General features: G+C 61.3%; 54 protein-coding genes, 1 tRNA gene and 1 pseudogene (2 of these 56 only partly in view). 35 read left to right on the top strand and 21 right to left on the bottom strand.

Annotation, left to right across the window (positions count from 1 at the left end; translation table 11 throughout):
* The 5 genes from ACNQP3_RS17560 to ACNQP3_RS17540 all read right to left on the bottom strand — a co-directional run.
* Positions 1-108 carry the 5' portion of a 5-carboxymethyl-2-hydroxymuconate Delta-isomerase gene (locus ACNQP3_RS17560; protein WP_264316288.1) on the bottom strand. The gene continues 297 nt to the left of window position 1, outside the view, so the window shows 108 of its 405 coding nt (coding positions 1-108); its start codon is at positions 106-108; its stop codon lies off the left edge, out of view.
* A 63-nt stretch (positions 109-171) separates the two neighbouring features.
* Positions 172-1,095, bottom strand: coding sequence for a 3,4-dihydroxyphenylacetate 2,3-dioxygenase (hpaD, locus tag ACNQP3_RS17555; RefSeq protein WP_060492720.1), 924 nt, complete (start codon positions 1,093-1,095; stop codon positions 172-174).
* A gap of 77 nt (positions 1,096-1,172) precedes the next feature.
* Positions 1,173-2,633 (bottom strand): 5-carboxymethyl-2-hydroxymuconate semialdehyde dehydrogenase, encoded by a 1,461-nt coding sequence (gene hpaE, locus ACNQP3_RS17550; RefSeq protein WP_041166752.1) that lies wholly within the window; start codon positions 2,631-2,633, stop codon positions 1,173-1,175.
* Positions 2,634-2,638: 5 nt separating this feature from the next.
* Positions 2,639-3,403 (bottom strand): fumarylacetoacetate hydrolase family protein, encoded by a 765-nt coding sequence (locus ACNQP3_RS17545; RefSeq protein ID WP_012273109.1) that lies wholly within the window; start codon positions 3,401-3,403, stop codon positions 2,639-2,641.
* Positions 3,404-3,413: 10 nt separating this feature from the next.
* Positions 3,414-4,073, bottom strand: a complete 660-nt coding sequence (locus ACNQP3_RS17540) for a fumarylacetoacetate hydrolase family protein (RefSeq protein WP_012273108.1) — start codon at positions 4,071-4,073, stop codon at positions 3,414-3,416.
* Positions 4,074-4,244: 171 nt separating this feature from the next.
* Between ACNQP3_RS17540 and hpaA the strand changes: the two genes are divergently transcribed.
* On the top strand, positions 4,245-5,150 hold the full coding sequence (gene hpaA, locus ACNQP3_RS17535; RefSeq protein WP_069942650.1) for a 4-hydroxyphenylacetate catabolism regulatory protein HpaA: 906 nt from the start codon (positions 4,245-4,247) through the stop codon (positions 5,148-5,150).
* 155 nt (positions 5,151-5,305) lie between these two features.
* Positions 5,306-5,728 carry a homoprotocatechuate degradation operon regulator HpaR gene (hpaR, locus tag ACNQP3_RS17530; RefSeq protein ID WP_179027933.1) on the top strand — a complete coding sequence of 141 codons (423 nt, stop codon included), beginning with the start codon at positions 5,306-5,308 and terminating at the stop codon, positions 5,726-5,728.
* 180 nt (positions 5,729-5,908) lie between these two features.
* On the opposite strand, the gene ACNQP3_RS17525 is transcribed toward hpaR, so the two are convergent.
* Positions 5,909-6,997: an asparaginase gene (locus tag ACNQP3_RS17525; RefSeq protein WP_060492717.1), complete on the bottom strand. Its 1,089-nt coding sequence runs from the start codon at positions 6,995-6,997 to the stop codon at positions 5,909-5,911.
* 308 nt (positions 6,998-7,305) lie between these two features.
* Here ACNQP3_RS17525 and ACNQP3_RS17520 point away from each other — a divergent pair, with 308 nt between their 5' ends.
* Genes ACNQP3_RS17520 through ACNQP3_RS17490 form a run of 7 tightly spaced genes read left to right on the top strand, consistent with a single transcriptional unit; the run spans position 7,306 to position 14,235 of the window.
* A complete protein-coding gene (locus tag ACNQP3_RS17520) occupies positions 7,306-8,265 on the top strand; it encodes a sugar ABC transporter substrate-binding protein (RefSeq protein ID WP_012273104.1) in 960 nt (319 codons plus the stop codon).
* Positions 8,266-8,284: 19 nt separating this feature from the next.
* Positions 8,285-9,838 carry a sugar ABC transporter ATP-binding protein gene (locus tag ACNQP3_RS17515; protein WP_264316287.1) on the top strand — a complete coding sequence of 518 codons (1,554 nt, stop codon included), beginning with the start codon at positions 8,285-8,287 and terminating at the stop codon, positions 9,836-9,838.
* Positions 9,835-10,830, top strand: a complete 996-nt coding sequence (locus tag ACNQP3_RS17510; protein ID WP_012273102.1) for an ABC transporter permease — start codon at positions 9,835-9,837, stop codon at positions 10,828-10,830. The genes ACNQP3_RS17515 and ACNQP3_RS17510 overlap by 4 nt, the downstream gene beginning before the upstream one ends.
* A 4-nt stretch (positions 10,831-10,834) precedes the next feature.
* Positions 10,835-11,857 (top strand): LacI family DNA-binding transcriptional regulator, encoded by a 1,023-nt coding sequence (locus ACNQP3_RS17505; RefSeq protein ID WP_012273101.1) that lies wholly within the window; start codon positions 10,835-10,837, stop codon positions 11,855-11,857.
* 15 nt (positions 11,858-11,872) lie between these two features.
* Positions 11,873-12,781 carry a ribokinase gene (gene rbsK / locus ACNQP3_RS17500; RefSeq protein ID WP_012273100.1) on the top strand — a complete coding sequence of 303 codons (909 nt, stop codon included), beginning with the start codon at positions 11,873-11,875 and terminating at the stop codon, positions 12,779-12,781.
* The gene (gene rbsD / locus ACNQP3_RS17495) at positions 12,778-13,176 is read left to right on the top strand and encodes a D-ribose pyranase (RefSeq protein ID WP_012273099.1); all 399 of its coding nucleotides are present in this window, start codon (positions 12,778-12,780) and stop codon (positions 13,174-13,176) included. The genes rbsK and rbsD overlap by 4 nt, the downstream gene beginning before the upstream one ends.
* A 57-nt stretch (positions 13,177-13,233) precedes the next feature.
* The gene (locus tag ACNQP3_RS17490) at positions 13,234-14,235 is read left to right on the top strand and encodes a nucleoside hydrolase (protein ID WP_060515098.1); all 1,002 of its coding nucleotides are present in this window, start codon (positions 13,234-13,236) and stop codon (positions 14,233-14,235) included.
* Here the strand turns inward: ACNQP3_RS17490 and ACNQP3_RS17485 are convergent.
* Positions 14,207-14,419 (bottom strand): hypothetical protein, encoded by a 213-nt coding sequence (locus tag ACNQP3_RS17485; protein ID WP_264316286.1) that lies wholly within the window; start codon positions 14,417-14,419, stop codon positions 14,207-14,209. The genes ACNQP3_RS17490 and ACNQP3_RS17485 overlap by 29 nt on opposite strands.
* A gap of 273 nt (positions 14,420-14,692) precedes the next feature.
* Here ACNQP3_RS17485 and ACNQP3_RS17480 point away from each other — a divergent pair, with 273 nt between their 5' ends.
* Complete coding sequence (locus ACNQP3_RS17480; protein WP_060493920.1) at positions 14,693-15,013, top strand: I78 family peptidase inhibitor; 321 nt, start codon at positions 14,693-14,695, stop codon at positions 15,011-15,013.
* A 124-nt stretch (positions 15,014-15,137) separates the two neighbouring features.
* Here ACNQP3_RS17480 and ACNQP3_RS17475 read toward each other — a convergent pair whose 3' ends face one another.
* Together ACNQP3_RS17475 and ACNQP3_RS17470 are read right to left on the bottom strand one after the other, a co-directional pair.
* Positions 15,138-15,350: a cold-shock protein gene (locus ACNQP3_RS17475; protein ID WP_012273095.1), complete on the bottom strand. Its 213-nt coding sequence runs from the start codon at positions 15,348-15,350 to the stop codon at positions 15,138-15,140.
* A gap of 163 nt (positions 15,351-15,513) precedes the next feature.
* On the bottom strand, positions 15,514-15,819 hold the full coding sequence (locus ACNQP3_RS17470; protein ID WP_012273094.1) for a hypothetical protein: 306 nt from the start codon (positions 15,817-15,819) through the stop codon (positions 15,514-15,516).
* A gap of 337 nt (positions 15,820-16,156) precedes the next feature.
* On the opposite strand from ACNQP3_RS17470, the gene thrS reads away from it, so the two are divergent.
* The 9 genes from thrS (at position 16,157) to ACNQP3_RS17425 (ending at position 23,632) form a co-directional block, all read left to right on the top strand.
* Complete coding sequence (gene thrS, locus ACNQP3_RS17465) at positions 16,157-18,079, top strand: threonine--tRNA ligase (RefSeq protein WP_012273093.1); 1,923 nt, start codon at positions 16,157-16,159, stop codon at positions 18,077-18,079.
* Entirely contained in the window at positions 18,079-18,630 is a 552-nt protein-coding gene (infC, locus tag ACNQP3_RS17460) for a translation initiation factor IF-3 (RefSeq protein ID WP_012052879.1), read from the top strand. Before thrS ends, infC begins: the two co-directional genes overlap by 1 nt.
* A 60-nt stretch (positions 18,631-18,690) precedes the next feature.
* A complete protein-coding gene (rpmI, locus tag ACNQP3_RS17455; RefSeq protein WP_003250667.1) occupies positions 18,691-18,885 on the top strand; it encodes a 50S ribosomal protein L35 in 195 nt (64 codons plus the stop codon).
* A 27-nt stretch (positions 18,886-18,912) separates the two neighbouring features.
* Entirely contained in the window at positions 18,913-19,269 is a 357-nt protein-coding gene (gene rplT, locus ACNQP3_RS17450) for a 50S ribosomal protein L20 (protein WP_003250671.1), read from the top strand.
* A 109-nt stretch (positions 19,270-19,378) separates the two neighbouring features.
* Positions 19,379-20,395, top strand: a complete 1,017-nt coding sequence (gene pheS / locus ACNQP3_RS17445; RefSeq protein WP_003250674.1) for a phenylalanine--tRNA ligase subunit alpha — start codon at positions 19,379-19,381, stop codon at positions 20,393-20,395.
* Positions 20,396-20,428: 33 nt separating this feature from the next.
* Positions 20,429-22,810: a phenylalanine--tRNA ligase subunit beta gene (pheT, locus tag ACNQP3_RS17440; RefSeq protein WP_264316285.1), complete on the top strand. Its 2,382-nt coding sequence runs from the start codon at positions 20,429-20,431 to the stop codon at positions 22,808-22,810.
* 4 nt (positions 22,811-22,814) lie between these two features.
* Positions 22,815-23,117, top strand: coding sequence for an integration host factor subunit alpha (gene ihfA / locus ACNQP3_RS17435; RefSeq protein WP_003250679.1), 303 nt, complete (start codon positions 22,815-22,817; stop codon positions 23,115-23,117).
* The gene (locus ACNQP3_RS17430; protein ID WP_003250681.1) at positions 23,098-23,454 is read left to right on the top strand and encodes a MerR family transcriptional regulator; all 357 of its coding nucleotides are present in this window, start codon (positions 23,098-23,100) and stop codon (positions 23,452-23,454) included. The genes ihfA and ACNQP3_RS17430 overlap by 20 nt, the downstream gene beginning before the upstream one ends.
* A gap of 101 nt (positions 23,455-23,555) precedes the next feature.
* Positions 23,556-23,632: transfer RNA gene (locus ACNQP3_RS17425), tRNA-Pro, on the top strand.
* Positions 23,633-23,711: 79 nt separating this feature from the next.
* On the opposite strand, the pseudogene ACNQP3_RS17420 reads toward ACNQP3_RS17425, so the two are convergent.
* Together ACNQP3_RS17420 and ACNQP3_RS17415 are read right to left on the bottom strand one after the other, a co-directional pair.
* Positions 23,712-23,939: pseudogene (locus ACNQP3_RS17420) on the bottom strand (integrase); the annotation flags it as partial.
* A gap of 256 nt (positions 23,940-24,195) precedes the next feature.
* Entirely contained in the window at positions 24,196-24,735 is a 540-nt protein-coding gene (locus ACNQP3_RS17415) for a hypothetical protein (protein ID WP_264316284.1), read from the bottom strand.
* 178 nt (positions 24,736-24,913) lie between these two features.
* Between ACNQP3_RS17415 and ACNQP3_RS17410 the strand changes: the two genes are divergently transcribed.
* The gene (locus ACNQP3_RS17410) at positions 24,914-25,522 is read left to right on the top strand and encodes a hypothetical protein (protein WP_264316283.1); all 609 of its coding nucleotides are present in this window, start codon (positions 24,914-24,916) and stop codon (positions 25,520-25,522) included.
* A 113-nt stretch (positions 25,523-25,635) separates the two neighbouring features.
* Here the strand turns inward: ACNQP3_RS17410 and ACNQP3_RS17405 are convergent, their stop codons facing one another.
* Positions 25,636-26,466: a hypothetical protein gene (locus ACNQP3_RS17405; protein ID WP_179027929.1), complete on the bottom strand. Its 831-nt coding sequence runs from the start codon at positions 26,464-26,466 to the stop codon at positions 25,636-25,638.
* A 480-nt stretch (positions 26,467-26,946) separates the two neighbouring features.
* Between ACNQP3_RS17405 and ACNQP3_RS17400 the strand changes: the two genes are divergently transcribed.
* Both ACNQP3_RS17400 and ACNQP3_RS17395 read left to right on the top strand, forming a co-directional pair.
* On the top strand, positions 26,947-27,351 hold the full coding sequence (locus tag ACNQP3_RS17400; RefSeq protein WP_264316282.1) for a DUF3224 domain-containing protein: 405 nt from the start codon (positions 26,947-26,949) through the stop codon (positions 27,349-27,351).
* Positions 27,352-27,489: 138 nt separating this feature from the next.
* Positions 27,490-27,948, top strand: coding sequence for a GNAT family N-acetyltransferase (locus tag ACNQP3_RS17395; protein ID WP_082421421.1), 459 nt, complete (start codon positions 27,490-27,492; stop codon positions 27,946-27,948).
* Between the two features lie 25 nt (positions 27,949-27,973).
* Here the strand turns inward: ACNQP3_RS17395 and ACNQP3_RS17390 are convergent, their stop codons facing one another.
* Positions 27,974-28,900: a LysR family transcriptional regulator gene (locus tag ACNQP3_RS17390; protein WP_012272995.1), complete on the bottom strand. Its 927-nt coding sequence runs from the start codon at positions 28,898-28,900 to the stop codon at positions 27,974-27,976.
* Positions 28,901-29,035: 135 nt separating this feature from the next.
* On the opposite strand from ACNQP3_RS17390, the gene ACNQP3_RS17385 reads away from it, so the two are divergent.
* From ACNQP3_RS17385 to tam, 3 genes are all read left to right on the top strand, one after another.
* Positions 29,036-29,860, top strand: coding sequence for a phytanoyl-CoA dioxygenase family protein (locus ACNQP3_RS17385; RefSeq protein WP_012272994.1), 825 nt, complete (start codon positions 29,036-29,038; stop codon positions 29,858-29,860).
* 80 nt (positions 29,861-29,940) lie between these two features.
* Complete coding sequence (locus tag ACNQP3_RS17380; RefSeq protein ID WP_012272993.1) at positions 29,941-31,332, top strand: amino acid permease; 1,392 nt, start codon at positions 29,941-29,943, stop codon at positions 31,330-31,332.
* 136 nt (positions 31,333-31,468) lie between these two features.
* Positions 31,469-32,245 (top strand): trans-aconitate 2-methyltransferase, encoded by a 777-nt coding sequence (gene tam / locus ACNQP3_RS17375; RefSeq protein WP_012272992.1) that lies wholly within the window; start codon positions 31,469-31,471, stop codon positions 32,243-32,245.
* Here tam and ACNQP3_RS17370 read toward each other — a convergent pair.
* Both ACNQP3_RS17370 and ACNQP3_RS17365 read right to left on the bottom strand, forming a co-directional pair.
* Positions 32,235-32,606, bottom strand: coding sequence for a DUF2784 domain-containing protein (locus ACNQP3_RS17370; RefSeq protein ID WP_264316281.1), 372 nt, complete (start codon positions 32,604-32,606; stop codon positions 32,235-32,237). The two genes, tam and ACNQP3_RS17370, sit on opposite strands and share 11 nt — an antisense overlap.
* Before the next feature lie 23 nt (positions 32,607-32,629).
* Entirely contained in the window at positions 32,630-33,526 is an 897-nt protein-coding gene (locus ACNQP3_RS17365; RefSeq protein WP_264316280.1) for a LysR substrate-binding domain-containing protein, read from the bottom strand.
* Between the two features lie 243 nt (positions 33,527-33,769).
* Here ACNQP3_RS17365 and ACNQP3_RS17360 point away from each other — a divergent pair, with 243 nt between their 5' ends.
* The 5 genes from ACNQP3_RS17360 (at position 33,770) to ACNQP3_RS17340 (ending at position 39,881) form a co-directional block, all read left to right on the top strand.
* Positions 33,770-35,086 (top strand): MFS transporter, encoded by a 1,317-nt coding sequence (locus ACNQP3_RS17360; RefSeq protein WP_060493914.1) that lies wholly within the window; start codon positions 33,770-33,772, stop codon positions 35,084-35,086.
* Between the two features lie 14 nt (positions 35,087-35,100).
* On the top strand, positions 35,101-36,492 hold the full coding sequence (locus ACNQP3_RS17355) for an FAD-dependent oxidoreductase (protein ID WP_264316279.1): 1,392 nt from the start codon (positions 35,101-35,103) through the stop codon (positions 36,490-36,492).
* Between the two features lie 97 nt (positions 36,493-36,589).
* Positions 36,590-37,303: a YebC/PmpR family DNA-binding transcriptional regulator gene (locus tag ACNQP3_RS17350; RefSeq protein WP_012272987.1), complete on the top strand. Its 714-nt coding sequence runs from the start codon at positions 36,590-36,592 to the stop codon at positions 37,301-37,303.
* 138 nt (positions 37,304-37,441) lie between these two features.
* Positions 37,442-38,386, top strand: a complete 945-nt coding sequence (locus tag ACNQP3_RS17345; RefSeq protein WP_264316278.1) for a LysR family transcriptional regulator — start codon at positions 37,442-37,444, stop codon at positions 38,384-38,386.
* A gap of 82 nt (positions 38,387-38,468) precedes the next feature.
* Positions 38,469-39,881, top strand: a complete 1,413-nt coding sequence (locus ACNQP3_RS17340) for a DOPA decarboxylase (RefSeq protein ID WP_060514863.1) — start codon at positions 38,469-38,471, stop codon at positions 39,879-39,881.
* 35 nt (positions 39,882-39,916) lie between these two features.
* On the opposite strand, the gene ACNQP3_RS17335 is transcribed toward ACNQP3_RS17340, so the two are convergent.
* On the bottom strand, positions 39,917-41,290 hold the full coding sequence (locus tag ACNQP3_RS17335; RefSeq protein ID WP_012272984.1) for an MFS transporter: 1,374 nt from the start codon (positions 41,288-41,290) through the stop codon (positions 39,917-39,919).
* A 288-nt stretch (positions 41,291-41,578) separates the two neighbouring features.
* Here ACNQP3_RS17335 and quiC point away from each other — a divergent pair, with 288 nt between their 5' ends.
* Positions 41,579-43,486, top strand: coding sequence for a 3-dehydroshikimate dehydratase QuiC (gene quiC, locus ACNQP3_RS17330; RefSeq protein ID WP_012272983.1), 1,908 nt, complete (start codon positions 41,579-41,581; stop codon positions 43,484-43,486).
* Between the two features lie 136 nt (positions 43,487-43,622).
* Here quiC and ACNQP3_RS17325 read toward each other — a convergent pair whose 3' ends face one another.
* Positions 43,623-44,291: a class I SAM-dependent methyltransferase gene (locus ACNQP3_RS17325; protein ID WP_012272982.1), complete on the bottom strand. Its 669-nt coding sequence runs from the start codon at positions 44,289-44,291 to the stop codon at positions 43,623-43,625.
* Positions 44,292-44,381: 90 nt separating this feature from the next.
* Here ACNQP3_RS17325 and ACNQP3_RS17320 point away from each other — a divergent pair, with 90 nt between their 5' ends.
* From ACNQP3_RS17320 to ACNQP3_RS17310, 3 genes are all read left to right on the top strand, one after another.
* Complete coding sequence (locus ACNQP3_RS17320; RefSeq protein ID WP_012272981.1) at positions 44,382-44,894, top strand: sigma-70 family RNA polymerase sigma factor; 513 nt, start codon at positions 44,382-44,384, stop codon at positions 44,892-44,894.
* Positions 44,895-45,878 (top strand): FecR domain-containing protein, encoded by a 984-nt coding sequence (locus ACNQP3_RS17315; RefSeq protein WP_264316277.1) that lies wholly within the window; start codon positions 44,895-44,897, stop codon positions 45,876-45,878. It abuts the gene before it with no gap.
* A 108-nt stretch (positions 45,879-45,986) separates the two neighbouring features.
* Positions 45,987-48,413, top strand: a complete 2,427-nt coding sequence (locus tag ACNQP3_RS17310) for a TonB-dependent receptor (RefSeq protein ID WP_264316276.1) — start codon at positions 45,987-45,989, stop codon at positions 48,411-48,413.
* A 33-nt stretch (positions 48,414-48,446) separates the two neighbouring features.
* On the opposite strand, the gene ACNQP3_RS17305 is transcribed toward ACNQP3_RS17310, so the two are convergent.
* From ACNQP3_RS17305 to ACNQP3_RS17290, 4 genes are all read right to left on the bottom strand, one after another.
* On the bottom strand, positions 48,447-49,310 hold the full coding sequence (locus tag ACNQP3_RS17305; RefSeq protein ID WP_012272978.1) for a sensor domain-containing diguanylate cyclase: 864 nt from the start codon (positions 49,308-49,310) through the stop codon (positions 48,447-48,449).
* A gap of 72 nt (positions 49,311-49,382) precedes the next feature.
* Positions 49,383-50,711, bottom strand: a complete 1,329-nt coding sequence (locus ACNQP3_RS17300; RefSeq protein WP_012272977.1) for a TolC family outer membrane protein — start codon at positions 50,709-50,711, stop codon at positions 49,383-49,385.
* 1 nt (position 50,712) lies between these two features.
* Positions 50,713-52,053: an HlyD family type I secretion periplasmic adaptor subunit gene (locus ACNQP3_RS17295; RefSeq protein ID WP_060514859.1), complete on the bottom strand. Its 1,341-nt coding sequence runs from the start codon at positions 52,051-52,053 to the stop codon at positions 50,713-50,715.
* A gap of 6 nt (positions 52,054-52,059) precedes the next feature.
* Positions 52,060-53,796: a type I secretion system permease/ATPase gene (locus ACNQP3_RS17290; protein ID WP_264316275.1), complete on the bottom strand. Its 1,737-nt coding sequence runs from the start codon at positions 53,794-53,796 to the stop codon at positions 52,060-52,062.
* Between the two features lie 545 nt (positions 53,797-54,341).
* Here ACNQP3_RS17290 and ACNQP3_RS17285 point away from each other — a divergent pair.
* Positions 54,342-55,111 carry the beginning of a peroxidase family protein gene (locus tag ACNQP3_RS17285; protein ID WP_264316274.1) on the top strand. Its footprint extends 10,057 nt past the window's final position, so only the first 770 of its 10,827 coding nucleotides appear in the window; it begins with the start codon at positions 54,342-54,344; the stop codon falls past the right edge of the window.

The raw sequence follows: 55,111 nt of genomic DNA, 5'->3' as shown, positions 1-55,111 counted from the left end.
TTCACCATCGCGCTGTTCGAGCATGGTGTCGGCCAAGGCGCGGCATAGGCCGGGGATGTCGGCATCGGTTTCCAGGTCGGGGGTGTAGAGCAGAACCAGGTGTGGCATGAAGGGTATCCTCGGCGAGCCGCGCCCGCCATCCGCCGGGACGGCCAGGCGCAAGCAGGTGAATTACAGGCGGCTGGTGGACACCACGGCTGCCGGGTTGGCGGCCTGGGCTGCCGGGATGGCGCTGCCATCCTGCGGGGTAACCGGGAAGATCGCGTTGATCTGGCCGGTGCCGGAAGAGCCGAAGTAGGGCGTGACCACCTCGGCCTTGCCGTCGTAGTCGGACCAGCCCAGCGCACCGAGCAGCATCGCCGTGTCGTGCATGAACCCTTCACCGTGGCCTTTGGCGGCGTATTCAGGGAGCATGCCGCAGAAGGCTTCCCACTCGCCGTCTTGCCACATTTGCACCACGCGATGATCAAGGGTTTCCAGGAACGGGCTCCACACCTTGGTGGCGAAGTCCGGCGCCTGGCCGTTCTGCGCGAAGCGGTGCGACAGCGAACCGCTGGCCAGGAATGCCACGGTGCCGTCGTAGTGGTCTTCTACTGCCTTGCGCATGGCCCAGCCCAGGCGGGCGCTGTCGGCCAGGTAGTGCGAGGTGCACAGTGCCGAGACCGAAACCACCTTGAAGTGCTGGTCCTGGTTCATGTAGCGCATCGGCACCAGGGTGCCGTACTCCGGGGCGAGGGTGGTGGCGTGGTGGGCCATGGTCTCGACATTGAAACGGTTGCATTCCTCTGCCAGCAGCTTGCCCAGCTCGGGGTTACCGGGGAAGGCGTAAGGCATGTTGCTGATGAAGTGCGGCAGTTCGTTGCTGGTGTACACACCCTCGAAATGCGGCCCGCACAACACGTGGTAGTTGGCGTTGACCAGCCAGTGGGTATCGAACACGACGATGGTGTCCACGCCCAGCTCGCGGCAGCGGCGGCTGATTTCGTGATGCCCGTCGATGGCTGCCTGGCGAAAGCCCTGGCGCGGGCCTGGGAGTTCGGACATGTACATGGACGGTACATGGGTAATCTTGGCAGTGAGAGCGAGTTTGCCCATGGAAAGCTCCGGTTACAGAATGTTGTTGTTTTCGGCGGCTGACGCGGTACTTGTGGGAGCGGCCATCTACGGTTTGCTCACACGCCCCAGCGCGGAATGTGGTGGCTACCCATGGAAATACACACGTTCTTGATCTCTGCAAAGACCTCGAAGCTGTACTGCCCGCCTTCACGCCCGGTACCGGAACCTTTCACGCCACCGAATGGCTGGCGCAGGTCGCGTACGTTCTGGCTGTTGATGAACACCATGCCGGCCTCGATGCCACGGGCCAGGCGGTGGGCCTTGCCGATGTCCTGGGTCCAGATGTACGACGCCAGGCCGTACTCGGTGTCGTTGGCCAGTTGCAGCGCTTCTGCTTCGTCCTTGAACGGGATCAGGCACACCACCGGGCCGAAGATTTCTTCCTGGGCAATGCGCATCTTGTTGTTCACATCGGCGAACACGGTGGGCTGGATGAACTGCCCTTTGGCCAAATGCGCCGGCAGGTTGGCCGGGCGTTCCAGGCCACCGGCGACCAGGCGTGCGCCTTCTTCCATGCCGATGCGGATGTAGCCGGTGACCTTGTCGTAGTGCTGCTGGGTGATCATCGAACCGACCTGGGTTTTCGGGTCGGTCGGGTCACCGACGATCAGGCGCTTGGCGCGCGCCGCGAACTCGGCGACGAACTGCGGGTACACGCTTTCCTGGATGAAAATGCGGCTGCCGGCGGTGCAGCGTTCGCCGTTCAGCGAGAAGATGGTGAACAACGCGGCGTCCAGCGCACGCTCAAGGTCGGCATCTTCGAAGATCAGCACCGGCGATTTTCCGCCCAGTTCCATCGAGTACTTTTTCAGGCCAGCGGTCTGCATGATCTTCTTGCCGGTGGCGGTGCCGCCGGTGAAGGAAATAGCGCGTACATCCGGGTGACGTACCAGGGCGTCGCCAGCGGTGGCGCCATAGCCCTGGATCACGTTGAGCACGCCGTTGGGGATGCCGGCTTCGACAGCCAGGCGGCCCAGTTCGTTGGCGGTCAGTGGCGACAGTTCGCTCATCTTCAGCACGGCGGTGTTGCCCAGCGCCAGGCACGGCGCGGTCTTCCAGGTGGCGGTCATGAACGGCACGTTCCAGGGGCTGACCAGGCCGCATACACCCACCGGCTGGTACAGGGTGTAGTTGAGCATCTGGTCGTCGACCGGGTAGGTGTGGCCATCCATGCGTGTGCACACTTCGGCGAAAAAATCGAAGTTGTGCGAGGCACGCGGGATCAGCACGTTCTTGGTCTGGTGGATCGGCAGGCCGGTGTCGAGGGTTTCCAGCTCGGCCAGTTTCGGCACGTTCTGGTCGATCAGCTCACCGAGCTTGCGCATCAGCCGGGCACGTTCCTTGGCCGGGGTGTTGGCCCACTTGGGGAAGGCTTCCTTGGCCGCGGCCACGGCTTGCGCCACTTCTTCGGCGCCACCGCTGGCGACTTCACAAATGGCATCGCCGGTGGCCGGGTTGTAGTTGACGAAGGTGTCTTTGCTCTCGACCTCACGGCCGTTGATCCAGTGCTTGATCATGCTGCTCATGCCTTGTTGTTCTTGAAGAAGTCAGCTTCGCTGACGATGCGGTTGACCAGGCGGCCGACGCCTTCCACTTCCACTACCACTTCATCGCCCGGCACCACGTCGGCCAGGCCTTCTGGCGTGCCGGTGGCGATCATGTCGCCTGGCTGCAGGGTCATGAAGCTGGAGAAGTATTCGATTAGGTGCGGGATGTCGAAGATCATGTCCGCCGTGGTGCCTTCCTGCTTCAGCTCACCGTTGATCCAGGTGCGCAGCTTCAGGTTGCTGACGTCTGGCACATCGGCCGCATCGACGATCCACGGGCCGACCGGGGTGGTGGCGTCGCGGTTTTTCACCCGCAGGTTGGGGCGGTAGTAGTTTTCCAGGTAGTCGCGGATGGCGTAGTCGTTGCACACGGTGTAGCCGGCAACGTAGGCCAGTGCGTCCTCACGCTTGACGTTTTTCGCCGCTTTGCCAATGACCGCGACCAACTCGCACTCGTAGTGCATGTACTCGACGTTGTCCGGGCGCCAGGTGACCTGGCCGTGGCCGGTGTAGGTGCCGGGCGACTTGATGAAGGCCAGAGGTTCGGTGGGCGGCGCGAAGGCCAGTTCCTTGGCGTGATCGGCGTAGTTCAGGCCCAGGGCGAACATGCTGCCGGTGGCGGGCGGCAGCCAGGTGACCTGGTCTTGATGGACCAGGCGGCCATCGGCAAGGCGCAGGTGGTCGCCTTCGACCGTGACATCATGGGCCTGGCCGTCGAACTGGATACGGGCGTGTTTCACAGGTAATTCCTCACTCGGCGACGATGTGGTTGGTCAGCTTGCCCAGGCCGTCGATCTCGATATCGACGCGGTCGCCTGGCTGTACATCGACGCGGCCCTCGGGGGTGCCGGTGATCAGGATGTCGCCAGCGTGCAGGGTCATGAACTCGCTGATTTCGGCAATCAGCTGGGCCACCGTGCGCACGCAGTTGGCGGTGTTGTTGTGCTGGCGCAGTTCGCCATTCACATACAGGCGCAGGCCTAGGGCATCGGGGTTGGCTACCTGGCTGGCCGGCACCAGCGCTGGGCCGATCGGGCAGAAGCCATCACGGCACTTGGCCTTGACGGCCGGGCGGTAGTAGCTGTCTTCGGGCAGGCTGGTTTCGTTGACGATGGTGTAGCCCGCCACATGCTCCAGGGCGTCCTCCACACTGACGCGGCTGGCGTCCTTGCCAATCACCACACCCAGCGCCGGGCCAGGTTGCAGGCGCTGTACGTTGGCCGGGAACAGCACTTGGCCTTCATGCTGGTTGCGCGTGTTCGGGGTTTTGACGAACAGCACTGGCTTGACTGGCAGTTGCTTGTACGGTGCTTCGACGAACGCCGCTTGGTGCTGCTGCAGCAAACCCCGGTAGTTCAGCGCGACGCCGAACAGGGTGCCGTTGGCAACGTCATGCAGGGCATGGCTCATGCTCTTCTCCTGGCAGTGCAGGGCGATGGCCGTCCTGCGAATTTTGTTAATGTGTTAATGTTATAGTTAATATGTTAACGATGGTCAAGAGGTGGCCAGTGGCGCGTGCCGACAAGGCGGTGCACCATGGGCCATCGTCAACAGGGTCAAGCGATTTGCGAGCAAGCAGCCATGAGCGACCGGCATCCGATACCGAACATCAACATCGGCCAGGTCTATGACCAGCGCTACAGCGACAGCGAGGTGCATTACGACCGGCTGGGCAACCTGGCGGGCTTTTTCGGGCGCAACATGCCAGTGCACCGACATGACCGGTTCTTCCAGGTGCATTACGTGAAATCGGGCACGGTGCGGGTGTATCTGGACGACCAGCAGTACATCGAGGCCGGGCCGATGTTCTTCCTCACGCCGCCCACGGTGGCACACGCGTTCGTTACCGAAGCCGACAGCGACGGGCATGTGCTGACTGTGCGCCAGCAACTGGTCTGGCAATTGATCGAAGCCGATGCCAGCCTGCTGCCGGCGGGCATGCAGGTGCAGCCGGCCTGCGTGGCGCTGGGCAACCTGCCGGCCGAATACAGGGCCGAGGCCCACCGCCTGCAAGGCTGGCTGGAAGCGCTGAGCGACGAGTTCGCCACGCAGCAACCGGGGCGCGAGGCGGCGCTGCAGTCGCTGACCCGCTTGATCATGGTCAGCCTGCTGCGGCTGTGCCCCAACTCGCTGGAGTCGACCCCGGCGCGGCATGAGGACTTGAAGATCTTCCACCGTTTCAATGCACTGATCGAAGCGCATTACCTCGAGCACTGGCCGCTGGCCCGCTACGCGCAGCAGGTTGGCGTGACCGAGGCGCGGCTGAACGATGTGTGCCGGCGTATCGCCGACTTGCCATCCAAGCGCCTGGTACTGGAGCGGCTGATGCAGGAGGCCAAGCGCTTGCTGTTGTTTTCCGGTAGCACGGCCAACGAAATCTGTTACCAGCTGGGCTTCAAGGACCCGGCCTATTTCAGCCGCTTCTTCAACCGCTACGCCAAACTCACGCCTGGGGAGTATCGCCAGCGGCAGGCACACTTGCAGTGACAGGGCCATGGCGGCGCACCCGGTATGTGTTGTTATTTGTACCGGATAGTCGCAGCCCGCGCGCTGGGCTTGAATGGGTTTTCCGTGGAACAGATTGCACTTTCCATCGTGCATGCCCTTAAATTTGTGAACTGAGAAAAACCACAGGCTCGACCATGACCAAGACCCAACCTTCGCTCACCCTAAGCCTTTTGCAGGCCCGAGAAGCCGCAATGGCATTTTTCAGGCCGCTGTTGAACGCGCATGACCTGACCGAGCAGCAATGGCGGGTCATCCGCATCCTCAAGCAGCATGGCGAGCTGGAGAATTACCAGCTGGCAGAACTGGCCTGCATCCTCAAGCCGAGCATGACCGGGGTGCTGGGGCGGCTGGAGCGCGATGGGCTGGTGCGGCGGCAGAAGGCAGCGCAGGACCAGCGGCGGGTGTTCGTCAGCCTGACCGAAGGCGGGGAGGCGTGCTTTGCCTCGATGAAGGAAGGGATGGAGGCCAACTACCAGAAGATTCAGGCGCAGTTTGGTGAAGAGAAGCTGCAGCAACTGATGGGCTTGTTGAATGACCTGAAGCGCATTGCGCCCTGAGATCCTGTAGTGGATAGCACCGGTTGTACAGGATGACAGTCGTCGCTGTGGGAGCGGGCATGCCCGCGAAGAGCGCCGCCGCCGGGGCTGGTCATGCGTGGCTCAGAGGCGGTGCCAGGCACCGCAGAGGGAAGGGCGGCAAGAGCCTCAGGGCCGGCGCACCGGCCCTGAGAGGAGCACTCAATACTCCCAGAAGATTCGCTGCAGTTCCTTGCTGTCCTGGGTCTTGGTCATCGCTACCATCGCCAGAATTCGCGCCTTTTGCGGGTTCAGGTCGTGGGCCACCACCCAGTCGTTCTTGTCGTCCGGCTGTTCGGCGTTGCGCAGCACGAAGCCACCCTGGTTGACGTGAGACGAACGGATGATCTGCACGCCGTTCTTGCGCAGCTCTTGCAGCGCCGGCACCACCCGCGACGATACCGAACCGTTGCCGGTGCCGGCATGAATCAGCGCCTTGGCACCGTTTTGCGCCAGTGCCTTGTAGGCAGTGTCGGTGACGTTGCCATAGCCATAGGCAATGTCCACCTGGGGCAGGCTGCTGATCTGCTTGATATCGAACTCGGAATTGACCGTATGGCGCTTGGCCGGCAGGCGGAACCAGTAGGACTTGCCTTCCACTACCATGCCCATGGGGCCCCAGGCGCTCTTGAACGCTTCGGTTTTGATGTTGACCGACTTGCTCACGTCACGCCCGGACTGGATCTCGTCGTTCATGGTCACCAGCACGCCCTTGCCACGCGACTGCTTGTCGCTGGCCACGGCCACGGCGTTATACAGGTTGAGCATGCCGTCAGCGGACATGGCGGTACCTGGACGCATCGAACCGACCACCACGATTGGCTTGTCGGTCTTTTCCACCAGATTGAGGAAATAGGCGGTTTCTTCCAGGGTGTCGGTGCCGTGGGTGATGACGATTCCGTCGACGTCCTTGCTTTCGGCCAGCTCGGCGACGCGTTTGCCCAGCTTTAGCAGGTCGTCGTTGCTGATGCTTTCAGACGCGATCTGCATCACTTGCTCACCGCGCACGTTGGCGATGTCTGCAAGCTCCGGCACGCCGGCGATGAGCTTGTCGACGCCCAGCTTGGCAGCCTGGTAGGTAGCGCTGTTGGCGGCGCTGGCACCGGCGCCGGCAATGGTGCCGCCGGTGGCGAGGATGACCACGTTGGCCAGCTTCTGCTGGGTTTCGGCTTCTTTGGCCGAGGCGGTGGCTGGCAGGATCAGCAGCAGCGCGAGTGCGCTGGGGGCGAAGGTTTTCAGTGCGGCATTCATCGTTATTGTTCTCTCTTCCTAGTGAGATGATTTTTTTGTCGCACCTGGACAAGGCATGTTTCATACCAGCTTGTGTAAATGAGCGTAGGTGCGGACTTGCGCGTTGCCAGGGGGCGTATTGCATTCGGAATCCCGAAAAACATAGGAAAAGGTGTTCGGTTTTTCGGAGAAATCTGGATAATCAGCCGAAGCAGTGCTCTGGCCTCCGACAGCCAAACGGATTTGACAAACCCCGGTCCTGTTTCCATAGTTAGGTACCGCAAACGTTTGCTATCCGATAAAAAACACAAGATTCGGAGTCATCGTCCATGAAACTGCCGTTCCCCGGTCGTCTGCTGGCCCTCGCTGTCGTTTCCTCGCTTTCTCTCGCCCTGCCATTGTCGGCCGCCCACGCCGAAGACAAACCCAAGGTCGCCCTGGTCATGAAGTCGCTGGCCAATGAATTCTTCCGCACCATGGAAGACGGCGCCAAGGACTACCAGAAAGCCCACGCCAGTGAATTCGACCTGGTCGCCAATGGCATCAAGAACGAAACCGACACCGGCGAACAGATCCGCATCGTCGAGCAAATGGTCAATTCCGGCGCCAAGGCGCTGGTGATTGCCCCGGCCGATTCCAAGGCACTGGTGTCGGCGGTGAAGAAGGCCATGGACCAGGGCGTTGTAGTGATCAACATCGACAACCGTCTGGACCCTGATCTGCTCAAGAGCAAAGGCATCAGCGTACCCTTCGTTGGCCCCGACAACCGCAAGGGCGCGCGCCTGGTCGGCGACTACCTGGCCAGCCAGAAGCTCAAGGCCGGCGACCAGGTGGGCATCATCGAAGGCGTGCCGACCACCACCAACGCCCAGCAACGCACCGCCGGCTTCAAGGACGCCATGGAGGCCGCACAGATGAAGATCGTCTCGGTGCAAAGTGGCAACTGGGAAATCGACAAAGGCAACGCTGTCGCGGCGTCCATGCTCAACGAATACCCTGAACTGAAAGCCCTGCTGGCTGGCAACGACAGCATGGCCCTGGGTGCGGTATCGGCCGTGCGTGCTGCCGGTAAGACCGGCCAGGTGCAAGTGGTGGGCTACGACAACATCAACGCCATCAAACCGATGCTTGGTGATGGTCGCGTACTCGCCACCCTCGACCAGGCCGCCAGCCAGCAGGCGGTGTACGGCATCCAGGCGGCGTTGAAAATGGTCAAGGGCGAGAAGCCTGATGTGGATGACGACAACGTCATCCAGACCCCGGTCAAACTCATCACCAAGAAGCCCTGACGCTGCCAGGAGAACGGCCATGCCTGCATTGGCCAACGAAGTGGTACTCGCCGCCCGTGGGTTGGGCAAGACTTACGCCCAGCCCGTGCTAGGCGACGTCAGCCTCAGCCTGCGCGCCGGCGAAGTGCTGGCCCTGACCGGCGAAAACGGTGCGGGCAAGAGTACCCTGTCCAAGCTCATCAGTGGCCTGGAGGTGCCCACCACCGGGCTCATGACCTATCGCGGCCAGGCCTACGCGCCCGCCAGCCGCAGCGAGGCCGAGCGCCTCGGTGTACGCATGGTCATGCAGGAGTTGAACCTGCTGCCGACACTGACCGTGGCGGAAAACCTGTTCCTCGACAACCTGCCCAGCCGCTTTGGCTGGATCAGCCACAAGCGCCTGCGCCAATTGGCCATGGCCGCCATGGCCCAGGTCGGGCTCGATGCCATCGACCCGGATACCCCGGTGGGCGAGTTGGGTATCGGGCATCAGCAGATGGTCGAAATCGCCCGCAACCTGATCGGTGACTGCCATGTGCTGATCTTCGACGAGCCCACTGCCATGCTCACTGCGCGCGAGGTGGAGTTGCTGTTCACCCAGATTGAGCGCTTGCGCCAGCGTGGCGTGGCCATCGTCTATATCTCGCACCGCCTGGAAGAGTTGCAGCGCGTGGCTCAGCGCATCGTTGTGCTGCGCGATGGCAAACTGGTGTGCGATGAGCCGATACAGCGCTACACCAGTGCCGAACTGGTCAACCTGATGGTCGGCCGCGAACTGGGCGAGCATATCGACCTGGGCCGCCGGCAGATCGGTGCCCCCTTGCTCAAGGTCGACAAGCTAAGCCGTGCTGACAAGGTGCGCGAGGTGTCGTTCGAGGTCAGGGCAGGGGAAATCTTTGGTATATCCGGCCTGATCGGCGCCGGCCGCACCGAGCTGCTGAGGCTGATCTACGGTGCCGACCGTGCCGACAGTGGCAGCATCGCGCTCGGCCAGCCACTTCAAGCGGTAACCATCGACTCGCCCAAGGCCGCCGTGCGGGCGGGTATCGCGCTGATTACCGAAGACCGCAAAGGCGAGGGCCTGCTGCTGACGCAGTCGATCAGCGCCAACATCGCCCTGGGTAACCTGGGCGCGGTATCGCGGGCCGGCGTGCTCGATGGCCAGGCAGAGCAAGCCCTGGCCGAACGCCAGATCCAGGCCATGCGCATTCGCAGTGCCGGCGCGCAGCAGGTAGTGGGCGAGCTGTCTGGCGGCAACCAGCAGAAGGTGGTGATCGGCCGCTGGCTGGAGCGCGATTGCCAGGTGCTGCTGTTCGACGAACCTACCCGTGGCATCGATGTGGGCGCCAAGTTCGACATCTATGGCCTGCTGGCCGAACTGGCGCGCCAGGGCAAGGCCCTGGTGGTGGTGTCCAGCGACCTGCGCGAGCTGATGCTGATTTGCGACCGCATCGCTGTGCTGTCCGCCGGCCGCCTGATCGACACCTTCGAGCGTGAGCATTGGACTCAGGATCAGCTGTTGGCCGCCGCCTTTGCCGGATATCAGAAACGTGACGCACTGCTGCACGATGCAGCACCCAGGAAGAATGCATGAAAACCACCCCGCTAGACAGCCAAGGCGCCGCTCCCGTGCGCCGCAGTGGCACGTACTTTGGCTTGGCCACTTACTTGGGCTTGGCTGGCGCCTTGCTGGCGATGATCGTGTTGTTCTCATTCCTCAGCAGCCACTTTTGGTCTTACAGCACCTTCAGCACCTTGGCCAACCAGATCCCGGACCTGATGGTACTGGCGGTGGGCATGACCTTCGTGCTGATTATCGGCGGTATCGACCTGTCGGTGGGCTCGGTGCTGGCGCTGGCTGCCTCCGCGGTGAGCGTGGCGATTCTCGGCTGGGGCTGGGGCGTGCTGCCCTCGGCGATGCTGGGCATGGCCGTGGCCGCGCTGGCCGGTAGCATTACCGGGTGCGTCACCGTGGCCTGGCGTATCCCGTCATTCATTGTCTCGCTCGGCGTGCTGGAAATGGCCCGTGGTCTGGCCTACCAGTTCACCGACTCGCGCACCGCCTATATTGGCGATGCCTATGCCTGGTTCTCCAACCCGGTCGCCTTTGGTATTTCGCCAGCGTTCATCATTGCCTTGCTGGTAATCGTGTTGGCCCAGCTGGTGCTGACCCGTACAGTATTCGGCCGCTACCTGATTGGCATTGGCACCAACGAAGAAGCCGTACGCCTCGCCGGTATCGACCCGCGGCCCTACAAAGTGTTGGTGTTCGCCTTGATGGGCCTGCTCGCCGGCCTGGCCGCGCTGTTCCAGATCTCGCGGCTGGAAGCCGCCGACCCCAATGCTGGCTCCGGCCTGGAACTGCAGGTGATTGCCGCTGTAGTGATCGGCGGCACCAGCCTGATGGGCGGGCGTGGCTCGGTTATCAGCACCTTCTTTGGCGTACTGATCATTTCCGTACTGGCCGCCGGGCTGGCGCAGATCGGCGCCAGCGAACCAACCAAACGCATCATCACCGGGGCGGTGATCGTCATCGCCGTGGTGCTCGACACTTACCGCAGCCGGCGTGCAGCCCGGCGGAACTGACAACATGGCAACCATCAAAGATGTCGCGGCGCTGGCGGGTATTTCTTACACCACCGTGTCCCATGTACTGAACAAGACCCGACCCGTCAGCGAACAGGTGCGGTTGAAAGTGGAAGCCGCCATTATCGAACTGGATTATGTGCCCAGTGCGGTGGCCCGCTCACTCAAGGCGCGTAGCACGGCCACCATCGGCCTGCTGGTGCCCAACAGCGTCAACCCGTACTTCGCCGAGCTGGCGCGGGGTATCGAAGACGCCTGCGAACGCAACGGCTATTGTGTGATCCTGTGCAACTCCGACGACAACCCGCAGAAGCAGCGCAGTTACCTGCGCGTGCTGCTGGAAAAACGCATCGACGGCCTGGTGGTAGCCTCGGTGGGCCAGGACAGCGACCTGCTGCAAAGCCTGGCCTGTGTACGCACGCCCATGGTCATCGTCGACCGTGAGCTGGAGGGCGTCGATGCCGACCTGGTGCGTATCGACCACGAGCATGGCGCGTACCTGGCCACCCAGCACCTGCTGGAGCTTGGCCATCGCGACATCGCCTACATCGGCGGCCCTGCCGAAACCGGGGTTACTCAGCTGCGCCTGTGCGGCTTTCGCCGCGCCATGATCGAAGCCGGTGCGCCCCTGCTGGGCAACCGTGTGCTGCACTGCGACTTCACCAGCCCAGGTGGCCATGCGGCGGCAACGCAGGTGCTGGAGGGCAAGCGGCCCACGGCAATTTTTGCCGGCAATGACATGATTGGTTTCGGCGTGCTGCGCGCTGCAGCCGAACGCAATATCAGCGTACCCGGCGAACTGTCGGTGATCGGCTTCGACGACATCGAGCTCAGCCGCTACGTCTACCCGCCGTTGACCACGGTGGGCCAGTCGATTCGCGAGCTGGGCGAAAGTGCCGCTTCACTGTTGCTGACGCGTATCGGTACACCCCGGCAAGGCGCGGCAGAGCAACGCATCATTGCCCCGCGCATCGTCTTGCGTGAGTCCACCGGGCCACGCCCGGACCTGTTCAATGATTACCGCTAACGCTAAGGAAATGTCATGAATGCCAAGGTTGTGGTGGTCGGCAGCCTCAATATGGACCTGGTGGCCCGCGCGCAGCGCCTGCCCAGGGCCGGCGAAACACTACCCGGCGAAAGCTTTTTCACCGTGCCGGGCGGCAAGGGCGCTAATCAGGCCGTGGCAGTGGCACGGTTGGGCGGTAGCGTGGCGATGATCGGCAATGTGGGGGACGACGATTATGGTCGGCAACTGCACCGGGCATTGTACGTCGAGGGTATCGACTGCCAGGGCGTAAGCACGTGCCCAGGGGTTTCCAGTGGTGTCGCACTGATCACCGTGGATGCCGCCAGCCAGAACTGTATCGTTATCATTCCCGGCGCCAACGGCCTGCTTACGCCACGGTCGGTGCAGCGTTTCGATGCGCTGTTGCAGGCGGCTGAAGTGATCATTTGCCAACTGGAAGTGCCGGCCGAAACCGTGGCCTGGACCCTGGCCAGAGGGCATGAGCTGGGTAAGCAGGTAATCCTGAACCCAGCACCTGCTACCGGTCCCTTGCCGGCGGACTGGTTTGCGCATATCGATTACCTCACCCCTAACGAAAGCGAGGCCGAAGCGTTGACCGGCATGGCGGTGACCGACCAGGAAAGCGCCCGGCGCGCTGGCGAGCGGCTGCTGCAACTGGGGGCGGGGAAAGTGATCATCACCCTGGGTGCGCAAGGGGCCTTGCGGATTACTGCTCAAGGCCACCAGCACTATCCGGCGTCGGTGGTGCAACCGTTGGATACCACCGCTGCCGGCGATACCTTTGTCGGTGGCTTTGCGGCCGGGCTGGTGCGGGGGCTGGAGGAGGGCGAGGCTATTGTGTTTGGCCAGCGTGCCGCCGCATTGTCGGTCACCCGTGCCGGTGCCCAGCCGTCGATTCCTTACCTGGCGGAGCTGACACCATGAAGAAAACCCCATTGCTGAACGTTGCCCTGTCGCGGGTTATTGCCGGCATGGGGCATGGTGACATTCTAGTGATCGGTGATGCCGGGCTACCGGTGCCGCCGGGCGTGGAGATGATCGACCTGGCCGTTACCCCAGGGTTGCCGGATTTCGCCAGCGTGTTGCGGGCAGTGCTGAGCGAATTGCAGGTAGAGCGGCACGTGCTGGCTGAAGAAATGCAGAAAGTCGTGCCACCAGCGCTGGTCGAAATCGAGCGACTGAAGGGCAAGCTGGGCAAGCGCGAATGGCTGAGCCATGAGAATTTCAAAGTGCTTTCGCGCAGTGCCCGTGCAGTGGTGCGCACAGGTGAATGCCAGCCCTACAGCAACATCGCCCTCATATCCGGCGTCACCTTCTAAGGGCGGGGGGGCAAAGCGGCCCCGGAAACCGCCACCCAGGCAACAGGAGTGCCACCCATGCTCAAACCCCTGCTACAAGGAATCGCCTTCATGGCCACTGCTTCCACCCTTCAGGCCGCCCCTATCGACCTGATCATCGACACTGACCCTGGCGCCGATGATGTGGTCGCGCTGTTTCTGGCCATGGCCTCACCCGACGAACTCAACATCCGCGCCATCACTACAGTGGCTGGCAACGTGCGTCTGGAAAAAACCTCGCGCAACGCGCGCCTGGCTCGCGAATGGGCGGGGCGCGAAGATATCCCCGTCTACGCCGGTGCCGGTCGCCCGTTGGTGCGCACACCTATCTATGCTGCCGACGTACACGGCGAAGAAGGCCTCACTGGCGTACCGGTGCACGAGCCGAAAAAGCCCCAGGCCCAGGGCAATGCCGTGCAGTACCTGATCGACACCCTCGGCGCGGCCACACCCCACAGCATCACCGTGGCCATGCTCGGCCCGCAGACCAACCTGGCCCTGGCGTTGATTCAGCGCCCAGACATCGTCAAGGGCATCAAAGAGGTGGTCGTCATGGGCGGTGCCCATTTCAACGGCGGCAACATCACCCCGGCGGCGGAGTTCAACCTTTACGCCGACCCACACGCCGCCGAAGTGGTGTTGGCCAGCGGCGTGCAACTGACCTACTTGCCGCTGGATGTCACCCACAAGCTGCTGACCAGCGACGCCCGCCTGAAGCAACTGGCCGCCGTGAATAACCAGGCCAGCAAACGCGTGGTAGATATCCTCAATGCCTACATCACCCACGACATGGACCTGTACGGCATGCCCGGCGGCCCGGTGCACGACGCCAGCGTCATCGCCTACCTGTTAAAGCCCGAGCTTTTCAGTGGCCGGCGCATTCACATGAGCGTCGACAGCCGCGAAGGCCCAACGTTTGGCCAGACGATTGCCGACTGGTACGGCGTGCTCAAGCAGCCGGCGAATGTGCTGTGGGTGGAGCAGGGCGATGCCCAGGGGCTGTTCGACCTGCTCAGCGCCCGGTTGGCACGATTGGAATAGCCGCGTGCGGCGCGTAACGCTCAAGCACTTGCTCGATGAAGCCGCGCGCGGCTTCAGCGCCGCGATCGCGCACCAGCAGGTCGATGCCAATCAACAGCAGCTCCTCCGGTGTGCCGGGGCTGTACGCGCTCTGGCCCTCGGCCCATTTGACCTTGATATCGGCATCGATGCTGTGGGTGCTCATGAAAAGCTCTCGCTTGGGGCCCGGAACGAAGGGGAACACCTGACCCTGGTGTTCGATGGAGGCGGGATGCGCTCCACTTCTTGCAGCAAATCATGGCTTTGCGCCAGTGATCGTGCGAGCTAAGCATATGGCAAACGCAGTGGGTTGTGCAAAATCCGGTCACGATTGCTTTTCGCCTCGCTGCTGCAGTTCAGGCAGACTTGGCCGGTTTTGCAACAAATGATGAGTGGAGCTGTCGGATCAGGCAGTTCCCAGACCGATTTAGGAGGCTTCATGTTCCGTACCCGTGCTTACCTGGCAACCCTGGCGGTGGCTGCTGTCCTGGCTGGTTGCAGCACTGGTGACAACGCTGGTGGTGGTGCTGCGCCGGCCACGCCAGCAGGCAACGACGGCCGTTGCGAAGCCAGCGGCGCTGACTTTGCCATTGGCAAGCCAGCCAGCGCCGAATTGTTGGAGCAGGCGCGCAAGGCCAGCGGCTCGCAAATGGCGCGTATTCTCAAACCGCACGACGTGGTTACCCTGGAGTACCGCTCCGAGCGCTTGAACCTGAATGTGGACGAGCAGGGCAACGTGACCCGCGTCAACTGCGGTTGATGCAAGGCTGAGGGGCCATCAGGCCCCCGAAACATGGCGTGCCCGCATAGGCCATTTCACTCAGCCCATGCAAACGCCCATAAAAAAACCCGCCATAAGGGCGGGTTTTTTTACAGCTTCCGAATTACTCCGGACGAACCTGTGCAGCCTGCATGCCCTTCTGACCGCGCTCGGCGACGAAGGAAACAGTTTGGCCTTCTTTCAGGCTCTTGAAGCCGTCGGATTCGATGGCCTTGAAGTGAACGAACAGGTCGTCGCCGCCGCCTTGTGGGGTGATGAAGCCGAAGCCTTTCTCATCATTGAACCATTTGACGGTGCCGGTTTGGCGATTGGACATGGGATGAATCTCCAGAAACTTGAAATTTTTCGAAGTGCCATAGACGCCTGAGCTGTCTGGCACAGATGACATCATAGTCTAATTCTGCGGATGTAGCGCCTTTTACCTTCATCGGATGTTGATTCAAGGCAAAGAATCGCTCGCCAACCTTGGCTTTAAGGTTTCAGCTTTTCGGTTTACAAGCCTGCTGAACGACCGTCTGGGCCTTCTGCATCAGCTTGGCGTCCACGCCATCCTGGCTGTCCAGGTCGGCAATCTCGGCATCGGTAAAATTCTTTTTGATGGCTTGCGCGCCACAGTCGCAGTGCTTTTTCGCAGTGGCAGCGTCAACACCCTGGCCGCTGGCCACCTGCGTGCACTGGGTCATGTAGCCGGCCTCCTTCCCAGGTGGGAAGTTGCCGGCGTTCGCAGCCACGGGCAGCAGCAGGGCGCCAGCGGCCGCCAGGGCCAGAAGAGACGGAACTCGCATAACCAGTTACTCCTTGGGTTAAGGTCTCATCAAGAGTAGGTTGCTTCCCAAGGTCTGATAGGCATTTTTTCCTGATAGTTCACCGTTGCGGTGCAATTTCCAAATATTTCTGCCTGGGGTGCAACCCGCGTGCTAGCATGCTCGGCTTGTGGTCGCGTTGTTGCCGGCTACAGCTATCTTTTTTCTTTCCAGTCACTCTGGTTCGTCCCTGACAAGCTGAAAGGCTTCTGCCACTGTGAGGCAGGCTTTCCTTAAAGAAAGGCAGGTCGGATCTTGTACTGGCTCATCCCAACCCACGTGACCTTTGGTAGGGGTCACCACTAGGAGAGGAGGCGCCATGCCCGTTATTACTCTTCCCGATGGCAGTCAACGTTCGTTTGATCACGCCGTATCCGTAGCCGACGTAGCCGCTTCCATCGGCGCGGGCCTTGCCAAGGCCACCGTGGCCGGCAAGGTCGACGGCAAACTGGTCGATGCTTGCGACCTGATCAGCAACGACGCCACCCTGCAGATCATTACCCCTAAAGATGAAGAGGGACTGGAGATCATCCGTCACTCGTGCGCCCACTTGGTTGGCCACGCCGTGAAGCAGCTGTACCCGACCGCCAAGATGGTGATCGGCCCGGTGATCGACGAAGGCTTCTATTACGACATCGCCTACGAGCGCCCCTTCACCCCTGAAGACATGGCCGCTATCGAAAAGCGCATGATGGAGCTGATCGAGAAAGACTACGACGTGGTCAAGAAGATGACCCCGCGTGCCGAAGTGATCGATGTGTTCAAGGCCCGTGGCGAAGACTACAAGCTGCGCCTGGTCGAAGACATGCCGGATGAGCAGGCCATGGGCCTGTACTACCACGAAGAATACGTCGACATGTGCCGTGGCCCGCACGTGCCGAACACTCGCTTCCTCAAGGCATTCAAGCTGACCAAGCTGTCCGGCGCGTACTGGCGCGGCGATGCCAAGAACGAGCAGCTGCAGCGCGTGTATGGCACCGCCTGGGCTGACAAGAAGCAGTTGGCCGCTTACATCCAGCGCATCGAAGAAGCCGAAAAGCGCGACCACCGCAAGATCGGCAAGCAGCTCGACCTGTTCCACCTGCAGGAAGAGGCCCCAGGCATGGTGTTCTGGCACGCCAACGGCTGGACCGTCTACCAGGTACTCGAGCAGTACATGCGTGGCGTGCAGCGTGAAAACGGCTACCAGGAAATCAAGACCCCGCAAGTTGTCGACCGTATCCTCTGGGAGCGCTCCGGCCACTGGTCCAACTACGCCGAGAACATGTTCACCACGTCGTCGGAAAGCCGTGACTACGCGGTAAAACCGATGAACTGCCCGTGCCACGTGCAGGTGTTCAACCAGGGCCTGAAAAGCTACCGTGACCTGCCGCTGCGCCTGGCCGAGTTCGGTGCCTGCCACCGTAACGAGCCGTCTGGCGCCCTGCACGGCATCATGCGCGTGCGTGGCTTCGTACAGGACGACGCGCACATCTTCTGCACCGAAGAGCAGGTGAAGAAAGAAGCTGCCGACTTCATCAAGCTGACCCTGGACGTGTACAAGGACTTCGGCTTCAGCGACATCGCCATGAAGCTGTCCACCCGTCCGGCCAAGCGTGTAGGTTCTGAAGAGTTGTGGGACCGTGCCGAAACGGCGCTGGCCGACGCCCTGAACGAATCGGGCCTTGAGTGGGAATACCAGCCAGGCGAGGGCGCCTTCTACGGCCCGAAAATCGAGTTCACCCTGCGCGACTGCCTCGGCCGTAACTGGCAGTGCGGTACCCTGCAGTACGACCCGAACCTGCCAGAACGCCTGGATGCCAGCTATATCGCCGAAGATAACAGCCGTGTTCGCCCGGTCATGCTGCACCGCGCCATTCTCGGTTCGTTCGAACGCTTCATCGGCATGCTGATCGAACACTACGCTGGCGTATTCCCGGCGTGGCTGGCCCCGACCCAGGCGGTGATCATGAATATCACCGACAAGCAGGCCGATTTCGCCCTCGAGGTAGAGAAATCTCTGAACGGTAGCGGTTTCCGTGCCAAGTCGGACTTGAGAAATGAGAAGATCGGCTTTAAAATCCGCGAGCATACTTTGCTCAAGGTCCCGTACCTTTTGGTTATAGGGGACCGCGAAGTCGAAACGCAAACCGTCGCTGTGCGTACTCGCGAAGGCGCAGACCTGGGCTCCATGCCCGTCGCCCAATTCGCTGAGTTGCTGACACAAGCGGTTTCCCGGCGTGGTCGCCAAGAATCGGAGTAATGACTATTAAGCGTGAAATGAGAAACGATAAGCGTGCTGTACCGAAGGCCCCGATCAACGAGAATATCTCGGCCCGCGAGGTTCGGTTAATTGGCGCAGACGGCGAGCAGGTTGGCATCGTCTCGATTGATGAAGCGCTGCGTATCGCTGATGAAGCGAAGCTGGATCTGGTAGAAATTTCTGCAGACGCGGTACCACCGGTCTGCAAGGTCATGGACTACGGCAAGCACCTCTTCGAGAAGAAGAAGCAGGCTAACGAAGCCAAGAAAAACCAGAAGCAGATCCAGATCAAAGAAATCAAGTTTCGTCCAGGGACGGAGGATGGGGATTACCAGGTAAAACTACGCAACCTGGTACGTTTCCTTACCGATGGGGACAAGGCCAAGATCTCTCTGAGATTCCGTGGTCGTGAGATGGCCCACCAGGAGCTGGGCATGGAGCTGTTGAAGCGGGTCGAAGCCGACCTCGCCGAATACGGCACCGTTGAGCAGCATCCTAAGATGGAAGGACGCCAGCTTATGATGGTCATCGCCCCCAAGAAAAAGAAGTAATCTCCCGGGCACGGCAGGCCTGATGATTATGTGTAATTTTATCGAATGCGGAGTTCCAACATGCCAAAAATGAAAACCAAAAGCGGTGCTGCGAAGCGCTTCCTGAAGACAGCTTCGGGCTTCAAGCACAAGCACGCTTTCAAGAGCCACATCCTGACCAAAATGTCGACCAAGCGTAAGCGTCAACTGCGCGGTGCCAGCTTGCTGCACCCGTCCGACGTAGCAAAAGTCGAGCGCATGCTGCGCGTTCGTTAATTCTGGTTAAGATAGAGGAAGTTACTCATGGCTCGTGTTAAGCGCGGCGTTATCGCTCGTAAGCGTCACAAAAAAATTCTGAAACTGGCTAAAGGTTACTACGGTGCACGTTCGCGCGTATTCCGTGTAGCCAAGCAAGCGGTCATCAAGGCAGGCCAATACGCCTACCGCGACCGTCGCCAGAAGAAGCGTCAGTTCCGCGCACTGTGGATCGCTCGTATCAACGCCGGTGCCCGCACCAACGGTCTGTCCTACAGCCGTCTGATTGCTGGCCTGAAAAAGGCTTCGATCGAAATCGACCGTAAGGTTCTGGCTGATCTGGCAGTGAACGAAAAAGCGGCGTTTGCTGCGATTGTCGAGAAAGCTAAAGCCGTTCTGGCTTAAGTACCCGCGACAATCACCCGGCGGCGCTAGCGCTGTCGGGCATTGAACGTCATCGATAGGGGAAGAGCCTTCAAAGCTCTTCCCCTATTTTCGTATCTGGAGTCTGTACATGGAAAACCTGGATGCGCTGGTCTCCCAAGCCCTAGAGGCCGTGGAACGCGCTGAAGACATCAACGCCCTGGAACAGATCCGGGTTAATTATCTCGGCAAGAAGGGCGAGCTGACCCAGGTGATGAAGACCCTGGGCAACCTGCCAGCCGAAGAGCGGCCGAAAGTTGGCGCGCTGATCAACGACGCCAAAGAGCGCGTTACCGTTGTGCTCAATGCCCGCAAGGCCGCCTTTGAAGAAGCCGAGCTCAGCGCTCGCCTGGCTGCCGAGTGCATTGACGTCACCCTGCCAGGTCGCGGCCAGGCCACCGGTGGCCTGCACCCGATCACCCGTACACTCGAGCGCATCGAGCAGTTCTTCACCCACATCGGCTACGGCATCGCCGAAGGCCCAGAGGTCGAAGACGACTACCATAACTTCGAAGCGCTCAATATCCCTGGCCACCACCCGGCCCGGGCGATGCACGACACCTTCTACTTCAATGCCAACATGCTGCTGCGTACCCACACCTCGCCGGTGCAGGTGCGGACCATGGAGTCCACTCAGCCGCCAATCCGCATTGTTTGCCCTGGCCGCGTATACCGCTGCGACTCGGATATCACCCACTCGCCGATGTTCCACCAGGTCGAAGGCCTGCTGATCGATCGCGACATCAACTTTGCCGACCTCAAGGGCACCATCGAAGAATTCCTGCGCGTGTTCTTCGAAAAAGAACTGGCGGTACGTTTCCGCCCATCGTTCTTCCCCTTCACCGAGCCTTCCGCTGAAGTCGACATCCAGTGCGTGATGTGTTCCGGCAATGGTTGCCGCGTGTGCAAGCAAACTGGCTGGCTCGAAGTGATGGGCTGCGGCATGGTGCACCCGAACGTGCTGCGCATGTCCGGCATCGACCCTGAAGAGTTCCAGGGCTTCGCCTTCGGCATGGGCGCCGAGCGCCTGGCCATGCTGCGCTATGGCGTCAACGATTTGCGTCTGTTCTTCGACAACGACCTGCGCTTCCTCGCGCAATTCCGCTAGGTCAATGCCCGACGCAACTTTCAGGAGAACAGCATGAAATTCAGTGAACAGTGGCTGCGCGGTTGGGTAAACCCGCAAGTCTCCCGTGACGAACTGGTCGCCCGCCTGTCCATGGCCGGCCTCGAAGTCGACAGCGTTACCCCCGCTGCCGGCCAGTTCAGCGGCATCGTCGTGGGCGAAATCCTCGCCACCGAACAACACCCGGACGCCGACAAGCTGCGCGTGTGTCAGGTGACCAACGGCCAGGAAACTTTCCAGGTCGTATGCGGCGCGCCTAACGCCCGCCCAGGTATCAAGATCCCGTTCGCCATGATCGGCGCCGAGCTGTCTGGCGACTTCAAGATCAAAAAGGCCAAGCTGCGCGGCGTCGAGTCTTTCGGCATGCTGTGCTCGGCTGCCGAGCTGGAAATCAGCGAAGAGAACGATGGCCTGCTGGAATTGGCGGCTGACGCCCCGGTTGGCGAAGACATTCGCAAGTACCTGAGCCTGGACGATGCCAGCATCGAAATCGGCCTGACCCCCAACCGTGGCGACTGCCTGTCCATCGCGGGCTTGGCCCGCGACGTCAGCGCCCTGTACGACACCCCGGTCACTCGTCCGGTCGTGCCAGCCGTAGCGGCGGCCCACGACGAAGTGCGCCCGGTCGAAGTCAGTGCCCCGGCTGCCTGCCCACGCTACCTGGGCCGCGTTATCCGTAACGTCGACCTCAGCAAGCCAACCCCACTGTGGATGGTCGAGCGCCTGCGCCGCAGCGACGTGCGCAGCATCGACGCCGCCGTCGACATCACCAACTACGTGATGCTTGAACTTGGCCAGCCGATGCACGCCTTCGACCTGGCGGAAATCAACGGCGGCATCCGCGTGCGCATGGCTGAAGAGGGCGAAAAGCTCGTCCTGCTCGACGGCCAGGAAGTGGCCCTGCGTGCCGATACCCTGGTGATCGCCGACCACACCCGCGCCCTGGCCATCGCCGGCGTCATGGGTGGCGAGCACAGCGGTGTGAATACCGAAAAAACCCGCGACCTGTTCCTGGAAAGCGCGTTCTTCGAGCCGATTTCCGTCGCCGGTAAAGCCCGCTCCTACGGCCTGCACACCGATGCCTCGCACCGCTATGAACGCGGCGTCGACTCGCAGCTGGCCCGCGAAGCCATGGAGCGCGCCACTCAGCTGCTGCTGGACATCGTTGGTGGCGAAGCCGGCCCGATCGTCGAAGCCGTCAGCGAACAGCACCTGCCGCAAGTGGCCCCTGTCACCCTGCGCGCCGAACGCATCACCCAGATGCTCGGCATGGAAATGGACCCAGCCCAGGTCGAGCAACTGCTCAACGCCCTGGAACTGACCACCACTCGCAACGGGGAAGGGCAGTGGACCGTCAACGTCCCGAGCCATCGCTTCGACATCAGCCTGGAAGTCGACCTGATCGAAGAACTGGCCCGCCTGTACGGCTACAACAACCTGCCGGTTCGCTACCCGCAAGCCCGCCTGGCCCCCCAGGGCAAGCCAGAGACTCGCGGTGACCTGCCGACCCTGCGTCGTCTGCTGGTTGCCCGCGGCTACCAGGAAGCCATCACCTACAGCTTCATCGACCCGAAACTGTTCGAACTGTTCAGCCCGGGCGTAGAGCCGCTGCTGTTGGCCAACCCCATCTCCAGCGACATGGCCGCCATGCGCGCGTCCCTGTGGCCGGGCCTGGTCAAGGCGCTGCAACACAACCTGAACCGCCAGCAAGACCGCGTGCGCCTGTTCGAAAGCGGCCTGCGCTTTGTCGGCCAGCTCGGTGACCTGCAGCAGCAGCCGATGATTGCCGGCGTAATCACTGGCAGCCGCCTGCCAGAAGGCTGGGCCAACGGCCGCGACGGCGTCGACTTCTTCGACGTCAAAGCCGACGTGGAAGCCCTGCTGGGCTACTCCGGTGCCCTGAGCGACTTCACCTTCAGCGCCGGCAAGCACCCAGCCCTGCACCCAGGCCAGACCGCCGCCATCGAGCGTGACGGCACACTGGTCGGCTACCTCGGCGCCATCCACCCAGAGCTGGCCAAGGCCCTGGACCTGGACCGCCCGGTATTCCTGTTCGAGCTGGTGCTGGGCGACGTGGTCGAAGGCCGCCTGCCGAAGTTCAGCGAGCTGTCCAAGTTCCCGGAAACCCGTCGCGACCTGGCCTTGATCGCAGGGCGTGATGTAGCTTCTAGCGCGGTGCTTGAATTAATTCGTGACAATGCAGGCGAATGGCTCACAGACCTCAGGCTGTTTGATGTCTACCAAGGTAAAGGCATTGATCCTGATAGAAAAAGCCTTGCCGTCGGCTTGACCTGGCAGCATCCATCGCGCACTCTTAACGACGATGAGGTGAACACTACCCTGCAAAACATCCTCACCTCGCTCGAACAAAGGTTGAACACCACGTTAAGGAAATAACGGCATGGGTGCTCTGACGAAAGCTGAGATGGCCGAAAGGCTGTACGAGGAGCTGGGGCTTAACAAGCGTGAGGCCAAGGAATTGGTCGAGCTGTTTTTCGAAGAAATTCGGCACGCACTTGAAGAGAACGAGCAGGTGAAGCTGTCCGGTTTCGGCAACTTCGACCTTCGCGACAAACGCCAGCGGCCGGGCCGCAACCCCAAGACAGGGGAAGAGATCCCGATCACTGCACGGCGCGTCGTCACCTTTCGTCCAGGGCAGAAGTTGAAGGCCCGGGTTGAGGCCTATGCTGGAACCAAGCCATAACGACGAACTGCCCCCCATACCAGGCAAGCGCTACTTCACCATTGGTGAAGTGAGTGAGCTTTGTGCGGTTAAGCCGCACGTGCTGCGGTATTGGGAGCAGGAGTTCGACCAGCTTAACCCTGTGAAGCGGCGGGGCAACCGGCGGTATTACCAGCGCCAGGATGTGCTGATGATCCGCCAGATTCGTGCGCTGCTTTATGATCAGGGGTTCACCATTGGCGGGGCCCGGTTGAGGCTCTCCAGTGATGAGGCTAAGGATGAATCCAGCCAATACAAGCAACTGATTCGGCAGATGATTGTTGAGTTGGAGGATGTGTTGGTAGTGTTGAAGAAATGAGCTTGTTTGCTGGTAAGTGAAAATTCTTTGAGAAAAAGCTTTCATTTATCAGGAGGTTAGGGTAGATTCTTCATCGTTCTCAGCAGTATCGAGAATAGAGTCGGGGCGTAGCGCAGCCCGGTAGCGCACTTGCATGGGGTGCAAGGGGTCGAGTGTTCGAATCACTCCGTCCCGACCAATAATCCCAATGGGAAAGGCCAATGTTCCGAGCATTGGCCTTTTTCATTTGCGTGACTTTTGCGTGACTTCTCCGTTTTTCATGCCTTCCTCCTGGTCAGCATCGTGAGTACCGGCCCGCGCGAGTCGGTGGCCAATACCTTGTTTGCTGCATCAATCTTCTGACCAATCTCCGCTCCGGAGTAATGACGGGTCACGCTTCCGCTCTTGTGGCCAAGTAGCGACTTCCGATCTTCCAAACTCACAGCTGCTGCTTTCAGTCTACGTCCGAATGTATGCTTCAGGTCGTGAACCTTGATGGAAGCGAACCGGGTATTTCTTTCCGGCTTCGACCATGAGCCTCAAGGTCGTGATGCCTTTGCTCATTGCGATGAAGGTGTCGCTGGTAGCGCTCTGAACCTCTAGCGGATACTTTTCTTCAGTATGACTTCGTCCTTGCCGCTAAAGCGGCTGACTTTGAAGGAGGAGGAGATGTTTAAATGAAAGGAAGGTTCTGCCAGCACATAGTTTGCGCCGAGCTCGAAATGATGAGGCTACAGGCGTAGCCTCGAATAAAGTGGGACGTTAGCGGAATACGCCGGACTCTTCTGCGCTTTCGAGCCTGTCTTCTCGAGGGTTCTTTTCAAAGCGCGCTACTTTTTTGTATATAAGGCGATCCTTTTCGTCGCTCTCCTTTGCGTCGTTGAAAACTTCAAGAGTATTGTCGTCAATGATTTTCACGTGCATTGACCCGGCGCTTTCATCGTCCCAGAGCTCCACGTACCCGACGCGCCCGCTTTGTCGCGCGTAAAGCTCATATGGAGCAGCTCGAACTTGCTCTTTGTCATAAATAAATCGCTGCATTCCGAAGTACAAGCCGTTGACGGCTCGATCACTGGTGACATTCGGTATGGGGTTCGGGATTGAAGTAATAATGAAACCAGCCCCATTGTCAGCGGCCCACTTGTAACCCTCCATCACTTTCTCAAGGTCTTTAATTTGAGCGCCATATTCCCTGCTAGATCTATCCTGCGGTAGCTCCTGATACTGAAAATCCAGCCGGGCGAAAGCAGTGCTCGAGACGCCAAGGAGGCAGCTGAGCGCGATGGCAACTTTCAACGTCATTCCATTTTCCCCTGTTATTTGCGGCTGCATCAATGCGATGGCTAATTACCATATTTGCTTGCTGAGGGGCCTTTTTCAATGCTTGACCACCCCGCCCATGTAGGCAGGGCTTAGCATACTTGGTCGCCATATCGTGGCAGTGGATAGAGGGGAGAGGGGTTACAGCGTAGGAGTACGGATGTGCTCCTTTCTGGGGTTTGCGCTGTGGCGCGAGGGGCTTGAGTTCCCTGACAACATTGGCAATTTGCCGATGGCGGAAATTACCCGCGAACAGTTCGAGCAGCGTTTCTACCATCGAGCGCTTGCCGGGCGTACACACGATGGCCTGCGCAATTACACCCATCAACTCGACGGCTACCGTGATGGAGGTTCGCAGGCAGACGACGGAAAAGAGGCTTACGAGGCCATGATTGCCCCGGTGTTCGCCCTGACCTTGTCGTTGCTAGGGGCGCTGGTGCATATCGCCAAGAGCGCGTTGCTGGGTGTGCAGTTGAAGAGTGGTTGGCGCTTCAGGAGCCCTTTGTTCAAGGCATGTGCCACTGTAGCCGTGGTGCTGTTGGTACTGGCGCTGGGCAGGACTTTCATCAGTACCAGCCTGACGTCTCACCCCACTTACCAGGCCTGGACTGGCACTGCTGGCGAGCAGGGCAGCGGCACGCTGATGCTGGACACTATGATCAGGATGCAGACGCTTGCCTATCCGGTATTCAAAGTGCCCCTATCGATGATGGGTTACGTAGCCGCTGCGGCCAAGGATTGGAAGCGGCAGGCACCTGCTGTTCAGTAGTTTCTGCCACGCCTGCCCATCAGATGCCCAGGTAAAAAAAGAACTGCCACCGGCCTGGTTGGCCGAACTCGCGATTACTGCGCACCGACGCGGTGACTATTTTCATGTCGTGATCATTGTTGCTTGTTTGCGTTTGGATCGAAGTTGAATATCGTGCGCACAGCGACGTTATACATGCGCTCCATTTGGCGCTGGTTTTCCTCTGGATCACTCTCCGTGAACGGGTTGTTCTCATAGAACTTGAGAAACTCTGCGTACAAGCGCAAGGCAGCTTTGGCATTGGCCCGATACGCAGGGGAATTATAAGCGGGCTTTTGTGTTGGCTTGAGCATCTCTTCGGGTATCACAGGTCGATTTAGATCGACGAACAAGCGTTTGATAGGGTCTGTTCCCTTCTTTTCCGCCACCTTGACCTCTGGCTTAGCTGCTTGTACGGGAGCTACTCGCACGGCAGCGCAGGTTTCCGGGTGATGATTTGAAACCATCCGGTAGGTCTGGGCCTTCAGCGCTACCTTGTACTTTGCACGACACCCGACACAGGTGCGCTCAAAAACAATATTGGAAAAATACTCCGCAGCCACTCGGGCAAACCTCTGGTCTGACACCCCCTCCCCGTAAGGCACCGGGTACCTGAGCACAGAATCCAGGAAAGATACGTCGCCCTGCACGCAAGCATCCGCCACCCGATTACCCAGTTCTTCGGCCAATTCTGCGTACAACGCCACACGATAGGCCTCGACCGAGGCCTTGCTTGTGGGGTTGTAGTCGTTATGAGGGCCTTCATCAAGAGAAAGTCGGTCGAAAAATGCCCGGCACTCCAACACCGAGGCATAGGCTGCATCGTAGTACCGCCCGCGCCGCCTTTGAGTACCAGGTACGAGCTCGCGGGTGCGAATCGCCACAATTCGGTCTGCGAGGTAACTGGTGAATTCGTTGTAGTTCATAGCACATCCTTGAGAGTGAGCTCAGGTTGACAAGAGCCTGATGCAGCGCCGCAAATTGGTTTATAACACTTTTGCCGTTTCAGCTTTGGGCTTCAGCGTTTTGTTCAGGGGCGAATTCATCTAACCCCGCCGCCACCCCGAAATGCCAATCAAATGTTTCCGTAGCACCTGCGCAATAGGGTGGATTTGCCTTGCTGCGCCTTCCCACTCGAAATACTACTTTAGGGATAGGCTCCGATTACACACAGAAATCCGAATACCCCAATTTGGAATGCCTCGAGAACTTCACCGAGCAGCGCATCCCGCTCGCCCAGCTGGGCGAGTGTCGTTTCGGTCACGCATCGTTGGACCTGTCCACGGTAATTGATGGTTGCTTGGATAATGAGATCCAGCCGTACACAGGGCTGAATGATGGCAATTGGAGCTTGGATGGAGTATTACAAGGCACCGGCACGGAGCCGGGTCAAAAAGGAATTTGCAATGCAACAGACCGCCGTAGGGTCATTCGACATCACGCTGAATCCGCAACCCTTGAGCCGTGCTACTGAGAAATCTGGCCTCGGTCGATTGTCTTTGGACAAGCAGTTCAAGGGTGACCTGGACGCCACCAGTCAAGGTGAGATGTTGTCCTTTCGCAGCAGCGTTCCAGGTTCTGCCGGTTACGTTGCCATGGAAACTGTGCAGGGAACCTTGCACGGTCGCAGCGGTAGTTTCGTACTTCAACACAGTTCGACCATGAACCGTGGGGCGCCCGTTCAGTCCATCACCGTCGTACCTGACTCCGGCACTGACGCGCTTTCTGGGCTAACAGGTAGCATGGTGACCACGATCACCGACAGGCATCACTCATACAAGTTTGAGTACATGCTACCCGATCAAAGCTGATTTGCATTTGCAGTCGTTCTGCGATGACGCAGTTTTGGCTTCACGGCTTGCCGTGACCGGTAAAGGAGCAGAGACGTGGGAATTAGCAATGTGTTCGTTCGCCCTATAGCTGCACGTGATTGGCCGTTATATCGGGATATGCGCTTGAGGGCTCTGCAAGACTCACCCGCTGCCTTCGCAAGTACCTACGCTTCTGAAGTGACCAGAAGTGATGACGATTGGGCGGCCCGTATCTCGGCTGTCGCAGCTTCGAAATACGCACAGGCGTTTTTGGCTTTTCAGCACGCTGAGCCTTGTGGTTTGGTGTGGTGTAAATCTTCAGAAGCGGCGTCAGGAGTCGTCGAGATTTTTCAGATGTGGGTGGAACCTGCCGTGCGAGGGGTCGGAGTCGGCCGGTCTCTGCTAGCAGAAGCTATTGCTTGGGCTGAAAGTCGCGGGGCGCAAACTGTCAGGTTAGGTGTGACGATCGCAGACTCCCCGGCGATGAGCTTGTACAGAAAAAGCGGATTTTGTGACAGCGGCTTACCAGAGCCTTTGCGAGAAGGTTCTATGTTGATGTCCCAGGCGATGGACCTGAATCTAGGATCACGCATTTAAGTCGGCCCCAATAGCTTAACTAACTTTAGGGTGAGCTCGGTCCCGCAGGGGCCCCGACTGCTATTTCCCGAGCGACCCAACTTTTGAACGCCTCCGCTACCGGCGAGGGGTGCATCATGCCTGATTGAGCCAGCACCACTTTTTGCGGTGATACGGCTTCCAGCAATGGCCGGCACAACAGCGGTGTGCCGTCATAACAGTGATCCCCAGCAGGCCGGGTGCATGAAAGCGCAACCCCATAGCCATGGGCGACCAGGCCACGTTGCATCTCGAAGGTCTGGGTATATTGCTGTGTACGCGGTTGCAGGTTATGCGCCCAAAACAGTGAAAGGAAATACTCGCGGGTTTGCGCGATATCCTCAAGAATCAAACACTCTTGCGCCAGTTCATGCAGCGGTATCGCGGCCAGGTGGGCGAGCCGATGGTCAGTGGCGATGAGCGCGTAGGGTTTCAATTCGGCCAACACCTGACGCGGCAGCGAGGGATCGAGGCCTATGTCATAGGTAAGCGCAAGCTCGGCTTTACCGGCGCTCAGATGGCGGTGCACGCCTGCCAGGTCGGTCTCGAACAGTGTTACCTCGACTTCGGGATACTGCTTGCGAAAGCTCGACAGCAGCCTGGGCGCGTAATAAGGGCCCAAGTCTTGAAAGCAGATAAGCGACAAGTTGCCGCGAAGTGAGCCTTGCACCGTATCCGCTTTTTGATTCATGGCGATGGCCATGCCAATGATGTCGCGTGCCTGGGCGAGCAAGCGCGTGCCCGCTGAGGTCAGCTCCAGCCCACGGCTGACCTGGCGCCGGAACAGCCGCTCATTCAGCGCCTCTTCAAGCTGAGCAATGGCAACCGACACCGAGGGCTGTGAAACGTGCCGGGCTCTCGCTGCAGCGCTGATGCTGCCATGTTCGGCCACGGCCACGAAGTACTCGAGCTGCCTGAAAGAGAACCCTATCATTTTTTCCTATACTCAAAATTAGGAAATATATTCTTTTCCTATTGGTGCCAAAAAGCAATACTCGCTGTGCACCTTGCTTATTTCTCTTGAAAACTTGCGTGCGCCTGCCCCAATAAAAAGACTAAAGGGTGCTTTATGAATCAATACGCAGAATTCCAACTGAGCGATGAAACCATCGAGGCTTTTCAGCGTGACGGTGCTGTTTGCGTGCGTAACTTGTTTACGCCGGAAGAAGTTGCACTGCTCGAATCCGGCATTGAACAGAACTTGAAAACCCCAAGCGAGCGCGCCAAGGTGGCGAGTCGTCCTGATGACCCCGGTTGGTTCTTTGAAGACTTCTGTAATTGGGGCGATATCACCGCCTATCGTCAGTTCATCTTCGAGAGCCGGGTAGGGGGTGTTGCAGCCCAACTCATGAACAGCGAGACAGCCCGGCTTTATCACGATCACCTGCTGGTCAAGGAGCCTAATACGCGCCAGCGGACGCCCTGGCATCAGGACCAGCCCTATTACAACATCGATGGGCGCCAGAACTGCAGCATGTGGATGCCAATCGACCCTGTTGCGAGGGAGTCCACCCTCGAATTCGTGGGGGGCTCGCACCTGGGGCCGTGGCTGATGCCGCGCAGCTTTCTCGACAGCCAGGCGCAATGGTTCCCGGAAGGCAGCCTGGCTGACTTGCCGGACATCGAGGCCGATCGCAGTGCCTGGAACATTCTCGGCTGGGAACTCTCCCCAGGCGATGCCGTGTTCTTCCACATGCTGACCTTGCATGCCTCTGGAGGTGTCGGGGGCAATCGTCGGCGTCGTGCCTTCTCGGTGCGTTTCCTGGGTGACGACATTACTCATGCACCGCGCCAGTGGAAAACGTCGCCACAGTTTCCCGGGCTGGAAACGCAACTGGCCAGCGGCGCCAAGATGAACCATGAACTGTTCCCGGTGCTGTGGCCACGGGCTTGATGATTGAAATACTGCGTGCCTGATAAAACCGCGCAACCTGTGCGTTGTGCGGACCTGATAATAAAATCAAGAAGGTATCTATGAACGCTCAATCTTCACACCAGCTGAAGCGGGGTCTGTCTACCCGACATATTCGTTTCATGGCGTTAGGCTCCGCTATTGGCACCGGGCTTTTCTACGGTTCGGCATCGGCAATAAAACTGGCAGGCCCTTCTGTTTTACTTGCCTACCTCATAGGCGGTGCAGCCATTTACATGATGATGCGCGCCCTCGGCGAAATGGCGGTTCATAACCCGGTATCTGGCTCGTTCGGACACTATGCCAGCCAGTATCTAGGTCGTTACTTTGGTTTTCTGACGGGTTGGAGCTACGCGTTCTCGATGTTGGTGGTGTGCCTGGCGGATGTGACCGCGTTTGGTGTCTACATGGGGCTGTGGTTCCCTGAAACACCCGCCTGGATCTGGGTGCTCGGGATCGTCTTCTTTATCGGGGCGCTGAACCTGTGTAGCGTGAAAGTGTTCGGCGAAATGGAGTTTTGGCTGTCGTTGCTGAAGGTGACCGCTATCGTTGCCATGATTGTGGCAGGCGGGGCTGTACTGCTGCTGGGCATCCAGTTGAATGACGATGCGGGCACGGTTGCCGGTATCTCGAACCTGTGGAGCCACGGCGGGTTCTTCCCCAATGGCATCGGTGGGATGATTGCTTCCTTCACTGTCGTCATGTTCGCCTTTGGCGGGGTCGAAATGATCGGCATCACGGCAGGCGAAGCAAGGGACCCAAAGCGCGTGCTGCCAAAGGCGATCAATTCAGTGCCGTTGCGCATCCTCTTGTTCTATATCCTCACCCTGTTGGTACTTATGTCCATTTACCCTTGGACCGGTATTGGCAGCCACGGCAGCCCGTTCGTACAGATCTTCAGTGGCCTGGGCATCAGTTCCGCGGCCACCGTGTTGAACATCGTGGTCATTTCCGCTGCTGTTTCAGCGATCAATAGCGACATTTTCAGTGCCGGGCGAATGATGTACGGCATGGCGCAAAACGGCCAGGCGCCTGCCGGCTTCGCCTCACTGTCGCGTTTCGGCGTGCCGTGGATGACGGTTGCTGTCATGGGTGTCGCACTGCTACTGGGCGTGGTATTGAACTACTTGGTGCCAGAAGGCTTGTTCCTGGTGCTTGCCGCAGTCGTCACCTTCTCCATTGTCTGGGTCTGGTTGATGATTCTGCTGTCGCAAGTGGCCATGCGGCGTGGCATGAGCAAGGAGGAGGTTGCTGCACTGGATTATCGAGTGCCACTGTGGCCAGTAGGGCCCGCTTGCGCGATTGCTTTCATGGTCTTCATTTTTGGCGTTCTTGGTTGGTTCCCAGCCAGCCGCACGGCCATGTACGTCGGGGTAGGCTGGTTGATCCTGCTATCCCTGGGCTATTGGCTTTGGGGCGTGCGTACACCACGCCCGGTGTCTGCCAGCGCTTAGGTGTTGAACCGCTTGCGTCCCGGCAATGGAATGCCGAGATGCCGCGAGCGATGGTGCAGTGTGTGGACCGTTAGAGGGTGGCCACAGGCGACAGATGGCATATGCTGAACACATTGTCCGCCCCAAGGAGCTTCACATGGCCTGGTCCGCCACCCAGTATTCCCTGTTCGAAGACGAACGCACCCGCGCCGTACGCGACCTGCTTGCCGCCATCCCGTCACGCCCGGTGCGCCACGCCACCGACCTGGGCTGCGGCCCTGGCAACTCCACCGAAGTGCTGCTGCAGCGTTACCCCGACGCTCAGGTGACAGCGCTGGACAGCGACCCAGACATGATCGACAAGGCTCGCGAGCGCAAGCGGCTGTGCATCCCGCGGGTACGCACGGTCATCGCCGACATTGCCGGCTGGACGGCCCCCGAGCCGCAGGACCTGATCCTGGCCAATGCCTCGCTGCAATGGCTGCCCGACCACGCCTCGCTGTATCCGCACCTGGTGCGCCAGTTGAGCGAAGGCGCCAGCCTGGCCGTGCAGACGCCAGATAATCTCGACGAACCGGCCCACCGGCAGTTGCGCGAAATCGCCAGCCAAGGCCCCTGGGCGGCCAAGTTCGCTGACTTCCAACTGCCGCCACGGCACAGCGCGGCGTTCTACTACGACCTGCTGAGCCCGCTGTGCGCGCGGGTGGACGTGTGGCGTACCACCTATCACCATCCGTTGGCCGGCGGCGCCGAGGCGGTGGTGGAATGGTTCAAGGGATCGGCATTGCGGCCTTACCTGGCCAGGCTTGATGAGCAGGAGCAGGTCGACTTCCTGCAGATGTACCTGCAGGCCCTGCAGCGCGACTACCCGCCGGCCACCGATGGCAAGGTGCTGTTGCCGTTCCCGCGGTTGTTCGTGATCGCTACCCGCTAGGGTGGCGCCAGCGCCAGGCCACGTAGCTGTAGATGCACAGGTTGAGCAGCAGCACGATGCTGCCCAACAGCAGTTGCACGTGCGGGGTCAGCCCGGTGGGGTAGATCAGCGGCCAGATGTAGTGCTCGACGAAACCCCCTTGGTAGCCTGCGTCACCGGCGGCACTGCGCATGCGGTTTTCCCAGCCGGTGAGCGGGCAGCCCAGGTGCAGGCATTCCACCGCCAGGCCCCAGGCCAGGGCCGGCAGGTGGATGAGCAGGGCAGGGCGCCACCTGAGCACCAGCAAACCGCCGAACAGCACCAGCAGGATGAAGGCCAGGTGTAGCAGCACCAGGGTGTCGGCGGCCAGGCGGTAGAGCATGGGCGTGGGTTTGTGGGCTGAGGTTATCCCAGCATAGTCGGGTTGCCTGCACTGGCCTCTTCTTCAACCATCTGCAAGAAGGTCGCCACCACGCGTCGTGTGCGCTGCTCGCTCAAGCACACCAACGTCTCGGTCAAATGCCGCTGACAATCCACAATCGGCAACGCACACACTCGCGCATCAGCGCCAAATTCCGCCGCCGACACCACCCCCACGCCAATCCCCACCACCACCGCCTCACGCGCCGCTTCCCGGCCCTCCACCTGTATCGCCGGACGAATCCGCAGCCCCGCCCGTTGCATCTCTTCCTCCAGTGTCTGGCGCGTCACTGAACCAGGCTCACGCAGCACAAGTGGCATGTCATCGAGGTCAGCCAGGCTGATCGACCCACGGCTGGCCCATGGGTGGTTGTGCGAAACAAACGCCACCATCGGGTCGCGGCGCAGCGGTAGGCAATGCAGGCGCTCATCGTCGACATCCCGGCCCAGCAAGGCCAGGTCGGCCTGGTAGCTGAACAACCGGGCCAGCGATTCGTCAGTATTGCCGGTCTCGATTTTCACCTGAATACCTGGGTAACGCTGGCAGAACCGGGCGATCTGCGGCAGCACGTGCACCGGCGCATCCACCGCCAGCACCAGGCTGCCGGTGTGCAGCGCGCGCGAGTCCTGCAGCAGGTCATGGGCTTCGGCCTCGCAGGTGAACAGGCGCTGGCTGATGCCCAGCAGGCGCTCGCCCAGGTCGGTGAGCTGTACCGAGCGCTTGTTGCGGTGGAACAGCAAAACGCCGAAGCGCTCCTCCAGTTTGCGCACCTGGTCCGACACCGCAGGCTGGGTAAGAAACAGCTTTTCCGCTGCACGGGTAAAGCTGCCGTGTACGGCCACCGCGTGGAAAGCCTTGAGTTGTGCGTGGGAAACCGACATGACGACCTCAGTAACAAGCTGGGCTTATGTGTGTAATACGATAAATCGATTTTATTTATCTTAGCGCAACTGTTTCCATGCATGTCAGCCCGACGCTGGCACCACGAATGCCGCCAGGGCCATGGTGCCCACACGGTGCCATCTGACCCGATGACAGCTTTGTCATCGCTGTGCGTAACACAAGAACAAGACAGGCGTTTCTTCACATTCTGCCGGCACACTTGAGCAAGAGGTCAGACTCACATGAATCAATCCCTAGCCGCGTTCAAACGCTGGCGCATCCAGATTTTCGCTATCACCTGGCTGGCCTACGCCGCCTTCTACTTCACCCGCAAAGCCTTCTCGGTGGCCAAGCTGGGCATCGCCGAAGACCCAAGCTTCATGCTCGACAAGGCCGCCATGGCCAACCTCGACGCCATCTACCTGGCCGCCTATGCCGTAGGCCAGTTCACCTGGGGCATGCTTGCTGACCGCTTCGGCCCACGCGTGGTGGTACTCGGTGGGTTGCTGATTTCTGCGGCGGCGGCGGTGGTGATGGGCAGTTACGCCACCTTCCCGATCTTCGCCACCTGCATGCTGGTGCAGGGCCTGGCGCAGTCCACCGGTTGGGCAGGGTTATGCAAGAACATCGGCAGCTTCTTCCCGGCCTCGCAGCGCGGGCGGGTGCTGGGGCTGTGGAGTTCCTGCTATGCCTTCGGCGGCCTGGTGGCCTCGCCATTCGCCGGCTGGTGGGCCTATACCCTGGTCGGCACCTGGCATGCGGCGTTCTTCTCCAGCGCAGCCGTGGTGGCGCTGGTGGCGGTGCTGTTCTTCTTCTTGCAGCGCAACAAACCTGAAGACGTCGGCCTGCCGGCGGTGGAGCCCGAGCCGCAGAGCATGGCCCCCGCCGACAACCTGTGCAGTGTGTGGGCGCCACTGAGGGAGATCATGCGCAACCGCACGGTGTTGACCCTGGGCCTGGCGTACTTCCTGCTCAAGCCTGCGCGCTACGCCATCCTGCTGTGGGGCCCGGTGATCGTCTTCGAGCAGATGCCCTCGGTGGGCAAGGTGGGCGCGGCAATCATCCCGACCGCCTTCGAGCTGGCCGGGCTGCTTGGCCCGATCATGATCGGCCTGGCCTCCGACAAACTGTTCGGCGCCCGGCGCATGCCGGCCTGCGTGATCAGCCTGGTGCTGCTGACCGTGACCCTGGCGGCGTTCATGGCGGCCATGCACACCGGCAGTGTGATCCTGGTGGTGGCTTTGCTGTTTGTCATGGGCCTGACCCTGTACGGGCCGGACTCGATGATCAGCGGCGCGGCGGCCATCGACTTCGGCACCGCCAAGGCCGGCGCCACCGCGGCCGGCTTCGTCAATGGCTGCGGTTCGGTGGGGGCGGTGTTGGGCGGGCTGCTGCCGGGTTACTTCGACGGCGTCACGGTGTTCATCGTGTTCGCCGGCTGTGCACTGTTCTCCGCGCTGGTGTTGCTGCCGCATTGGAACAGCCGCCCAGCCACCAGCGCGCAAAGCAATGACGTGGCACCGAACACCAGCATGGCAATCAAGCCACTGCGTACCTAAAGGAAAGCGAGCGAATGAGACCCTTCTGGCTGCAACAGGCCCTGGAATCGACGCAGGAGGCGGTGTGCCCGTCACTGCAAGGCGATGCCCGTTGCGATGTGTGCATCGTGGGCGGCGGCTACACCGGCCTATGGACGGCACTGATGCTCAAGGAAGCGGTGCCGGCCCTGGATATCGTGTTGATCGAGGCCGACATCTGCGGCGCCGGTGCCAGTGGCCGCAATGGTGGTTGCGCCTTGTCCTGGTCGGCCAAGTACTTCACCCTCGAACGCTTGTTCGGGGTGGCCGAGGCGGTACGCCTGGTGCGTGAGTCGGAGCGCAGCATCGGCGACATTGGCGCGTTCTGCGCAGCCAATGGCATCGACTGCGACTACCGCCTGGACGGCACGCTGTACACGGCCACCAATGCAGCCCAGGTGGGTGCCACCGATGCCGTCATCGCCGCGCTGGAACAAAAGGGTATCAACTCGTTCCGCCGCCTGCCGCTGGAGCAGGTGCAGCGCCTGGCAGGTTCTGCGCGGCATCTGGAAGGCTGGTTCTCGCCGGCCGCCGCCACCGTGCAGCCGGGCAAGCTGGTGCGTGGCTTGCGCCGGGTGGCCTTGCAGCGTGGCGTGCGTATCTTTGAGGGTACCGCCATGACTGGCCTGGAGCATGGCGCCCCGGTGCAGGTGCGCACGGCCCATGGCACGCTGCGCGCCGACCGCGTGGTGTTGGGCCTCAATGCCTGGATGGCGCGGGCCTTCCCGCAGTTCGAGCGCAGCGTGGCGATTGTCTCCAGCGACATGGTGATTACCGAACCGTGCCCCGAGCTGTTGAGCCAGATCGGCCTGGACAGCGGTATCAGCGTGCTCGACTCGCGTATTTTCGTGCACTACTACCACAACACCGCCGATGGCCGGCTGATGCTCGGCAAGGGCGGCAACACGTTCGCCTACGGCGGGCGCATGTTGCCGGTGTTCGACCAGCCGTCGCCGTACCGCCCCTTGCTGCGCGAAAGCCTTGGCGGGTTTTTCCCGGCCTTGGCCGAGGTGCCACTGGCGGCCAGCTGGAACGGGCCGTCGGACCGCTCGGTGACCGGTTTGCCGTTCTTTGGTCGCTTGGACGGGCAGGGCAACGTGTTCTACGGCTTTGGTTACTCCGGCAGCGGCGTTGGCCCGTGCCATATGGGCGGGCAGATTCTTTCGTCGCTGGCGCTGGGGCTGGACAACCCGTGGACCCGCTCGCCACTGGTCAAAGGGCCGCTGGGCCTGTTCCCGCCCGAGCCGATCCGCTACCTGGGCTCACTGCTGGTGCGCAATGCCATTCGCCGCAAGGAGCACGCCGAAGATCGCGGTTTGCGCCCGCGCCGGTTGGATGTGCGGTTGGCGCGGTTTGCGGCGGCGGCGGGCAAGGCCGATAAAGGCTGATGAGATTTCTTGTCGATCCCATGCCTGAGGGCGTATAAAATGCACCCACTTTTGGCCGGTCGCTTCCTGAACCGGTCGCTGAAACAAGAGAGTCGACATGGGCGCACAGTGGAAAGCCAAACATAGAGAAACAGCAGCCAATGCCAAAGGCAAGATCATGGGCAAGCTGTCCAAGGAAATCCAGATCGCTGCCAAGTCGGGTGCCGATCCCGACATGAACCCGCGCCTGCGCCTGGCCATCGTGCAAGCCAAGAAGGCTTCGATGACCCGCGAGACCCTGGACCGGGCAATTCGCAAGGGTGCTGGCCTGGACGGCGATGCCGTGCAGTACCATGCGGTGAGCTATGAAGGCTTCGCACCGCATCAGGTACCGCTGATCGTCGAGTGCCTGACCGACAACATCAACCGTACCGTCGCGCAAATCCGTGTGCTGTTCCGCAAGGGCCAACTGGGCGCCAGCGGTTCGGTAGCGTGGGACTTCAACCATGTAGGCCTGATCGAAGCCACCCCTGCAAGCGCTGACGCTGATCCGGAAATGGCCGCCATCGAAGCCGGTGCCCAGGACTTCGAGGAAGGTGAAGAAGAGGGCTCGACCCTGTTCATCACCGACACCACCGACCTGGACGCAGTGCAGAAGGCGCTGCCGGAACAGGGCTTCACCGTCACCTCGGCAAAAATCGGCTACACCCCGAAAAACCCGGTAAGCGCAGCCAGCCTGAGTGCTGAAGCACTGGCTGAGGTTGAAGCGTTCCTCGAGGCGATCGACGAGAACGATGACGTGCAGAACGTGTACGTTGGTCTGACTGACTGATCTGCGTAACGGGGCCGCTTTACGGCCCATCGCGACACAAGGCCGCTCCCACACAGGTTATGCATTCCCCTATGGGTGCGGCCTTGTGTCGCGAAACGAGGGCAAAGCCCTCGCCTGCGGTCTGGAGCCGAACCCTCGATGAACCCCACCTTCGCCTCCCTAAGCCTCGCCCACCTGCGTACCCTCGACCACCTGCTGCAGCTGAAAAACCTCAGCCACGCTGCCGAGCGCCTGGGTGTCAGCCAGTCGGCCCTGAGCCGGCAGCTAGCCCACCTGCGCGAAGCCTTCGACGACCCGTTACTGGTGCGCCAAGGCCGCGGCTACGTACTCAGCGAACACGCCGAAGCGCTGGTTGAACCGCTGCGCCAGGTCCTCGAAGAACTTCACGCTCTGCGCCAGCCCGCAGTGTTCGACCCGGCACGCTGCGAGCGGCGCTTCTGCCTGGCGGCCTCTGACTATGTAGCCGAACACATGCTGCCGTTGCTGGTGGCGGCGCTGGAGCGTGAAGCACCAGGCGTATCGCTGGAGTACCGCACTTGGCAGGCTGGCCAGTATGCCTTGCTGGCCAGTGGCGAAATCGACCTGGCTACCACCTTGTTCGACGAGTCGCCACCCAACCTGCATGGGCGCTTGCTGGGTGAAGACCGCGCCGTGTGCCTGATGCGCCACGACCACCCGCTGGCAGCGCATGCTGCACTCAGCCAGGCCGACTACCTGGTGCACAAGCATGTGCGCATTTCCGGCGGTGGCGACAAGGACAGCTTCATCGACCGCCACCTGCGTGCACAGGGGGTGCAGCGGCGGGTCAGCCTGGAAGTGCCGTTCTTTTCCGCCACCGTGAAAGTCATTGCCAACAGCCAGGCCGTGGCCACGGTTCCCGAGCACATCGCCCGGCAGTTATGCCGTTTGCATGACCTGGCCTGGCGGCCGCTTGGCTTCATCGACCACAGCCAGCGCTACTGGGTGGTGTGGCACCAAAGGCTGCAGGCTTCGGCCGAGCACCGCTGGTTCCGCAACCGCGTGTTCGAGCTGTGGCGCCAGTCGCAGTTCGGCGTGCAAGGCGGGCATGCGGGTTCGCCATAGCAGGTATGCACAACGCGGGGTTATTCGGTTGGGCACGGGTGCCTAGACTGGGTGGCAGTGGATCACCCAAAGGAGCCCCCACGTGACCCCCGAACAATTCCGCCAATACGGCCACCAACTGATCGACCTGATCGCCGACTATCGCCAAACCGTCGGCGAACGCCCGGTCATGGCCCAGGTCGAACCTGGCTACCTCAAGGCCGCTTTGCCCGCAGCCGCGCCCCAGCAAGGCGAACCCTTCGAGGCCATCCTCGACGACGTCAACCAGCTGGTGATGCCTGGCCTGTCTCATTGGCAGCACCCGGATTTCTACGGTTACTTTCCCTCCAACGGCACTCTGTCCTCGGTACTGGGGGACTTCCTCAGCACCGGCCTGGGTGTGCTGGGCCTGTCATGGCAATCCAGCCCGGCCCTGAGCGAACTGGAAGAAACCACCCTCGACTGGCTGCGCCAACTGCTTGGCTTGTCTGGACAATGGAGCGGGGTCATCCAGGACACCGCTTCGACCAGCACGCTGGTAGCGCTTATCAGCGCCCGTGAACGCGCCACCGATTACGCCTTGGTACGCGGTGGCCTGCAGGCTGAAGCCAAGCCTTTGATCGTGTATGTCAGCGCCCATGCCCACAGCTCGGTGGACAAGGCCGCGCTGCTGGCCGGTTTTGGCCGCGACAACATCCGGCTTATCCCCACTGACGAGCGTTACGCGCTGCGCCCCGAGGCGTTGCAGGCGGCGATCGAGCAAGACCTGGCCGCCGGTAACCAGCCATGCGCCGTAGTTGCCACCACCGGCACCACGACGACCACTGCCCTCGACCCGTTGCGCCCGATCGGCGAAATTGCCCAGGCCCATGGCCTGTGGCTGCATGTTGACTCGGCCATGGCAGGTTCGGCGATGATTCTGCCCGAGTGCCGCTGGATGTGGGACGGCATCGAGTTGGCCGACTCGGTGGTGGTCAATGCCCACAAGTGGCTGGGTGTGGCCTTCGATTGCTCGATCTATTACGTCCGTGACCCGCAGCACCTGATCCGGGTCATGAGCACCAACCCCAGCTACCTGCAGTCGGCGGTGGACGGCGAGGTGAAGAACCTGCGTGACTGGGGGATCCCGTTGGGCCGTCGGTTCCGCGCCCTGAAGCTGTGGTTCATGCTGCGCAGCGAGGGCGTTGACGCGTTGCAGGCGCGGCTGCGGCGTGACCTGGACAATGCCCAGTGGTTGGCAGGGCAGGTGGGGGCTAAAGCAGAGTGGGAAGTGCTGGCGCCGGTGCAATTGCAGACCTTGTGCATTCGCCATCGGCCGGCGGGGCTGGAAGGGGAAGCGCTGGATGCGCATACCAAGGGTTGGGCCGAGCGGTTGAATGCGTCTGGGGATGCGTATGTGACGCCGGCGACGCTGGATGGGCGGTGGATGGTGCGGGTGTCGGTTGGTGCGTTGCCGACTGAGCGGGGGGATGTCGAGCGGCTCTGGGCGCGCTTGCAGGAAGTGGTTGAAGGCTGACAATGCCGGGGCCGCAATGCGGCCCCGGCGGTCTATCAGTGGCTCACTGCCTGAAAGCTGCCTTTACGGCTAGCTTCATACGCTTCCTTCTCCATCGGCTTGGCCGCTGGGTTACCCAGGTCTTCCATCGCCAGGCGGTGGGTTTCCGGGGCAATGTAGGCCGCCAAGGCGCACACGCAGGTGATGAAGAACGCCAGGCTACCGACTACCAGCGGGATATTGTCCGAGCCAGGCGGGGCAACCAGTGCGAACAGCGCCGGCAGCATGGCAGTCAGCATGGTGCCGATGTTCTGCGCGATGGCCATGGCCGAAACGCGGTAGCGGGTGTGGAACAGTTCTGGGTAGAAGCTTGGGAACACCGCGTTGTAACCCTGATACACCATGCCCCACATCACGATCGAGGCGGCGAACGCCATTGGCACGTTCTGGATGCTGATTGCATACAGGTAGACGAAGGCCAGCAGACCAGAGCCCAGGCAGCCGGCGATCATGGTCGGGCGACGGCCGATCTTGTCCGACAGGTTACCCACGAACGGGATCACCAGCACCGCGACGATGTTGCCCACTACCGGGATCCACAGGTACACGCTCTTGTCGAAACCGATGCCATACGCCGGCTGCACCGCGTAGGCGGCACCGAAGATGGTGGCCACGACCGGGATCACGTTCATCAGCGCCATGAACATCACCAGCACCATGTGCTTCCAGCTGTGGCGGAAAGCTTCGCTGATTGGCGACTTGGCAACCTTGTCCTGTTTCTCTTCTTTCACGAACGCCGGGGTTTCGTGCACTTCCTTACGGATGATGAAGCCGGCAATCAGCACGATGGCGCTCATCAGGAACGGAATGCGCCAGCCCCATTCGGTGAAGGCTTCGCTAGGCATGAAGTAAGCCAGTGGCAGGAACACCGCCGCCGCCAGTACTTGGCCCGCTTGCACGCCCTGCAGGGTGAAGCTGGCGTAATAACCTCTTCGGCCGAATGGCGCGTGCTCCATGATCATGGAACTGGCCCCGGAGATTTCCCCGGCCACGGCAAAGCCCTGGATCAGGCGCAGTACCACCAGCAAGGCCGGTGCGAGATAACCGATGTCGTGGTAGGTGGGCAGCAGGCCTACGGCCATGGTCGACAGGCCCATCAGGAACATGCACAGCAGCAGGACGTTCTTGCGGCCGCGGGTATCACCCCAGTGGCCCAACACGAAGGCGCCGACCGGGCGCGCCAGGTAGCCCACGCCGTACGTGGCCAACGAGGCGATGATGGCCATTTTCGGGTCGGTATTGGGGAAGAAGATCTGCGGGAAAATCAGCGCAGCGGCCTGGGCATAGATGAAGAAGTCGTAGTACTCGAGTGCCGAGCCTATCCATCCACTGGCGGTCGCTTTCTTTGCTTGCGAGCTGGAGTGAGCCATCGTTGTCTCCGTTGTTATTGTTGTTTGCGCAGGTTCCGCCAGAGGTTATGCCAAGGCAGGAGGCAACGGTCGGTGTGCCTGCGTCTGTGGTTCATGTTGACCACGGGCCAGCGGTCTAGCAATTCGCCAAAACGGGTTTTGTGCGATAATCGAACGCAAAACTAACCATTCCGTACAAATGAATTGAAGCGAGGACTTTACCTGCGAATAATCGATCGTGCCATAAACTGTGCCCGTGGTTTCTACCTGACCGGCACCGTAATTTTCTAACAACAAGGAACTCCCGCCATGCAGCGTTCGATCGCTACCGTGTCCTTGAGCGGCACCCTGCCGGAAAAGCTCGAAGCCATCGCCGCCGCCGGTTTTGACGGCGTCGAGATCTTCGAAAACGACTTGCTCTATTACGCTGGCAGCCCGCGCCAGGTGCGTCAGATGTGTGCCGACCTGGGCATTGCCATCACCTTGTTCCAGCCGTTTCGTGATTTTGAAGGTTGCCGCCGCGACCGCCTGCAGAAAAACCTCGACCGCGCCGAGCGCAAGTTCGACCTGATGCAGGAGCTGGGTACCGACTTGGTGCTGGTGTGCAGCAACGTCCAGGCCGATGCCCTGGGTGATGAGCAACTGCTGGTCGACGACTTGCGTCTGTTGGCCGAGCATGCCGGCAAGCGCGGCCTGCGCATTGGTTACGAAGCCCTGGCGTGGGGCCGCCACGTCAACACCTATCAGCAAGTCTGGAACCTGGTGCGCCAGGCTGACCACCCGGCCCTCGGGGTGATCCTTGACAGCTTCCACACCTTGTCGCTGAAGGGCGACCCAAGCGCGATCCGCGATATCCCAGGCGACAAGATCTTCTTCGTGCAAATGGCCGACGCGCCGATCCTGGCCATGGATGTGCTGGAGTGGAGCCGCCATTTCCGCTGCTTCCCAGGGCAGGGCGAAATGGATATGGCCGGCTTCCTCGCGCCGATCCTTGCCACGGGGTACCGTGGGCCGCTGTCGCTGGAAATTTTCAACGACGGCTTCCGCGCCGCGCCGACCCGGCAGAATGCCGCCGACGGTTTGCGTTCGCTGCTGTACCTCGAAGAACAGACCCGCTTGCGCTTGGAGCAGGAACACACGCCGATCGAACCTGGCGTGCTGTTCACCCCGCCGGCGGCCAGTGCCTATGATGGGGTGGAGTTCCTCGAGTTCGCGGTCGACGAAGCCGTCGGCGCGCGCCTGAGCAACTGGCTAAAGCGCCTGGGCTTTGCCGAAGCCGGCAAGCACCGCAGCAAGGACGTTCAACTGTTGCGCCAGGGCGATATCAACATTGTCCTGAACGCCGAACCGTATTCCTTCGGCCACAACTTCTTCGAGGCCCACGGCCCGTCGCTGTGCGCCACCGCGTTGCGGGTCAAGGATCCGCAAGCCGCCTTGAAGCGCGCCACCGCCTTCCGTGGCCAGCCGTTCCGTGGCCTGGTCGGCCCCAACGAGTGCGAAGTACCCGCGGTACGTGCACCGGACGGCAGCCTGCTGTACCTGGTGGAGCAGGGCACTGCTGGCCACACCTTGTACGACACCGATTTCAGCCTGGACAAGAGCGCCACTGCCACTGGCGGCCTGCGCCGCATCGACCATATGGCGCTGGCCCTGCCGGCCGAGTCGCTGGACAGCTGGGTGCTGTTCTACAAGAGCCTGTTCGACTTTGCCGCCGACGATGAAGTGGTGCTGCCCGACCCGTATGGCCTGGTCAAGAGCCGCGCCCTGCGCAGCCAGTGCGGCACCCTGCGCCTGCCGCTGAACATCTCGGAAAACCGCAACACGGCTATTGCCCATGCGCTGTCCAGCTACCGGGGGTCGGGTGTACACCACATCGCCTTCGATTGTGATGACATCTTCCGTGAGGTGGCACGGGCCAAGCTGGCCGGGGTTCCGCTGCTGGAAATCCCGCTCAACTACTACGATGACCTCGCGGCGCGCTTCGATTTCGACGACGAGTTCCTCAGCGAGCTGGCGTACTACAACGTGCTGTATGACCGCGACGCCCAGGGCGGCGAGCTGTTCCACGTGTACACCGAACCGTTCGAAGAGCGTTTCTTCTTCGAAATCATCCAGCGCAAGGGGGGCTATGCCGGTTACGGCGCGGCCAACGTCGCGGTGCGCCTGGCGGCCATGGCCAAGGCCCGTAGCGGCGCGGCGCGCAAGCCGGTCCTCTGACCCCAACGTGTAGGAGCGGCCTTGTGTCGCGATGGGCCGCTAAGCGGCCCCAAAAATTGATGCCGCGACACAGAACCTGGGGCCGCTTAGCGGCCCATCGCGACACAAGGCCGCTCCTACACCGACCGTGTATGCATCAGCGGCGCTCAGCCACCAGCAACAACGACTGCGGAACCGCACTCTGCGGGTGCTGTGGCTCCTGCAGGCTGACTAGCCTCAACCCTGCCATGTCCAGCGCATTCAGCCAGCTGGCCAGGGTACGGAAGTACCACGGCATCGGTTGCCAATCCCCCGCAAAACCGGCAAATGATTCTTCCCGCCAGCCATCCTGATAATCCCCACCGGCCACGCTCCATGGGTGCAACGTCTGGATCACCAGTGCGCCGCCCGGCACCAGCAGGTCATTCATTGCCGCCAGCAGCGGGATGATGTCCTGGTGCAGCAGCGCAAAGTTGGCACAAACGAGGTCATAGCCCTTGCCCACGTAAACCTCGCCCTCGGCCAATTGTGCGTAGCTGGCCAGGTGCACCTCGGCGGCGCCCACAGCACGTGCGGCATCCACCAGAGCCCTGTCACCATCGACGCCCACAGCCTCGATTCCACGGTCGTCCAGCGCGCGCAGCAGCCAGCCCTCGCCACAGCCCAGGTCAAGTACCCGTTCGGGCTGACGGCCGAGGATGGCCAGCAGAATGGCCTGGTCAGTGACTTGCCGGCGGCTTTCGATGGCGCCGCTGCGCACGGCATCGATCCAGGCCTGGGCGTTGTGCTGCCAACTGTCGAGCAGGGTGCTTTCAGGGTCAGACATGGTGGTGTCCCGGTAGTTGAACTTGCGTTGTGTTGAAACGCTACCTTAATATTGAAAACAATTCTCACTTGCGCAAACAGAATCGCCCCCATGAGCGACGTGCTACCTGGCTCCGACAATCACCTGCGCAATGTAGAAGCACTCTACAACGGCCACCAAGGCTGGCTGCATGCCAGATTGCGCAGGCGCCTGGGCAACGCGGTGGATGCAGCCGACCTGGTGCAGGATACCTTCGCGCGCATTCTGGCCTCGAAGACCGTGGTGTTTGACGAGCCACGCGCCTACTTGAGCTGTGTCGCAGGCGGCATCCTTGCCAACTGGTGCCAGCGCAAATCGCTGGAGCGTGCCTACCTCAAGGCCCTTGAACACTTGCCGGAACCCGAGGTGCCTTCGCCCGAGGCCCGCTTGCTGATTCTGGAAACCCTGCACGAGATAGATGCCATGCTCGACACCTTGCCGCCGTTGGTCAGGCGCGCGTTTCTGCTATCCCAGCTGGGCGGCATGAAGTACGCAGCCATTGCCGAACAGCTGGGGGTATCGCTCATCACCATCAAGCGTTACATGAAACAGGCGTTTCTCCAGTGCTTGAGGCTGGTCGACTAGATGGTCGATGTCCAGCGTGCCGGCCCGGCGGATACCGAAGTGCTTGAAGAAGCGGCCGAGTGGTTGATGACCCTGAGTGCCGGTGATGTCACCGAGGCGCAACGGGCCGACTGGTTGGCCTGGCGCAGCAGCAGCCCGGCGCGTGCGCAGGCCTGGCAGCGTGCCGAACGGCTGATGGGCAAGCTGGAAGGTCTACCGCCGGCGCTGTCGATGTCGGCACTCGACCGCCCGGCCGACCCCGGCCGTCGGGCGATGATCAGCCGGGTGGCGTTGCTGCTGGCCGTGCTTCCGGCAGGTTGGGCCAGCTGGAGGCTGACCGACCAACATGGTTGGGCCGCCGACTATCGCTCGAGCGTAGGCGAATGCCGCCAGCTCACCCTGGCCGATGGTACGCAGGTCTACCTCAATACCGACTCTGCAATCGACATCCGCTTCGATGGCAACGAGCGTTTCATTCAACTGCGCCGCGGTGAAATCCTGGTGCAGACTGCGCCCGACATCGTGGTCCCGGCGCGGCCCCTACGGGTGGGAACACGGGAAGGGCGCATGCAAGCCTTGGGTACTCGCTTCAGTGTGCGAGAGCGGGATGGGCGCACCTGGCTGGCCGTTGTCGAAGGGGCCGTTCGCATCGAACCCGCCGGTGGAGGCGCCAATGCAGGCGCCGTTGTCCAGGCCGGCGAGCGGGTCGATTTCAATGCGTACAAGGTCGGCCGGCCCATGCCGGTCGACCTCACTGCAACGGCCTGGACCCAAGGCATGCTGCTGGCAGACAGCATGCGGCTGGACGAATTTGTGGCCGAGCTGGCGCGCTACCAACGGGGCTTCATTCGCTGCGACCCTCGCATTGCCGGCCTGCGCATTTCGGGGGCCTTTCCGGTCAGCGATACCAGGCGCAGCCTGAGCATGCTGGAGTCGACCTATGCCTTGCAGGTCTCCGCGCACATGAATGGCTACTGGACCCTGCTTTCTCCCGCGCAGCCCTGAAATGCAAGGTACAGCAAAAAAAAACGGCTACCTGGGTGATACTTTTTTCAATCTCGGCTGGCAACAGGAATGAACACTTCCATTCCCAGCCAGAAGGACCCGCCTTTCATGCCTGTTGCAAGTCGTCCATTCCGTAAGCGTGCTTTAGCTGTTGCTGTGCGCGGCTCCCTTTTTGGCGCAGTTCTGGTGGCAGGGGTTGGCCAGTTGCTGCCAGCCGTCGCGCAGCCCCTGGACGCGGTGGCCATCCGCACTTACCAGATTGCCCCGGGCCCGCTAGGGCGGGTCTTGTCCAGTTTCGCGCTGGCTTGCGGCGTTGCGCTTTCGTTTGAACCGGCATTGACCGATGGCCTGCACAGCCCCGGGCTTAGCGGCGCCTATTCGGCGCGGGATGGTATCGCCCAGTTGCTTGCCGGCAGCGGCCTTGAGCTGGTGGAGCTGAGTAACGGCAGCTATCAATTGATCCGCCAGCCAAGCAGTGGTGATAGCCTCACGCTGGCCGCTACCACCATCGAAGCCAATGGCATACGCCACGAAACCTTGCCTGAAGCCTACGCCGGGGGGCAGGTTGCGCGGGGTGGGCGGCTAGGCATGCTTGGCAACAAGGACGTGATGGATACGCCTTTCAGCGTTACCAGCTACACCGCAAAAACCCTCGCCGACCTGCAGGCGGTTACCGTGGCCGATGCCCTGGAGCGTGACCCTTCTGTGCGTTCTACCGGGCAAGCGGGTGGCATCGTCGATTCGTTCTTCATTCGCGGGTTCCCGGTGGGTGAAGGCAACCTGGGCGAACTGGCGTTCGATGGTGTGTACGGGGTTGCACCCAATTACCGCGTGTTCACCGAATATGCCGAGCGGGTAGAAGTGCTCAAGGGGCCGGGGGCTTTGATGTACGGTATTTCCCCGAACAGCGGCGTTGGCGGCGTGATCAACATCGTGCCCAAACGCGCGCTCGCCGAGGATTTGACGCGTGTCACCGCCAGCTACAGCTCTGACACCCAGGTGGGTGGCCACCTCGACATCAGCCGCCGTTTCGGGGACCAGCGGCAATGGGGCGTGCGTTTCAACGGCAGCCTCGCCCAGGGCGACACGGCTATCGATGACCAGCAGCGTGCCTTGGACATTGGCGCCATCGCCCTGGACTATCAAGGTGAGCGCTTGCGCCTGAACCTAGACTTCATCAGCCAGAAAGAGCGTTGGGATGCCGCCTCGCGGCCCTTCACCGTAGCGCCTGGCTTCGGTGTGCCCTCTGCCGCCAGTGGTCGAACCAACCTGCCGCAGGACTGGGGCTGGTCGAATACCCGCGAACAATCAGCGTTGCTGGGTGGAGAATATGACATCAGTGACTCACTGACGGTGTTTGCACATGCCGGTGGCGGCAGGGCAGATGTGGCGCGGATGTCCGACCAAGTACCGAAAATTCTCAATGCGGCGGGCGACACCAGCAACACCCCCGGTTACTACAAGTTCAACGTCGATCGTTCCACCGCCGATGTGGGGCTGCGTGCGCTGTTTGAAACCGGAGCGGTCAATCATACGGTAACGGCCATGGCTACCCGCTACCAGGATGAGCTGTCACGCGGCATCAACTTCGGCAAGGAGATCGTTTCGAACATCTATCACCCGGTGGATGTGCCCAAGCAATACATCGCTGCGCCGAAGGTGAGCCGGGTGTCTGAGTCCGAGCTGACCGGCGTTGCCCTGACAGACACCTTGTCGGTACTCGACGACCGCGTGCAATTGACGCTGGGGGTGCGCCGGCAGGAAATCGAGTCGCGCAACTACACAGCGGGGGTGTTCACCACGCGCTACAACGACAGTGCAATTACCCCCGTCGTAGGCGTGGTGGTCAAGCCGTGGGAAAACGTCGCGCTTTACTACAACTATGTCGAAGGCTTGAGCAAAGGCGATATCGCACCGGACACGGCAACCAATGGCGGTGATGCCTTTGCACCCTACAAGACCAAGCAGCACGAGCTGGGCGTGAAGTACGAACACAACACGTTCATGACCACAGTTTCGGTGTTCCAGATAGAAAAACCTAGCGGTGAGCTTGGCGCCGACCGCCGCTTCTCGGTCCAGGCCCAGCAACGTAACCGCGGTATCGAGCTGAGCATGTTCGGTGAGGTTGCACCGGGCACCCGGTTGCTGGGCGGCGTGACGGTGTTGGACGGCAAGCTGACGGATTCGGCAACCCCCGCCAACAAGGGTAACGAAGCGGTCGGCGTGCCGGACGTGCAGGCCAACCTGTGGGCGGAGTGGGATACACCTTGGGCTGAGGGCGTCACGCTGACCGGTGGTGCTATCTATACCGACAGCCAGTACATCGACCAGGCCAATACCCAGGCACTCGATGCCTGGACACGGTTCGACGTTGGGGCGCGCTATGCCACCCGGATCGATGGCCGCCCTACAACATTCCGGGCAACGGTGCAGAACGTGTTCGACCGCGAGTATTGGTCGGGCGTAGCTTCGTACGGCGCGATATCGCCGGGTTACCCGAGGGCGTTGCAGTTGTCGGCCACGGTAGACTTCTGATGCAGGCCCGGTGCCAAAGCGCAGGGGGTATCGTTACCCGGTCGCTGTGTGTTTTCGCTTGACCCGGTACATATCCCCGTCGGCATGGCGCAGCAGCATGTCGGCATCGTGGCCATCTTCAGGGAAGCACGCCACGCCGATGCTGCAGGAGGGCGCGTCGATGCCGGACAACTCCATGCCGAGTGGCTCGGCCATGGCTGCGAGAATACGGGCTACCTGCTCGGCGATGGCCTCTGGCGATGGGCAGTCGGTCAACAGCACGGTGAACTCGTCACCGCCCATGCGCGCCACCGTATCGGTTTCACTTACGCAACCTTCCAGCCGCCGTGCAAGCGTGCACAGCACCCGGTCACCCACAGCATGCCCGTGCACATCGTTGATTTCCTTGAAGTCGTTGATGTCCAGAAACAGCAACGCCAGCGTGTGATCGTGTCGCCGTGCCGTGGCAAGGGCGGTGTCCAGGCGTTCATTGAACATGGCCCGGTTGGCCAGCCGGGTCAGCGGGTCGTGATGGGCGAGGAAGCGCAGTTCATCTTCGGCCTGGCGCAAGGCGGTCACATCCCGCGCCACACCGATACGCGCTTGAGCCTCTTCGGACCAGCTGGCTGCCCACAGGATGTGCACGACGCCGCCGTCCTTGCGTACATAGCGGTTGCGGAAGTCGTAGTGCGCCTGGCCGTTCATCACCCGCACAATAGAGGCGCGCGTGGCTGCAAGGTCGTCAGGGTGCATGTAGTCGGTGATCGGTGTGCCAACCAGTTCGCAGGCTTTGTAGCCCAGCAACACTTCGCAGGCATCGCTGACGAAGACGATCTGGTTGTCCCTGTCGACCACGAACACCGTATCCAGCATCAGGTGGATCAGCCTGGGGTACAAGGCTTGCAGGTCTACGGGCATGGTTCAGGACGTCCGCGGCAGGGTGACCGATCATAGCGCGAAGAAATGCGTCGCAGCTATGGGAAGTCAGCGTCAGTTGCTCACCATGAGTTCCGGCCCCAGGTAGCTGTTGACCTGTTCGATATCGTCATCCCCGAGGCTGCCCACCGAGGAGGCTAGGCGCAACCGTGACATCAGGTAGTTCAACTTGGCCTCGAACAGATCATGGCGGGCGTCATACAGCAGTTCCTCGGCGTTGAGCACGTCCGAATTGGTGCTGGTGCCGCCTTCCTTGAAGCCCTTGCGGGTCGAAGTCAGCGAGCGTTCGTTGGAGGCCACGGCCTTTTCCAGCGCATGAACGCGCAAGGCGCCACTCTGCACGCCACGGTACTCGCGGGTGGTGTCGGAAATCACCTCCTGGCGCGTTGCGTCGAGTTCGTCCAGGGCTTTGGAACTGTTGGCGCTGGCCTGACGGGTCAGGGCGCTCGTACTGCCGCCGCTGTACAGCGGAATGTTCAGCTCCAGCCCGATCGAGCTGTAGTGGTTGCGCTGGTTCAACTCGGATATCGACTGGCTGCTGCCAGCGGTATAGCCCGCCACGAAATCCAGGGTGGGGTAGTGCCCGGCGCGGGCGCGGTTGACTTCTTCTTCGGCCAGCTCGTAGTTGTGCCGGCGCGCATGAATCAGCGGGCTGTCGGCCTGGGCTTTCACCAGCCAGTCCTGCAGGTTGCCCGGCATCAGCGGCGGGGTGGCGAAGCCTGGCTGCAAAGTGGTCAGCGACTGCGGGGTTTCGCCAATGTATTCCTCCAGCTTGCGCCGGGCGTTGATCAGGTTGTCCTGGGCCTCGATCAGGTCGGCTTCGGCGAGGTCACGGCGGGCCACCGATTCGTCGACATCGGTGATGGTGCCGGCCCCCAGCTCCTTGCGCCGCTTTGCCGAGGCCAGTTGCTCTTCGAAGGCGTTCAACTTGGCCTTGGCCAGGGTGATGGTTTCGCTGGCCAGCAGCACATCGAAGTAGGCGTCGGCCAGGCGCACGGCGGCGTCCTGGCTCTTGGCATCGAACACCGCCACGCTATAGTCGGCCCGTTGCTGGCCCTGGCGGTACTCGGCCATCTTCTGCTTGTTAAACAGCGGCTGGCGCAGGCGCACGTTGGCGCCTTTGGAGTCGTAGTCCAGGTCGTTGTCCTGGCCATTCTGGCGCTGGCTGCCATTGACCCTGTTGAAGTAGGCCGCTGCGTTGATCTGCGGCAGCAGGCCCGCCTCACCGATGGCGCGGTTCTCGCCGCCGGCTTGTTTCTCATGCACCGCGGCGCGGTAGATCGGGCCCTGGTATTGCAACAGGTCCCAGGCTTCCTTCAGGTCCATGGCACTGGCCTGAACGGCCACCCCCAACAGGCACAACAGCAGGCATGGGCGTTTCATGTCATTGCTCCTTGAACGCGGCGTCTACGCGTTCGAGCATGGGTTTGAGCAGGTAGCTGAGCAGGTTGCGTTCGCCGGTCTTGATGGTGACGGTGGCGGGCATGCCGGGGCGAATATGGTTGCTGCCCAGCAGCCCCATGCCGGTTGGCGTCACTTCCACCTGGGCCAGGTAGAACGGCTGCTTGCTTTCTTCGTCGAGCAGGCGGTCGGCGGAAATGGTCTTCACCCGCCCCGGAATGTTCGGCGTCTGAGCATGGTTGAAGGCCGGGAAGGCGATGTCTACGGCCAGGCCTGGCACCATCTTGTCGATGGCCTGTACCGGGATCATCGCATCGACCTGCAGCGGCTGGTCGAGCGGCACCACTTCCATGATCTTGGCACCTGGCTGGATAATGCCGCCGACCGTGGCGATGCTCAGGCCCTGGACCATGCCGTCGATGGGCGAGCGGATCACCGTGTGGGTCACTTCATAGTCCAGCGCGCGCAACCGGTCGGCCAGGGTGGTGTTTTCCTTGGCGGTGTCGGTCAGTTGCGATTCCACTTCCTTCAGGTAGTCGTGCTGGCGTTGCAGCATGCGCAGCTTGATTTCGGTGGCCTGGCTACGCGCCCGGGCAATGTTGTTGAGGTTTTCGGCCTGGCCTGCGGCCAGGTCGGCATTGCTGCGCTCCAGCTCCAGCAGGCGGTTGCGCGGCACATAGCCTTCGGCGGCGAGTACGCGGGTGCCTTGCAGTTCCTGGTTGAGGAAGCCGATCTGCGAGGCGCGGGCGCCGTATACCTGCTGCAGGCCCTTGAGTTGCACCGCCGAGGCCGTGAGGTTTTCTTCGAGGATGCTCAATTCACCGGCGAGCCCGGCGCGGCGGGTGTCGAGCAGCCGCTGCTGCAGGTCCATGGCTGCCAGCAAGCGTGGGTCACTGCCATAGTGTTCGAGCAGGGCGGGGTCGAACGTGACGCTGTCGCGGCCGTCGCGTTCGGCTTCCAGGCGGTTTTCCACGGTTTTGCTGACGATGTACTGGGCGCTGAGCGCGCCTTGTTCGGCCACCGCGCGCAGGGCATCGAGGCGCACCACTTCCTGGCCTTTTTTCACCACATCGCCTTCGCGCACCAGGATCGCCTCGACCGTGCCGCCGCTCAGGTGTTGTACCGCCTTGCGGTTGCTGGTGACCTTGACCGTGCCGGTGGCGACCACCCCGGCATCCAGTGGCGCCAGGCAAGACCACAGCAGAAAGCCGCCAAAGCCGGCAATGACCATCCATACGCCCCAGCGTGCCGGACGCCCTGCATCCAGGTCGATCAGGTTGTTGGCTTCGGCGGGGATCAATTCGGCGTGCTGAATGATCTGCATGATCGGTTACTCCCGTACTTTCACCGAAGCCAGCGGGGCGGCCGCGGTCGCCGGAATCACCGCAGCCTTGCGCAAGGCTGCGAATACTTCGTCGCGGCTGCCGAGCATGTGCACTCCACCGTCGCGCAGCATCAGTATCTGGTCCACCGCGCACAGCACGTTAGGCCGGTGGGAGATGAGGACCACCGTGGCCCCGCGCGTCTTGAGTTCGGCCAGGGCATCGACCAGGGCCTTTTCGCCGACGTCATCAAGGTTGGCGTTTGGCTCGTCCAGCACTACCAGGTTAGGCTCGCCGTACAATGCGCGGGCCAGGGCGATGCGTTGCTTCTGGCCACCGGACAGCGGGCTGCCGTCGGCGGCCAGGCGGGTGTCGTAGCCCTGCGGGAAACGCAGGATCATGTCATGCACGCCACTGCTGCGGGCAGCACGGATCACCGCGTTGCTGTCCACCTCGGCAAAGCGTGCGATGTTTTCGGCGATGGTGCCTTCGAACAGCTCCACGTCCTGTGGCAGGTAGCCCAGCCACGGGCCCAGTTCGGCCTTGTTCCAGTTGAAGATGTCGGCACCGTCCAGGCGCACCTTGCCGGCCTGGGTCGGCCACACCCCCACCAGCAGGCGGGCAAGGGTGGATTTGCCCGAGGCCGAGGGGCCAATGATGCCCAGGCTGTCGCCCGGGGCCAGGCTGAAGCTCACCCCGCGCACGATGCTGGTGCTGCTGCCGGGGGCGCCAGCGATCACATTTTCCACGGCCAGCATGCCCATCGGGCGCTGCAGGGACATGCTCGGTGGCCGTTGCGGGTAGTCCTGCAGCAGGTCGTTGAGCCGGCCCCAGGCCAGGCGGCAGCCCAGCAGTTGCTTCCAGGACGCGATCACCTGCTCCACCGGGCCCAATGCGCGGCCGGTCAGGATCGAGCAGGCGATCATCATGCCGGGGGTGATCTTGCCCTCGATCGCCAGCAGTGCGCCGGTGCCAAGAATCAGTGACTGCAAGGTGATACGCACGAAGCGCCCGGTGCTGCTGATAAGCGCCGCGCGGTCGGAGGCCAGGGTCTGCATCTGCAGGATGCGCAAGTGGCCCTGGTACCAGCGCTTGCCGATTGCCGGCAGCATGCCCATGGCCTCGATCACTTCAGCGTTGCGCAAGTTGTTGTTGGCGTAGCTGGCCGACGACATGGCCGCCTGGTTGGCTTCGGCCAAGGGCTTTTGCGTGGCTTTTTCCGTGAGGTAGGCCAGGCCGACCAGAATCAGCGAGCCGATTGTCGTCACCAGCCCAAGCCACGGGTGGATCAGGTAACAGACCAGCAGGTAGATCGGCGTCCAGGGCGCATCGAAGAAGGCGAACAGGCCGTTGCCAGTAAGAAATTGGCGCACCTGCGCCAAGTCCTGCAGTGCCTGGGCCGGGTTCCCGCCGGCGCGGTTCAGGTTGCGCTCGAAGGCGGCGCTGAAAAGGCGCCGGTTGAGGTTCATGTCCAGGCAGTTACCGACCCGGATCAGCACCCGGGTGCGGACCATCTCCAGCGCCGACATCAGCAGGAACAGCCCTACCACCAGCAGGGTAAGCATGGCCAAGGTCGTGACATTGCGGCTCACCAGGGCGCGGTCGTACACCTGCAGCATGTAAATGGCTGGCGTCAACATCATGACGTTGATCACGCCGCTGAAGGCGGCCAGGGCGTAAAAGCTGCGACGCAAGCGAAACAACACGTCGGCCAGCTCGGAGCGGGTGCGCGGTGGCTTAGGCATCGGAGGCCTCCCTTTATCGCTAAGCGGGAAGCCCTTGCGGCCCCCGTACAACGGTAGTTGTGGCTTCTTGGTCGGCGCGCAGACGGGTCGCTCTCAGGGCGAATAGTCCAAATCGCTGCGTTGCTCCCACATGCTGGAGCGTAGGTTGCAACGAAACATTCGGTAATATCTTTTTGCTCTATAAATACTTTGAACTTTTCATAAGTGCCCTGAAAACAGTTAGTTGCATCGCATTATCATCGGTGAGCGATATTTTTGACGGGATATTGACAAGCTTTTCGCCTACGACTTTAGTCTGATGTATTCGGGCCCTGTGCGAGCTGGGGCCGATACATGTGCGTTACACCGCTGTTTCGCACAATTAACAAGGCCTCCGCTGTGTCAGCGGGGGCCGGCTTGCCGGCGATGAGGCCAGTGGCGCCCGTACTGCACCGCCCACCTGTCCCCAGAACCCATGACCAGATACTGCGCACGTCAACACTGACTGGGCGCGGGATGGACCCTGTTGCCCTGTGATTTCTCCCGAAAGATCGAGGGCAATTGCAATGGCCAATTTCAGCAAGTCGGACCTGGAATTCATTCTCAAACAAATTTTCATCGCCGAAGCCCACGCAGATGGCGCCAGCCTGATCGACCTGCTGCCCAACAGCCAGGTGCCATTTGGCCTGCGCACCGTCGACGGCAGCTACAACAACCTGGTGGCCGGACAAAGCGAGTTCGGTGCCGCCGACAACTCATTCCTGCGTCTGCTCGATGCCTCCTACCGTGCCAACTATGTAGGCACCGGCAATGTCGTCGATTCGCAGCCCCGTACCATCAGCAACCTGATCGTCGACCAGACGGCGAACAACCCGGCTGCAGTCGAGGCCAACGGGGGCGCCGCCCCGGTAATGAGCCCCGGCATCGACGGGGTGTTCGGCACCGCCGACGACAAACCGGTGTTCTTCATCCCCAACGTGTCGCCGGACGTGGGCCTGACTGCCGGTTTCAATGCCTGGATGACCTTCTTCGGCCAGTTTTTCGACCATGGCCTGGACCTGGTCACCAAGAGCAGTACCGACATCGTGTTCATCCCGCTGCGCCCGGACGACCCGCTGTACAACGCCAGCAGCCCGACCAACTTCATGGTGTTGTCACGCGCCGTACGCACCGCCGGCGCCGATGGCGTGGTGGGCACCACCGATGATGGCCAGCCCAACACCACCTCGCCTTTCGTCGACCAAAGCCAGACCTACAGCTCGCACCCCTCGCACCAGGTGTTCCTGCGTGAGTACATGCTCGACGCCGCAGGTGACCCGGTGGCAACCGGCCGGCT

Source organism: Pseudomonas sp. LFS074, from assembly GCF_047978165.1.
Lineage (GTDB): Bacteria > Pseudomonadota > Gammaproteobacteria > Pseudomonadales > Pseudomonadaceae > Aquipseudomonas > Aquipseudomonas putida_P.
The sequence above is the reverse complement of the archived record's forward strand: the minus strand, read 5'-3'. Positions and strand labels throughout refer to the sequence as shown.

Coding starts and splice junctions, on each gene's coding strand:
- hpaD (WP_060492720.1), bottom strand. CDS start 1,095: ATGGGCAAACTCGCTCTCACTGCCAAGATTACCCATGTACCGTCCATG.
- hpaE (WP_041166752.1), bottom strand. CDS start 2,633: ATGATCAAGCACTGGATCAACGGCCGTGAGGTCGAGAGCAAAGACACC.
- ACNQP3_RS17540 (WP_012273108.1), bottom strand. CDS start 4,073: ATGAGCCATGCCCTGCATGACGTTGCCAACGGCACCCTGTTCGGCGTC.
- hpaA (WP_069942650.1), top strand. CDS start 4,245: ATGAGCGACCGGCATCCGATACCGAACATCAACATCGGCCAGGTCTAT.
- hpaR (WP_179027933.1), top strand. CDS start 5,306: ATGACCAAGACCCAACCTTCGCTCACCCTAAGCCTTTTGCAGGCCCGA.
- ACNQP3_RS17525 (WP_060492717.1), bottom strand. CDS start 6,997: ATGAATGCCGCACTGAAAACCTTCGCCCCCAGCGCACTCGCGCTGCTG.
- ACNQP3_RS17520 (WP_012273104.1), top strand. CDS start 7,306: ATGAAACTGCCGTTCCCCGGTCGTCTGCTGGCCCTCGCTGTCGTTTCC.
- ACNQP3_RS17515 (WP_264316287.1), top strand. CDS start 8,285: ATGCCTGCATTGGCCAACGAAGTGGTACTCGCCGCCCGTGGGTTGGGC.
- ACNQP3_RS17510 (WP_012273102.1), top strand. CDS start 9,835: ATGAAAACCACCCCGCTAGACAGCCAAGGCGCCGCTCCCGTGCGCCGC.
- ACNQP3_RS17505 (WP_012273101.1), top strand. CDS start 10,835: ATGGCAACCATCAAAGATGTCGCGGCGCTGGCGGGTATTTCTTACACC.
- rbsK (WP_012273100.1), top strand. CDS start 11,873: ATGAATGCCAAGGTTGTGGTGGTCGGCAGCCTCAATATGGACCTGGTG.
- rbsD (WP_012273099.1), top strand. CDS start 12,778: ATGAAGAAAACCCCATTGCTGAACGTTGCCCTGTCGCGGGTTATTGCC.
- ACNQP3_RS17490 (WP_060515098.1), top strand. CDS start 13,234: ATGCTCAAACCCCTGCTACAAGGAATCGCCTTCATGGCCACTGCTTCC.
- ACNQP3_RS17485 (WP_264316286.1), bottom strand. CDS start 14,419: ATGAGCACCCACAGCATCGATGCCGATATCAAGGTCAAATGGGCCGAG.
- ACNQP3_RS17480 (WP_060493920.1), top strand. CDS start 14,693: ATGTTCCGTACCCGTGCTTACCTGGCAACCCTGGCGGTGGCTGCTGTC.
- ACNQP3_RS17475 (WP_012273095.1), bottom strand. CDS start 15,350: ATGTCCAATCGCCAAACCGGCACCGTCAAATGGTTCAATGATGAGAAA.
- ACNQP3_RS17470 (WP_012273094.1), bottom strand. CDS start 15,819: ATGCGAGTTCCGTCTCTTCTGGCCCTGGCGGCCGCTGGCGCCCTGCTG.
- thrS (WP_012273093.1), top strand. CDS start 16,157: ATGCCCGTTATTACTCTTCCCGATGGCAGTCAACGTTCGTTTGATCAC.
- infC (WP_012052879.1), top strand. CDS start 18,079: ATGACTATTAAGCGTGAAATGAGAAACGATAAGCGTGCTGTACCGAAG.
- rpmI (WP_003250667.1), top strand. CDS start 18,691: ATGCCAAAAATGAAAACCAAAAGCGGTGCTGCGAAGCGCTTCCTGAAG.
- rplT (WP_003250671.1), top strand. CDS start 18,913: ATGGCTCGTGTTAAGCGCGGCGTTATCGCTCGTAAGCGTCACAAAAAA.
- pheS (WP_003250674.1), top strand. CDS start 19,379: ATGGAAAACCTGGATGCGCTGGTCTCCCAAGCCCTAGAGGCCGTGGAA.
- pheT (WP_264316285.1), top strand. CDS start 20,429: ATGAAATTCAGTGAACAGTGGCTGCGCGGTTGGGTAAACCCGCAAGTC.
- ihfA (WP_003250679.1), top strand. CDS start 22,815: ATGGGTGCTCTGACGAAAGCTGAGATGGCCGAAAGGCTGTACGAGGAG.
- ACNQP3_RS17430 (WP_003250681.1), top strand. CDS start 23,098: ATGCTGGAACCAAGCCATAACGACGAACTGCCCCCCATACCAGGCAAG.
- ACNQP3_RS17415 (WP_264316284.1), bottom strand. CDS start 24,735: ATGACGTTGAAAGTTGCCATCGCGCTCAGCTGCCTCCTTGGCGTCTCG.
- ACNQP3_RS17410 (WP_264316283.1), top strand. CDS start 24,914: ATGTGCTCCTTTCTGGGGTTTGCGCTGTGGCGCGAGGGGCTTGAGTTC.
- ACNQP3_RS17405 (WP_179027929.1), bottom strand. CDS start 26,466: ATGAACTACAACGAATTCACCAGTTACCTCGCAGACCGAATTGTGGCG.
- ACNQP3_RS17400 (WP_264316282.1), top strand. CDS start 26,947: ATGCAACAGACCGCCGTAGGGTCATTCGACATCACGCTGAATCCGCAA.
- ACNQP3_RS17395 (WP_082421421.1), top strand. CDS start 27,490: ATGCGCTTGAGGGCTCTGCAAGACTCACCCGCTGCCTTCGCAAGTACC.
- ACNQP3_RS17390 (WP_012272995.1), bottom strand. CDS start 28,900: ATGATAGGGTTCTCTTTCAGGCAGCTCGAGTACTTCGTGGCCGTGGCC.
- ACNQP3_RS17385 (WP_012272994.1), top strand. CDS start 29,036: ATGAATCAATACGCAGAATTCCAACTGAGCGATGAAACCATCGAGGCT.
- ACNQP3_RS17380 (WP_012272993.1), top strand. CDS start 29,941: ATGAACGCTCAATCTTCACACCAGCTGAAGCGGGGTCTGTCTACCCGA.
- tam (WP_012272992.1), top strand. CDS start 31,469: ATGGCCTGGTCCGCCACCCAGTATTCCCTGTTCGAAGACGAACGCACC.
- ACNQP3_RS17370 (WP_264316281.1), bottom strand. CDS start 32,606: ATGCTCTACCGCCTGGCCGCCGACACCCTGGTGCTGCTACACCTGGCC.
- ACNQP3_RS17365 (WP_264316280.1), bottom strand. CDS start 33,526: ATGTCGGTTTCCCACGCACAACTCAAGGCTTTCCACGCGGTGGCCGTA.
- ACNQP3_RS17360 (WP_060493914.1), top strand. CDS start 33,770: ATGAATCAATCCCTAGCCGCGTTCAAACGCTGGCGCATCCAGATTTTC.
- ACNQP3_RS17355 (WP_264316279.1), top strand. CDS start 35,101: ATGAGACCCTTCTGGCTGCAACAGGCCCTGGAATCGACGCAGGAGGCG.
- ACNQP3_RS17350 (WP_012272987.1), top strand. CDS start 36,590: ATGGGCGCACAGTGGAAAGCCAAACATAGAGAAACAGCAGCCAATGCC.
- ACNQP3_RS17345 (WP_264316278.1), top strand. CDS start 37,442: ATGAACCCCACCTTCGCCTCCCTAAGCCTCGCCCACCTGCGTACCCTC.
- ACNQP3_RS17335 (WP_012272984.1), bottom strand. CDS start 41,290: ATGGCTCACTCCAGCTCGCAAGCAAAGAAAGCGACCGCCAGTGGATGG.
- quiC (WP_012272983.1), top strand. CDS start 41,579: ATGCAGCGTTCGATCGCTACCGTGTCCTTGAGCGGCACCCTGCCGGAA.
- ACNQP3_RS17325 (WP_012272982.1), bottom strand. CDS start 44,291: ATGTCTGACCCTGAAAGCACCCTGCTCGACAGTTGGCAGCACAACGCC.
- ACNQP3_RS17320 (WP_012272981.1), top strand. CDS start 44,382: ATGAGCGACGTGCTACCTGGCTCCGACAATCACCTGCGCAATGTAGAA.
- ACNQP3_RS17315 (WP_264316277.1), top strand. CDS start 44,895: ATGGTCGATGTCCAGCGTGCCGGCCCGGCGGATACCGAAGTGCTTGAA.
- ACNQP3_RS17310 (WP_264316276.1), top strand. CDS start 45,987: ATGCCTGTTGCAAGTCGTCCATTCCGTAAGCGTGCTTTAGCTGTTGCT.
- ACNQP3_RS17305 (WP_012272978.1), bottom strand. CDS start 49,310: ATGCCCGTAGACCTGCAAGCCTTGTACCCCAGGCTGATCCACCTGATG.
- ACNQP3_RS17300 (WP_012272977.1), bottom strand. CDS start 50,711: ATGAAACGCCCATGCCTGCTGTTGTGCCTGTTGGGGGTGGCCGTTCAG.
- ACNQP3_RS17295 (WP_060514859.1), bottom strand. CDS start 52,053: ATGCAGATCATTCAGCACGCCGAATTGATCCCCGCCGAAGCCAACAAC.
- ACNQP3_RS17290 (WP_264316275.1), bottom strand. CDS start 53,796: ATGCCTAAGCCACCGCGCACCCGCTCCGAGCTGGCCGACGTGTTGTTT.